This window comes from Hydrogenimonas sp., from assembly GCF_029932565.1.
Classification (GTDB): Bacteria; Campylobacterota; Campylobacteria; order Campylobacterales; family Hydrogenimonadaceae; genus Hydrogenimonas.
This window is the reverse complement of record NZ_JAOZPV010000004.1, coordinates 17,641-61,667: the sequence shown is the minus strand read 5'-3', so window position 1 is coordinate 61,667 and position 44,027 is coordinate 17,641. Positions and strand designations below refer to the sequence as shown.

The window sequence follows — 44,027 nt, the reverse complement described above, 5'->3', positions numbered from 1 at the left end:
TGGGATTGTACGCTGTTTTCCACCGCCTGCAGATTGATACAGCCGACTGTCGCGGCGATCGCAGCAAGGGAGAAGTAGCGTCCTCTAAAACCTTTGGCGAGTTTCATGATGTTTTCCTTTCATTATAAGATTGATACGACGTCCGGGCACTGGGCCGCTGAAGCTTGCCCCTCGCGGGGCAGACGGACCATCTTCGATATTCCGGGAACCGAAACATTTCTGCTTTTCCCACGCAACTGGGGCGAAGCCCGGCCGCCTGCGCTGGACGCCAGGCGGCTCCCGGAACCGGCTCCTCTTAAAGCGTTCTCTTCGCTTCCTGGAGGGCTGCGATCACTTCGTCGAGACTGTCTACGGGGATGTGGACTTTCCAGTCGGGTTCGTCACTGCTTTTATTGAGCCAAATGCCCACGCTGACAACGGGTTCGCTCTCCTCTCCGTAGGGTTCCCTGACCGTCGCGATGGTGATGATGCCGCTTTCTGTGTTTGCCAGAGGAATCTCTTTGATGATTTGGGACTCTTTCATTCGCTCTCCTTTGAGATGGGGTTGAACTGTTTCAGCATACGCGACAGCATCGCGTTGAGCTTGAGCCACCGCTTATGCTCCATGATGGGATAGCCGGCATACACCGTGCCACCTTTCAGGGATTTGGTAACCCCGGCTTTGGCAGCGATCGTACTGAAAGCACCGATAGTCAGATGCCCCATGGCACCGCTTTGGCCTCCCATGACAACATTGCGTTCCAAAATCGTCGAACCTGCAAGACCCACCTGTCCGGTCATGAGAGAGTGTTCCCCCACCACACAGTTATGAGCGATCTGGATCAGATTATCCAGTTTGGCACCTCGTTTGATGATCGTCGGTTCGATGGTACCCCGATCGATGGAGGTGTTGGAACCAATCTCCACGTCATCTTCGACGATCACGTTCCCCAGCTGGTAGAGCTTGATATGTTCACCCGTTTTCGTGTGGGCGAAACCATATCCGTCACTGCCGATGACTGTATTGGCATGTATGATGCAGCGTGCACCGATTCGGGTATCGTGATAGAGCACGACATTGGGGTAGAGAAGCGTGTCGTTGCCGATGGTGACACCGTCGCCGATGTAACACCCCGGCATGATCGTCACCCTGTCGCCAAGCACGACCTCTTTGCCGAAAGAGACATTCTCGGCGATGCGGCACTCCTCGCCGAATACCGGATCCGCACCCTCCGTTTTCATAGGTGCGGGTGCGAAGAGCCGGCTGGCGAGTGCCAATTTCAAATAGGGTTCCTCGTCGACCAGCGCGATGACTCCTTCCGGTACGTCTCCGGCATGTTTGGGCGCTATGATAACCGCACCCGCCTTCGTGGATTTGAGATCGTTCAGATACTTCGGATTGTCGAGAAAACTAAGCTGATCGGATTTGGCATTTTTCAGCGTTCCCAGTCCCGAAATCTCGATGTCGGCTCCATCGTAGGGAATGCCGATGGCATGAGCCAGTTCCCTCAGTCTCATTCACGCTCCATCGCCACGACACCACCGCGGACAATCTCCACAGGATGGAAGCGCTGGGCAGCTTCGATAAAGTGTTTGACCCGCTTCGGTTCATCGGCCACCATCGTGATGATATGCTGGCTGCTGACGTTGGCGATCCCTCCGTTGTAGGCTTCGCAGAGGGCCTGGATGTTGGCCAGCGACTCGTTGATCGGAAATTTCATCAGCACCATCTCTTTTTCGACCATCTCCTCATGTTCGATCACTTTATAGGTCGGAATGAGTTTGTGGAGCTGTTTGATGATCTGTTCGATGACCCGGACGTTTCCTCTCGTTTCGATGGTCAGGCGTGACATATTGCTCTCAGGAATCGGCGCAACCGTCAGGGTTTCGATATTGTATCCCCTTGCAGCGAAAAGACTCGTGATGCGGGCGAGGACACTGTGTTCGTTTTGTACGATTACGGAAATTACACGTCGTTCTATTTTCATCGTCAATCCTTGTATTCCAGCATCATATTGTAGAGCGTTCCGCCGCTCGGAACCATCGGAAGAACATTCTCTTCCCGATCCACAATGACATCAATCATCGCGACAACCCCTTTGTTGACCGCATCTTCCAGCGCCTCGTCGAAATCCTCCTTGGTCTCGACCCGATATCCGACTCCTCCACACGCTTCAGCCAGACGGACAAAATCCGGCTGGAAGCTGAGATCGGTTTCGGCATAGCGCTTGTCGTAAAAGAATGTCTGCCACTGACGCACCATACCGAGATAGTGGTTGTTGAGGATGATATTGACAACCGGCAGTCGGGCCTCCACTGCCGTCACCAGCTCCTGAATATTCATCAGAATCGAGCCATCCCCCGTGAAGTTGATACTCACCTTGTCGGGCATACCCCGTTTGACCCCCATCGCCGCAGGGAAGCCGAAGCCCATGGTTCCCAGTCCGCCGCTCGTAACAAGCTGACGCGGATAGCTGAAAGGATAGAACTGCGCCGTCCACATCTGGTGTTGCCCCACATCGGTGGAGACAACTGCCCTCTCACCCAGGATCTCTCCGACCCGTTTGATAACCCATTGGGGCTTGATCACTTTGTCACTGTCCTCGAATTGCATCGGATGGATTTCGTTGTAGCGTTTCAGAATGTTCCGCCATGCCTGGAAGCGGTCCGGATCGACACACTCCTTGACTTTCGGCATCATCACTTCCAATACCTCTTTGAGATCCCCGACGATCGGATAGTCCACATCGACCAGTTTGCCAATACTGCTGGGATCGATATCGACATGGATCACTTTTGCATGTTTGGCGAACTCGGAGAGTTTTCCCGTAACCCGGTCATCGAAACGGGGGCCCAGGGCGATCATCAGGTCCGCTTCGCTCATAGCCATGTTGGCCTGGTAGCTGCCGTGCATACCCACCATGCCCAGCAGCAGAGGATCGTCATGGCGCAGAGCTCCCCGGGCCATCAAAGTCTCCACAGCCGGAATCTGGGTCGTCTGGACAAATTCCCGGACCAGATCGGCACTGCCCGAACTGATGACACCACCGCCAAGATAGAAGACGGGACGTTTGGCATTGCAGATCGCTTCGGCTGCCTTTTTGATCTGGCGCACATTGCCTTTCGTCGTCGGACGGTAAGTCGGAAGATCGACATGGGTGGGATACTCGAACGTCGCCAACTCTGCCGTTACATCCTTGGGAATATCCACATGCACCGGCCCCGGTCGACCCGACGATGCGATGTAGAACGCCTCTTTCAGGATAAGGGGCAGCTCCTTGGCACTGCGGACGAGATAGTTGTGTTTGGTACAGGAGCGGCTGATACCTGTCGCATCGATCTCCTGAAAGGCGTCGGTTCCGATCATCGTGATCGGAACCTGCCCACTGATGACCACCATCGGCACCGAGTCCATATAGGCCGTGGCCAGTCCCGTTACGGCATTCGTAAAACCGGGGCCGCTGGTTACAAATGCAACACCCACTTTTCCGGTTGCCCGCGCGTAGCCGTCCGCCGCATGGACCGCTGCCTGCTCGTGACGGGTCAATATATGCCTGAAGTCGTTCTGCTTGTAGATTTCATCGTAAACGTTCATGATAGCGCCGCCAGGGTAGCCGAATACCGTATCGACCCCTTCCAGCTTCATCGCTTCGATCACCATCTGCGCGCCGGTCATCTCCATCGCCGCATCTCCTAAGGTTAGAAATTTGCTGATTATATCCCAGAGCACCTCTAAAAAGGCTGAAGATCGTTACGAGAAAGAAAATATTGGATTTCAAAAGCGGCAAGATGACAGATCGGACCATACGAAAACGGACCTCGCCACCTTTGTCATGCAGGTAAATGTTTTTCGGAAAACAGATCATTTATATCCAGGTTCCGACAGGCGGCAATCGCGACACCCTCTCTGAGTCCGTCATCGATAACGACAGCCTCTTCGAAGCCCAGCAGGCGGTAGAGATGATCAAAAATCAGAATGCCGGCCGCTATCAGATCTTCCCTGCCGACACCCACAAGCCTCTGCCTCTCTTCGTCTCCGAGGCTGAGGAGTCTTTCAAGCTGCGCATGGAGATCGTCGCGGTTCAATAGTGTCCCGTTGACTCTGCCCGCGTCATAGGTGGCATACTCCATTCCCAGCTTCATCGCGGCCACAGTCGTCGGCGTGCCTGCCGTCGCAACAAATATTTTCGGTTGGAATCCCCGGTGTCCGGCCATCTCGATATGTGAGCGCATCTCCCCCATCAGCGAGGGAAGTGCCTCCTCAATTCTGGCAAGTTCCCGGTAGCGCTGCGCGACCGTGACGATCCCGACAGGAAAACTTTCGATCAGAATGTTTCCCCGATCGAAAAAGACGATTTCGGTCGATCCGCCGCCAATGTCAGCCATGACGAAACGTTCGCTCTCCAAACGGAGTTTTTTGAGACGGGTTTTGACTGCAAGGAGTGTATATTTTGCCTCCTCTTCACCCGATATCACCCTGAAGCAGATACCGCTGCGACGATCGATCTCTTCAAGCACCTCCCCGGCATTCCCGGCGCGGCGAATCGCCTCGGTCGTGACGGCGACAATCTCTTCCGTTCCGTCGAGTCTCTCCCGCATCTCTTTCGCGGCCGCCACGATTCTATTCACCGCCTCTTTCGAAATTTTCCCGGTCTCCGTGATCCTGTCGGCCGTTCTGACGATCTTCTCATACTGCGCCAGCGGTTCAAGAGTTTCGCATGACAATGCCACCGCACGAAATGTATTGGACCCCAGGTCGACTGCGATCATACGATCGTCTCGGGCAATCCGATCGGATCGATTGTCCCGATCTCTTTGGCTTCAATCTCTTCGCCCATATCGCTCAGCCCATGATCCCTGAGCCACGCATCGAGTTCGTCATCCATACCGAAAAGGTCAAGATAGTTCCGGAGAGCCGGTGCCAGGCTGCCGGGTTCGCGCTCTGAAATGTTTTCGAGCTGTTCGAGATAGGCCTGCTTGAAGAGCGAAATGATTTTGACACGTTTCTGCGACAAATGGATGAAGGGATCAAACAGATTCTTCAGTCCTGCAACGTCGCCTTTCGATGCAGAGACTTCCGCACGTTTGACCACTTTCTGCCATGCCTCTTCGAGATTTTTGACGATCTGAGTCTCTTCGAGATAGGGATACTGCTCCAACATCCGATAAATCGCCTCGTAATTCTTCTCGGCAAAATAGCGCATCGCGGATGCATAAAGGTTCGCCTCTTCTTTCAGCTCCTCCGCCAGTTCGCGCTGATCGGGAAACTCTATCAACCTGGAAGCGAGCCGTGCCGTTTCGGCATAGTTCCCTCTCTCCAACTCCATCTTCGCCTTTTGCGTAATAGCCTCTGCCATGCGTTCGATTTTTCTGTACTCTTTCAGTTCACGAATCGCCGGATAGCGTTTGGCCAGCTCAATGGCTCCCTTGAAATCTTTTTTGACAACAAGTTTCATGAAGAGCTTGTAGATCTCTTTTTCGGCCAGAAGCGTCTGTATCAGAACACTTTTCCCCGAAATGCCGCGAAACGGTTTGAAAAGTTCTTTCACACGCTCCTCGCCTCCGTTTTGGAGGATGATTTTTTTCGCCTGCGAGAAGACCGCTTCCCACTCCTGCTCCATTCGTGCATAATAGCGATTGTGTTTGAGCATCGGATACTGCGCAGCGAGCGAATAGGCAAGCTGATATTTTCGGCTTTCGACGGCCGTTTTGAATCGTTCGAACTCTCTGTAATCATTCAGAAGCTGCTGCGTCAGAAGACGTTTCGAACTTTCGGCACTGAACGGTTCCAGGCGCTCTCTCGCTTCGTTGCGTCTCCCCTCTTCGAGCAGTTTGACTGCCTCTTCGCAGGCATCGTTCCACAACGCTTCGAGACGAATATAGGCACTGCTGTAGCGCAGCAGCGGATTCTCTTCGGCCAGTCGGTAGGCTTCGACAAGGTCGTCGGAGTCGATGGCCTCCTCCATCTTCGCGCTCTCTTTGAGCGGAGAGTTGAAGGTCACTTCTCCGTTTTCCAGACCCACGATGAGATAATTGCCCGATTTGGCATAGGCAATCTTTTTGATCGATTTGCTGTAGGAGAGATAGCGGAGTGAAAGCATCTCATACGTATTGAGATCATAGAGCGAAACGAGGCCGTTTTTGTCGGCTGCAAACAGAAATCTGTCATCGGGCGTCGTGCAGAACGATGTTACCTCGTCCAGCATTTTTTTGAGCCGTTTGACCACCTTGCTGTTGAAATAATCCCATACGACGATTTCTCCGCTTTTGTCGGCTGCCACAAGCCGATGGTCACTGATGAATTTGATCGTATTGATCGCACCGCCGTGCCCTCGGAGGCGGAAACTCTGGGAAAGCGACGAGATATTGGTCACCAGCACTTTGCGGTCGAAGCTTCCCGTCGCGATCCACTGTCCGTTGGGACTGAAATCGATCGCAGTGACGAAATCGGCATGGTGGGGGAGCGAAGCGATCATGCGTCCGGTCACCAGACTCCAGAGAAATGTCTTGCCATCCTGCCCACCGGTCGCGAGATATTCGTGTCTGTCACTGATACGGAGACTCTCCACATCTCCGTCATGGCGTTTGAAACGGTACAAAAGACGTTTGTGGATACCGCTGAAAACGGCCACCCCCTCTTTTTTGACAGCAAAGGCCACAAAACGTCCGTCGCGTGATACGTCACTGCCGTTGAGAAGATGGGGATCCTGCTGGATGGAGGTTTTGAAACCATCGAGAAGTTCGACCGGTCCGAGTTTGAAAAACCGGACCGTATTGTCGACATCGACAATGGCCACCCTCCGGCCTTCGACAGGCTTGATCGCGGTGATGGCACACTTGAACTGGAGCCTTTTTTCAACAATCATGGCGTCGTTCAGTGTTCCTCTTCAAAACGATACCCATAGTCGTGCAGCAGCCTTTTGATCAGCTGCTGATGCTCTTTGCCTTTCGTTTCCAGTGCAATCGACACGTAGGCATCACCGAATTTCAGATCGAGCGAAGTCCGGTCATAGCCGATCTGAACGATATTGGCCTGCGCATCTTTCAGAATTTCGGTCAGTTTCATCAGACTGCCGGGCTTGTCGACCAGCGTCACGACGAGTTTCATTTTCCGATAGGATTTCAACAAACCTTTTTCGATGATGACGGAGAGCATCGTCACATCGATATTCCCGCCGCTCAATACCGTGACGACCTTTGCATTCTCGGGCAGATCGAGGCGTCGGTGAAGCAGAGCTGCGACTCCGACGGCACCCGCACCTTCGACCACCAGCTTCTGTTTCTCCAGAAGGTAGAGAATCGCATTGGCGATTTCATCGTCGCTGACAAGCACAATATCGTCGACATAGCGGAGAATATAGGCAAGTGTCGTCGGCGAGGTATCACGTACGGCGATACCGTCGGCAATCGTTCTGACTCCCGTCGTATCGATCGGCTTTCTCGCATCGAACGAGAGTTTCATCGCCGGTGCACCTTCGGCAGCGACACCGATCACCTTGGTCCGGGGGGAGAGTACTTTGACCGCTGTAGCGATCCCACTGATAAGTCCCCCGCCGCCGACTGGAACAAGCAGTGCATCGGGGTACTCGCATCTGTCGAGGATTTCGAGTGCAATCGTTCCCTGTCCCGCAATCACCTGATCGTCCGCAAATGGGTGGATGAAGACACGTTTTTTCTCTTCCGCGAACTCTACCGCATACGCATACGCTTCATCGTAGTTTGTCCCCGAAAGCACGACCTCGGCACCATACGACTTGACACCGTCCACTTTTGTCAGCGGCGTCGTCTCCGGCATAATAATCGTGGCAGGGATATTGAAATATTTCGCTGCAAGGGCCACACCCTGTGCATGGTTGCCCGCACTCGCCGCTACGACACCTTTGGCACGCTCTTCGTCACTCAGCGATGCAATTTTGTTGAAAGCTCCACGGATCTTGAACGAACCGGTGGTCTGAAGATTCTCCTTCTTCAAATAGACTTCGAACCCGCTCGCCTCGCTCAGTTTCGGGGCATAGGAGAAGGGAGTGTCGACAGCTACTTTCCGTACCTGCTCATAGGCCGTTTGAATATCGTCCAGTCGAATCATGCGAGGTTTCTATGATCCACCATGGCGCAGCGGCTCTGCACCACTTTCATGCCGGCCTTTTTCGCCTCTTCCGCCGCGGCATTGTTCACAATCCCGGCTTGAAGCCAGACCACCTTCACATCACCCCGCTTTATGCATGCCTCGACAATCGGTCCGACGGCTGCCGGTTTTCTGAAAATATCCACCATATCGATTTGTCCGGGAATCTCTTTCAGCGAACGATAGACCTTCTCGCCCAGAATGGTCTCCTCTTTCGGATAAACCGGAATGATCTTGTATCCGACACTCTGAAGATACTTTGCAACCCGATGGCTGTCTTTTGTCGCATCGGGAGAGAGTCCGATCACCGCAATCGTTTTGACCTCTTTGAAAATATCCCGGATCTCGTCCGGATCGGCATTGATGGTTGGAAATTCACACTCCATAGTTCATCCTTTGTTTACAATTCTGACAATTTTTGCAACTGTCATTATGTACGTTAAATTGGGAAAAGTATAGCAAAAGAGGACTGAAATTCACGATGTGGAATCGGAATGACTTAACGGCACGGGGCCAATGCCCTGTCGGCTTTTCGGCGGCACACCTCGCAAAATCTGTATCCTTTGATGTCGGTTTCGGAAAGGGAGTTGGAAAAATGCATGACACAGTGCGGATCGGGACAATGCTCGAGCCCCAGTGTATGGCCGATTTCATGGACCGCTTCGGTTACGAGGCGTCGGAAAAACAGGTTCTCGTCTTCCACCATCCCGTAGAAACGGTTGGAGAGTCTGGCTGTAGAAATGACGGCGCAGCGGTATGCCGCCGATGCAAGACCGAAAACGAAATTGAGCTGACCTTCGTAGATGTCTTCATGGGTGATTCCGAGTACGATCTGGTTTTCCGCGGTTTTGCCCATGCAGGCGGCCCGCAGCAGCTCAAATGCCCTGTGCTGTCCTCTTTGGCTGTCAAAACTCCCCGCGGGAAGCGGTTCGGGCGAACTCCAGACCACCTCGAGAGAGAATATCTCTTCCAGCTTCAACGAGAGCGGGGATGCAAACCGCCACTCCCCTGCGAAAAAAGGGACAAGAAGTATGCTGCATGTACGATCCATCTCAATAGCCCATAAAATCCAACAATCTGTAGACAGCGAATGCCATCAGCCAGGCCAGCAGATTGGGATAGACCAGATAGAATCCCCGCCAGACCCACTGCGGAACCTCCACCCAGAAGGTACTCATGGCAGCGATGCAGGGCGAATAGATCATGATGATGACGATCAATGCGATCGCGGCCTTGAATGTAACATTTTCTCGGAGTCTCTGCAGAAGCGTGTTGCTCTTTTCATCCGCATCTCCCACTGCATAGAGCGTCGCGAGCGTCGAAACGACAACCTCTTTGGCTGCCAGTCCGGCTACCACCGCCACAGACATGCGCCAGTCGAATCCGATCGGATGGAAAACAGGTTCGAGCGTCTTGCCGATCTCTCCCAGATAACTCCGTTCGAGCACTTTGGAGATCATCTCGTTCTGCAGCTGCGCCTTCGCTTCCCCATCCTGTGTCATCTCGATTTTCTGCAGATAGCGGGCTTCGATTTCCGGCTGATGCGGGTATGTGCTTAAAAACCAGATGATCATCGAAGCCCCGGCGATGAACGTTCCGGCTTTTTTCAAAAAGAGCCTGGTTTTGATCCAGAGCTCCATTGCGAGCGCTTTCATCGAGGGGAAACGGTAGGGTGGCATCTCCATGACGAACGGTTCGGGCTCTCCCTTGAAAAGGAGTGTACGAAGGATTTTCGCGACAATCAGTCCGAGTATCGCACCGCTGATATAGATGATGAAAAGGATGTTTCCGGCCTGTGCCATCGGAAAAAATGCACCGATCAACAGCACATAGACCGGAAGTCTGGCGGAGCAGCTCATAAATCCGAGTATCAGCATCGTTATGATCCGATCGGTCGGATTTTTGAGCGTACGGGCAGCCATATATGCCGGTACGGTACAGCCGAAACCGCTGACAAGAGGAATGAACGCTTTCCCCTGCAGACCGAACTTCTTCATAAAGCCGTCGAGCAGAAACGCCGTTCTTGCCATGTAGCCGGTCTGCTCGAGCAGATTGATCCCCATAAAAAGAATCAGAATATTCGGCAGAAACATGATGATCGATCCGACAGCCGGAATCACGCCATCGGCCAGAACCGACTGGATCGCTCCGTCCGGAAGCACGGCTTTGACGAGATTCGACATTTCGGTGAAAGCCGCATCGATCATATCCATCGGTATCGATCCGACTTCGAACGTCAGCTGGAACAGAAGCCACATGAAAAAGAGGAAAATCGGCAGCCCGAAAACCGGATGGATCAGCAGTTTGTCGAGACGATCGGTCAACGTCACTTTTTTCTGCGGTTTCCGGACCGCTTCCATCACCAGCGCCTTCGAGAGCGCATAGCGGTCACCGCTCAGGACGTCGCTGGTGCTCTCTTCATCGTATTCCAGCTCAAGTTCGCGGTAGATCTTCCCGAGCATTTCATGCAGCTCGATGAAAATCGGCAGATCATGGATGATTTTGTATATATCTTCATCCCTGTCCAAAAGCCGGATTGCAATGAAACGGGCATACTCCGGATCCTTGAAATGGGGTGATTTGTGAAGGACTTTGACGATCCGGTTGACCTGCTCTTCGATCCGCTCATCGTAATAGAGTTTGTTTTTCGGTTTTTCACTTTCGTAGGTAACGATGATCTGATCGATGATTTCGTCGACCCCGCGATGCTCTTTCGCCGATGTCAGAACGACGGGAATCCCGAGAAGCTCTTCGAGCTTGTGTCTGTCAATCTCTCCACCCTGCTTTTCGATCTCGTCGATCATATTGACAACGAGAATCATCTTCTTCTGCATATCCATCAGCTGCATCGTAAAGATGAGATTGCGTGAGAGTGTATTGGCGTCGACGACATTGACTATCAGGTCGTAATCTTCTTCATAGAGGTATTTTTTGGCGACATGCTCCTCGGGCGTATAGGCATTGAGTGAATAGATGCCCGGCAGGTCGATAATCTCGATTTCGTAATCGCCTTTTTCGATAAAGACCTCTTTTTTTTCGACTGTCACACCGGAAAAATTTCCGACATGGAGTCTGGCTCCGGTCACCGAATTGATGATGGACGATTTACCGACATTCGGCTGTCCGGCCAGCGCGACCCTGATTTTTTTCACGTATCACACTCCTGCGACTCAATGAAAATCGATGCGGCCTCTTCCTCGCGCAACGCGATCTTGGTACCGTCACTCTCGACTTCCCAAGTCTGCTTGGCGAGGGTATGATCGAGAATTTTGATGTGACTCCCTTTGGCAAGCCCCAAAGAGAAGAGCCTCCCTTTGATCGGCTCCCGGGCACGAATCCGGGCAATCGTCCCTTCGCATCCGATTCTACATTTCGTAATCGGCTTCATCCTCTCCCTTTACGATGGCATCTACGCATAATTTGGCCAAATTATAGAGCAAAAAAATTTCAAAGTCAATCATGTTGATAATCATTTTCAATCTACACTCCGTTCCGATTCCCATTCGTTCACAATCGCTCCACGCCGTTTATGTTACAATTCCACAAATTTGCACATAGGGAGAGTTATGAAAAAGATAATCTTTGCCTCGTTGCTGCTCGTTTCAACCCTTCTGTTCGCCGAGGAGATGGAATACGCCGACGATATCGACGGAAAGGAGGCGGCACGGATGATCAAAGAGGAGAGTGCCATCCTGATCGACGTACGTGATCCCGTCGAATTTCTCTATGCCGGACATGCCGTCGGTTCGGTCAATATTCCCGTCTTTTTCGTACGGATCGATCTTCCTCCGCTCGACACCCGCCTGAAAGTGGCGAAAGTCGAAGAGAAAAACGGCAAAGCGGTACATGCCAAAAAGACCTACCGACCGATGATGGACGAAAATAAAAAATTTGTCGAGGAGGTCAGAAAACTTGCCAAAGGCAATACGCAGAAACCGATTGTCATTCTCTGCCGAAGCGGGGAACGTTCCGTCTATGCCGCCAACAAACTGGCAAAAAACGGATTTGAAAACGTCTACAATCTCGAAGGCGGATTCGTCTTCGACTGGAAAGCCGAAGGACTCCCCTCCGGCGGAGAATAAATTGCAAAGGATACCGAAATGATAAAAAAAAGTGTTCTAATCGCACTTCTGGGCATGGGTCTCTCCCTTCAGGCCGGCATTTTCGACGATGCCATGAAACAGGCAGAAAGCTATACACAAAGCAGCCAGAAAACAACGGAGACGGAGCAGGAATCTGCCGGCCTCCTTTCCGCACTTACAGGCAATCTTGGCATCACCGACAAACAGGCAGCGGGCGGTACGGCAGCGCTGATGAGCACGGCAGCCCAAAGCATGCCCCAGACCAACTATGCGGAACTGCTCAAAAGCGTACCGGGCCTCTCCTCACTGGTACAGGGCAACGAAACACTCGTCAACGGCGCCGCTCAGATGTTAGGCAACAGCGACATGGTTGGAAGTACTTTCAAAGCACTCGGCATGGATAGCGGCATGGTGGGAAAATTCGCCCCGGTTCTACTCGACTACATCAAACAATACGCCACGCCGGAGAATGTCAGCCTGCTGAAACAGGCGTGGAGTGCATTCCTTTAGTGAAACGTTGAAAACTAAAAACTAAAAGTTTAGGAGGCGGCTTTGTCGCTTCCATCTTTCCTGATTTTTTCATTCAAAATAAAAAGCGAGCATAGCGCAGCTTCCCCAACTTTTCACTATTAACTTTTCACTAAAACGACTCCCGCCTCCATATGCTCCGTATAGGGAAACTGGTCGAAAAGTGCCGCATCCATCACCCTGTGGGTCTGCGTCAGTCTATCCAGGTCCCGTGTCAAGGTTTCGGGATTGCAGGAGATATAGATGATCGTGTCGAAACGCGAAATGAGCTTGCGGGTCCCTTCGTCAAGCCCTGCCCGGGGCGGATCGACCAGTACGGTTCCGATATTGTAATCGGAAAGATCCACCTCTTTCAGCCGTGTGAACTGCCGTTTCCCCTCCAGTGCTTCGGTAAACTCTTCGCTGCTCATCCGTACAAACGTGATGTTTGTAACGCCGTTGAGTTTACAGTTTTCAAGAGCCGCCTTGATGGAGCGTTTGGAGATTTCGGTGGCGATCACCTTCTCAAAAAGCGTCGAAAGGGGGATCGTGAAGTTGCCGGCGCCGGCGTAGAGTTCGCAAAAATCCCCTTCCCCGAACCGGGAAACCTGCCGCATCGCCCATTCGACCATTTTGACGTTGACGAGAGGGTTGGGCTGGGTGAAACTCTGCTCGTATTGGCGGTAATGCCAGGTGTGTCCGGCGATGTCGAGCGATTCCGTCACGAACTCTTCATCCAGTACAATCTTCTGCTTCCGGCTGCGGCCGATGATTTTAATACCAAGCTCCACCTGCAACTTTCGCGCACGCTCCTCCCATACCGCATCCAATCTGCGATGGTAGAGCATCGTTACCAAAATCTCATCGGTAGTTGCAGAGAGAAACTCGATGCCGAAAAGTTTGCGCGAAAGTTCCTTCTCTTCATTGATGAGATCCATCAGTTTCCACATCCGTTTCGCGATCGGCTCGGCCACCATGTTGCACTCTTCCAGCACCACGAACCGCTTTTTGTCCAGGTGTCGCATCGCGTAGTGACAGCCGGTATCATCGTGGAAGATCTTGAATTCCGCGCGGGCACGGTAATGGGCGTCGGGAGAAGGGAACGGCGTGATCGCGGCCCGGTAGAAAGGTTCCAGCATGGCGCTGAGCCGCCCCATCTTCCCGGCCAGCTGCGCCGCATAACTCTTCTCGTAAAGCGAACAGCTTCCACATGCCCCAAAATGCTTACAATGCATCAAACATATCTCCGAATGACCAATGACAGTGTGCGCAGCACACGAAATGACCAGCGCCCACAGGGTGCGAAATGACCGAGTTTCAAATGTTTCATTTGAAACTCTCTACCAGATTGCCGACGAGCAGATGCCATCCGTCCACCAACACAAAAATCAGGATTTTGAAAGGGAGCGATATCATGACCGGCGGCAGCATCATCATACCCATACTCATCAGGACCGAACTGACAACCATATCGATGACGAGAAAGGGAAGGAAGATCAGAAAACCTATCTCGAACGCCGTCTTGAGTTCGCTGATCATGAATGCCGGCAGGAGGATCGGCAATGTCACCTCCTCTTCGGTGGTCGGATTCGGGAGGTTCCGGATACGGTAAAAGAGGGCAAGATCCGATTCGCGGGTATTCCGAAGCATGAAACTTTTAAAAGGTTTGACCGCTTCGTCATAGGCCACTTCATATCCGATCTTCTTGTCCATGTAGGGTTGGATGCCCTTCTCGTACGCCTCTTTTCCCATCGGTTCCATGATGAAAAGGGTCAGTACCAGTGCCAGAGTAACCAGAAGCTGCGTCGGCGGCGTCTGCTGGGTACCGAGCGCCTGCCGCAGAAAGGCGAAGACGACGATGAGCCGAAGGAAACTCGTCATCACGAGAATCAGGGAAGGTGCCAGAACGAGAAGTGTCAGAACGATAATGATGTTGAGCGTATTGACGAGATCCTTCGGTTCCGCCGGTGCGCTCATCGTCAGATTGACAGTTGGCACATCGACCGCACCGAAAAGAGGCAAAAGCAAAAAAGGGAGGCTTGCAAACAGCAGTTTCGGCATCAATTTCATTCGACTATTTTAGCCTATTCAGGCTTTAAACCAGCATCAAGAATCGATTTTCTCGCTTTGCCTTCCAATTCCGGTTCATTCGAGAAGAAGTAGAGGTCGACCCGCCTGTTTTTGGCCCGGCCTTCGGGTGTCGCATTGGTTGCGATCGGTTTGAACTCGGCATTGCCGCATGCCGAAAGGCGTTTGGGATCGACCCCGTCTTTGATGAGTTCTTTCACCACGGAGACGGCACGCGCTGCAGAGAGTTCCCAGTTGTCCCGGAACGGGCTGCTGGGACCGGGCCGCGTGTTGTCGGTATGGCCGCGGACATTTACCAGAAGCGTATTGGGAAGTCTGTCGATAATCATTGCGATCCGTTTCAGAAACAGAATCGCATCCATGTTTTCGATTTTCGCCTCTTCCGGCCTGAAAAGAAGTTCGGCAGGCAGACGGAGCAGAAATCCTTTCTCCGACTCTTCCAGCGCGACGGGCGTAGCACCCTGGCTCATCATGATTTCGTTCATCTCGTTTTTCAGAGAAACCATCTGCATCCACATTTTGCTGATCTGGTCCGCCATCTGCGACTGGCTCTGCTGCGACGTCTCTATCTCGGTCGGAGAAGTGGCGGCGGCCCCGCCCCCCGTACCGCTCTCCATACGGCGTTCCTGCAACTCCGACCGCTCGCCTCCTTCCAGTACGCTGAGCGCACCCGCCAACGATCCGATCGCCTCTTCGAGTTTTTTCGCATCCATCGTCGACATCGAAAGAAGGAGTACGAAAAAACAGAGCAGCAGACTCATCAGATCTCCGAATGCCGCCAGCCAGCCAGGCATACATTTCGGACATTCCGGACACTTCTGTTTCGCCATCTATGAAGACCTATTCAAATTGACTGATCCGCTCGTTCGGAGGTAGGAATGAGAGAAGTTTCGCTTCGAGTGTGCGGGGGTTGTCCCCGGCCTGAATCGACATGATTCCTTCGAGGATGATGGTTTTGACGAGGTTCTCGTCGGCATCACGGATATTGAGGATATTCGCGATGGGCGTACCGAAGATGTTTCCGATCATCGCGCCATACATCGTCGTAAGCAACGCGACCGCCATCGAAGGTCCGATCGCACTCGGATCGGACATGTTCAAAAGCATCGCGACCAGACCGATCAGGGTACCGATCATACCCATCGCACCGGCCAGACCCGCCCACTGATCGAAAATGGCCGCATTCGCTTTGTGGCGTTCGCTCGTCTGTTCCATTTCGATCTCCAGGAGTTCGCGAATCGTGTCGGGCTCGTTTCCGTCGACCGCCATGGAGAGGCCCTTCTTCAAAAATTCGTTCTCTTCGTTGTTGGCGGCCGCCTCGAGCGACAAAATGCCGTCACGTCGTGCCTGCGTCGAATATTCGACCAGTTTTTTGATCAGCTCCGCCACATTCTCCTGCGGCGGTTTGATGGCGATCATGAAGATTTTGACAAAATTCTTCATCTGCTCCATTTTGAACGCCACCAGCAGCGCCCCGATGGAACCCCCGATGACAATCAAGACGGAGGGGATGTCGATATAGGCACCGACACCGACCCCCATGGCCATCGCACCGAACAGCAGGCCAAGAATCAATACCAAACCGATGACACTACCTAAGTCCATCGACACTCCTGATTTTCATAAAAAATTTTTTTCTTTGTTTACCGCCACGGCTCTTTGTTGTTTTGACCAATGGCATCGTGCTATAAATCGGCAATTTGAAAATAATGCTAAACGACAGGTACCGATGGAATGCAGTCCAATATCGAAATCGTCGCCAAAATTTGGTACATTTTAATCTTTATTGCGTTAAAATCACCTAAAATTCAATGTTCTTGCGTAAGGTAAACCATGTCTCTATCTGTGATCATTCTCGCAGCCGGTCAGGGCACGCGAATGAAATCCGATCTTCCGAAAGTTCTGCACCCGATCAGCGGTCTGCCGATGCTGCACTACGCTATCAGGGCGGCCCAGGCTCTCAGCGACGACATCACCGTCGTTCTCTATCATCAGGCCGACCGGATCAAAGATGCCATCACGGCTTCGTTCGAAGGTATCGCATTCAAAATTCAGGATCATTCAAACTATCCGGGAACGGGCGGCGCCGTCATGGATATCGAAACGGACCATGACCGAATTCTCGTACTGAACGGCGATATGCCGCTCGTTACCGCCGAAGCACTCGAACCACTGGTAAACAGCGATGCCGATATCGTCATGAGTGTTTTCGATCTCGAAAACCCTTCCGGATACGGCAGAGTCGTCGTTGAAAACGGAGAGGTCCAGGCGATTGTCGAAGAGAAAGACTGTACCGAGGAGCAGAAACGCATCAAGACCGTCAATGCCGGCGTCTATGTATTCAGAAAAGAGATCATGGAACGCTATCTTCCTCTCCTTTCCAACGAAAACGCCCAGGCTGAATACTATCTGACCGATATCGTCAAAATGGCGCGTGATGAAGGGAGACACATCATTCCGGTCTGGGTCGAAGAGGAGGCGTTCAAAGGGGTCAATTCGCGGTTCGACCTCGCCCACGCCGAAGAGATCATGCAGAATCGGATCAAAGAGAGATGGATGCGTGCCGGCGTCACGATGCATCTGCCTCGGACCATCTACATCGACTCCCGTGCGACATTTCATGGTGACTGCACCCTCGACAACGGTGTCACGATTCACGGCGAAACGATCATCACATCGAGCCATATCAGATCGCACACCGTTGTCGAAGAGGCCGACATACGGCATTCGAGCTGCGGTCCGATGGCACGCATACGGCCCGGGAGCATTCTCGAAGATACCCATATCGGCAATTTTGTCGAAGTCAAAAAATCACACCTCAAAGGGGTCAAAGCGGGCCATCTCAGCTATCTCGGCGATGCGGAAATCGGCGAGGGGACCAACATCGGCGCCGGCACCATCACCTGCAATTACGACGGTGTGAAAAAATACAAGACGAAAATCGGGAAAAATGTATTTGTCGGCAGCGACACGCAGTTGGTCGCACCCGTCACGATCGAAGACAATGTGATGATAGCGGCCGGAACGACCGTGACCGACGATGTGGGGGAAGGATCGTTGGCCATCTCCCGCACGCCGCAAAAGATCGTCGCCAACTTTTTCCATCGATTTTTCAAAACAGGAAAGAGATAACCGATGCTTGAGCAGGTGCGCCTCGACGGCAAAAAAATTCTCATTGGTGTGACAGGAAGCATAGCCGCCTACAAAGCATGCGAGCTGGTGCGTCTCTATGTAAAGGCGGGGGCGGATATTCGTATCGTCATGACCGAATCGTCCAAACGATTCGTCTCCCCACTGACATTCGAAGCGCTCGGCAACTGCGCCGTTTTACACGAAGAGACCGAAAGCTGGGCAAACGACATCAACCACATCGCGCTGGGAGATTGGGCCGATCTGTTTGTTATCGCACCGGCCAGTGCCAACACGATCAACAAGATGGCGGCGGGCATCGCCGACAATCTGCTGCTCCAGACCGCCCTCGCCTTTCCGAAAATGATGCTCCTGGCACCGGCAGCCAACACACGCATGATCGAACATCCGATTACGGTCGCCAACATGAAAAGATTGGCCCTGCACCATATCGAGACGGTCGAACCTCAAACCAAAATGCTGGCCTGCAATACGGTCGGCAAAGGGGCGATGGCGGAACCGGAAACGATTTTCGCGGCATCTCTCAAGCATCTTTTCGAAGATACGTATTGGAAACAGCGCCGCGTCGTCGTAACGGGAGGCGGCACGATCGAAAAAATCGACGAAGTCCGCTATCTCTCCAACTTTTCGAGCGGCAAGATGGCCGAAGCGCTCGTCACGGCACTCTATGCCAGAGGTGCCGATGTCTGTTACATCACGACACGGGAACCGCAAAGCATTCCGCCGGTTCATGTTATCAAAGTCGAAAGTGCCCGTGAAATGCTGGAGTATACACAGGATGCCCTGCGTGTGGCGAAAAAAGGGGTGCTGAGCAAGCCCTCTTTCCACTCCGAATCGAACCAGCCAGAGCTGATCCGGAAAACACCATGGCTCTTCATGACCGCGGCAGTCGGTGACTATCGTCCCGCCTATCCGCAGCAGGGAAAACTCAAAAAAGAGACGCTCGGCGAAACATGGCAGCTTGAACTGGTCAAAAATCCGGATATTCTGAAAGAACTGGATAGAAGCGGCGTGAAAACCGTTGCATTCAAAGCGGAAATGGATCCGGAAAGGGGGTTGGAACATGCCCAGCGGACTCTAGTCGAAAAAGGGGTCGACGCCGTGGCGCTGAACATGCTTCGCGACAGCAAAAGTTTCGGCAGCGACACCAACGCCATCACACTCATTACTGCTGATGGCCGCATCGAGATCCCCCAGGCCAACAAAACCGATATCGCCTTTTCCATGCTGGAGAGTCTCAAAGATATATGATTTTCGGACTCACTCCCGTCAAGGCGACCCAGGCGCTTCTTGGCAAACTGGCTGCCATCGAAATGAACGCACTCCTGCAGATCGGTATCAAAGTGCTCGAGAAACAGGATTCGCAGCACTTTCTTATCCAGATGGGACGGCACACGTTCACGACCAAAAGCGAGACACCGCTTGAACCCGGAAGGGACTACTGGGTCGAAATGGCGCAGACACGCGAAGGCATCGTTCACCTCAAACGGCTCCACCCCAAACCGCATATGCTCCAGAAACATTTCCCGGAACATTTCGGGTCTGACTTTTTGGAACGGTTGACTGAAAAACCGGATCCATCCACCCATTTGAAAGAGCAGCTGCTGCAGAACATGGCGTCGGCAGGCAGCAAAGAGCAGTTTCAGAATCTGACACAGCTTCTTCTCTCGCTGCATCAGGGCATCGTGACACTGCCGATAGAGGAGCGGGGGAAAAAGATGCTTCTGCAGATGAGGAAGAAGAAAAAACGCGAAGGTTTAAACCAAAACAGTGTAGAATTTTACGCAGCGATGAACAATCTGGGCCCCATTGAGGGAACGATACACCGTACGGAACATCGTCAGCTCCTGAAGCTCGAACTCTTCTATCCCAAAAGTCTTGTACTTCTGGAGAGAGAGAAAGAGCATCTCAACGGATTTGACCAAATCGAGATCCGACTGAAAACGGAATCCATTGAACCCTTTTGGGACGGTGCACAGCCCGGACTGCTGGATATCAAAGGTTGAGATGCAGATGAGTAATATTGCAAGACATATCGCCATCATCATGGATGGCAACGGACGCTGGGCCAACGAACGCGGCCTCAAGCGTGTCAAAGGGCATGAGCGTGGTGCCGAAGCGGTCCGCACCATTACGACATATGCCTCAAACCATCCGGAAATCGATGTGTTGACCCTCTATGCATTCAGTACCGAAAACTGGAAACGGCCGAAAATGGAAGTCGACTTTCTGATGCGCTTGCTGAACAACTATCTCAAAAACGAGATGGAAACCTACATCCGGCACCAGATCCGATTCGAAACGATCGGCGATATCAGCCGATTTTCCTCCGCATTACAGGATCGGATCGCAAAAACCAAAGAGGCGACGAAACGATTCAGCAAGCTGACGCAGGTACTGGCCCTGAATTACGGATCGCAGGACGAAATCGCCCGGGCAGCACGCACGATGTGCGATCGTGGAGAGAGCATCACGGTCGAATCGCTCGAAAAGCGTATCGAAAGTTCGAAATTCGGCCCGGTGGACATTCTGATCCGCACCGGCGGCGAACAGCGCCTCTCCAATTTCCTTCTCTGGCAGTCGGCCTATGCCGAACTTTTCTTTACGCCGACACTCTGGCCCGATTTCAATCCGGACGAACTCGAACGTATCATCGAGGAATTCAAGAAGCGCCAACGCCGCTTCGGAGGTATATAATGGCTCTTCTTTTCGCACTGTTTGTCGGTCTGGCCATCGGATCGTTTCTCAATGTTCTGATCGTCAGGATTCCCAAAGGCGAAAACGTGGCTTTTCCGCCATCCCACTGTCCCGTCTGTGACAACGCTCTGAAGTGGTGGCACAACATCCCTCTCGTGTCGTGGATTCTGCTGAAAGGAAAATGCGCCTACTGCCAGAGTCCTATCAGCCGCCTCTATCCCACAGTGGAATTGATCACGGGATTGCTCTTCCTGATACTCGCCATGAAACTGGGACTGACCGCAGAATGGTTCGTTGCATCGTTGGTTTTCTCCCTTCTGCTGGCACTTTCGGTCATCGATTTCGAATATTATGCCGTTCCCGATTCGCTGAACTTTACCGCATTGGGACTGGCCCTTCTTCTGCCTCTCTTCATTTTCGGATGGGACTGGGCGACCGATGGCCTGAAAGATTTTTCCTGGTATCAGGAGATGCTGGTGACACGGTTCAAGGATGCCGCAATCATGGCGGCTTCTTTCTTCGCGCTTGGCCTCTTCGTCAAATTGCTGATCAAAAAAGATGCACTTGGAGAGGCCGATATCATCATCGCCGGTACGATGGGCGCCATGCTCGGGTTTCCCCTCGTCCTGGTCGCCATCTACGTTTCGGCCCTCCTCGCCATCGTGCCGGCTCTTTTTGCGCGTGGCCACATGGTGCCGTTTGTCCCTTTTCTCGCTCTCGGCACGTGGATCACCTATATCTTTTCCGATACCTTTATGAGATGGTGGAGCCTGCTCTATGCGTAACATTTCGGGATACCTCATCAGAAGTTTCAGCGCTCTCTTCTTCTCGATCTTTCTTCCGATTATCGCGATCGGCTCGCTGATTCTTTTTGTCCGTATCGCGAAAATCACCGAAGTGACGCAGATGAGCTTTTCGGAGATGCTTCTGATGTACAGCTATTTTCTGCCCACCATCCTTTTCTACACCCTGCCCATCACCTTTTTCGCGGCGCTGACACTGACGATGGTGAAGCTCTCCAACGACTTCGAAAACATCGTTCTCTTCTCCTTCGGCATTTCTCCCCACAAACTGCTGCGCTTCTTCGCTCCGGTTACGTTCATGATCGTGGGTCTGCTTCTGCTTCTTTCTCTGGCACTCATCCCGATCACAAAACAGCTGATCAAATCGTTCATCAGCTACAAGAGTGTCCATGCCGTTCTCAATGTCGAACCAAGTCAGTTCGGCCAGAAATTTGGCGACTGGCTCGTCTTTCTGGAGTCGAAAGACGATGAAGGGAGACTTCACAATATCGTTCTCTACAATGCATCCAATCCGAAAGAGGAGCAGATTCTCATTGCAAAATCCGGCAGTTTCGTCAACGAAAACGGTATCATCGGACTACAACTCGAAAGGGGTGAGGCCTACCGCATTCAGCACGATGCAATGGATCAGATCAATTTCAAAACGATGAAAATCTACGACACATCGACCCATGAACCCTTTACCTATCGCAATCTGACCGAATACTGGTTCATGGCGATAACCGACAGCAAACGGTTGAAAGATTTCATCGTCTTCATTGCCGTCAGTCTCTTTCCGCTCATTACACTCTTTTATGCGATGAGTTACGGTATTCTGCACCCGAGATACCACAAAAATCACTCCTATTTGGCCATTTTCAGTGTGACAATCATCTATTACGGTATCATCTCCGCCATCGCGAAAATCTCTCCAATGGGCTCCATGGCATTTTTGGCGCTCTTTTTGGTTACAGGTGCCCTGCTCTTCTATATTACCGTTCAAAAAAGGTTCTAGAGATCGATATGCGCGTCAAAGCGGTTCTGGCCTACGATGGCTCGGCTTTTTACGGATTTCAGTCCCAGACGACAACATCCAAAACCGTAGCAGGCGCATTGAGACGGAGTGCCGAGCGGCTGGGCATCCACTCTCCCATTGTCGGCAGCGGCCGTACAGACCGGGGCGTACATGCCACCGGGCAGATTATCCATTTCGACCTCCCCTCCCACTGGCAAAACGATCTGACAAAACTCAAAACGATGTTCAACCGCCTTCTGAAGCCTCACATCCAGATCAAAACCGTCACACCTGTCGACGATGCGTTTCATGCGCGCTTCGACGCCAAAAAACGCATCTACCGATACGTTCTGAAAGAGAGGCAGCCGTCACCTTTCGAGATGCCATACTGCCTGCATGTACCGGATATCGATGCACAACGCCTCCAAAACACTCTGAAGCAGTTCGAAGGAACCCACGACTTCGCGCTCTTTCACAAGAAAGGCAGCGACCCCGGCTCGATGGTGCGCACCATCTACCAAACCCGTGTTGCTACCTTTCGCGGCTACACCCTCCTCTACCTCGAAGCGGACGGATTCCTGCGTTCCCAGGTCCGTATGATCACCGCTGCCGCCCTCCAGGCGATGCGGGGTGAACTGAACCTGCAGCAGATAAAAGAACAGTTAAAGGGAAGGAAACAGCACACCACTCTGCTAGCGGAACCCCAGGGGCTCTATCTGGCAAGGGTCATCTATTGAGTGAAGAACGAAAGTGAAAAATTTAGAAAAATCGTTCTGCTCTATCCAATTCGACATCTTCACACTCTAACACTCCCACAAAGCCGCATAGCGGCGATCACACACTCCCACACTCTAACGATTTATCGCATCGCGAAGCGCGCGGCAGGCTTCCACCGTTCAATGACGACAACCGGCCTCTTTTTCGGATCGAGCCATTTCACCAGGGCCTCGAGTTTCTCTTTCGTCATCGCGATACACCCGGCCGTCGGGCTGTTACCGTTGGCGATATGCAGAAAGATGCATGACCCTCTGCCCGGTTCGTGTTGGGTGTTGTAGCCGAGTGTGACGACGATGTCGTAGAGGCCGTCTTCCCGATACATCTCTTCGAAACTGCCGAAATCCTTCACGATGCGGGAACGGTCGACAATGCGATTGTAATAACGGGATGCCGCATCGTCGACGCATATCAGTTTTCTGTCGGCAGTCAGGAAAAACGGCATAGGCGTCTCGACCATCCGGTTACCGTAGACCTCTCCCAATCCGAATATGCCTGTGGGTGTTCTGCCGTCTCCCTCTCTCTCTTTTCCCAGGCCGTTTCTGCCAATGACGACACGCCACGATGCGCCCACCTGTTTCCATCCGCTCCCATCCTTTTCGAACCGTGCCATCTTTGCAGCATGTCCCGTCGCATCGAAAACTTTGACCATCTGCCGGCTCTTCACGGGAATGGTCTTCAATTCATCGGCACCGAACGTCAAAATTGATAAAATACTCCAAAGGAGAATCAGTGCAGGAAAGTTACGGCATCTACTCATTGCTCCCTCCGCTTATTGCAATCGTTCTCGCCATTATATCGCGAAACGTCATCGTCTCACTTTTCATCGGTGTTCTTTCGGGCTACCTGATTATCGAACATAACGTTCTGACAGCTCTTCTGGAGACGGCAAAAGGTATTCTGGCGCTTTTTGAAAAGGGGTGGGTCGTCAAAACCCTTGTTTTTGCCGTTTTCGTCGGTTCCATTATCGAACTGATCCAGCGAAGCGGCGGTGTCGACGGCTTTGTGGACTTTCTGCAAAGACGCAAGAAAGTGATCACGACAAAAAGGGATGCGGAACTGCTGCCATTTTTCGTAGGGCTCGCCATCTTCATCGAATCCTCCATCACCTCGCTGATCGCCGGCACCGTTTCGAGACCCCTGACCGACAAATTCGAAACCTCGAGAGAGAAGCTCGCCTATATCTGCGACTCGACAGCCGCTCCGGTCTGCACGATGTTTCCCCTCAACGCCTGGGGAGCGCTGCTTCTCGGACTCATCGGTTCGCAGATCGAAGCGGGCATCATAACGGCCGAACCCCTCGAACTGCTTGGAGAGGCGCTGCTTTTCAATTTCTACGCCTTCTTCTCGATTCTTCTTGTGCTCTATACGATCCTCAAAGGGATAGACTTTCCCGCCTATACACGCATCGACCCGCCCGATTTCCGTCTGCCGGAGGGCAAAGGCGATATCTACGCGCTGATCGTTCCGATCGCGTCCCTGCTGCTTCTTGTCTTCGTGTTTCTCTACATTACCGGCGGCGGCAACATGCTCAAGGGAAGCGGTTCCACATCGGTATTCGCCGCCGTTCTGGGATCCATCGTTCTCTCCAGCATCTATTATCTGATCAAAAAAAGCATGCCGGCAAACGAGATTCTGCCTGCTATCCTTCGCGGTGCGAAAACGATGATTCCGATCGCCGCCATTTTGATATTCGCATTTGCGATCGGCGACGTGACCGTCAAAATGGGTACCGGAATCTATATGGCCCATTTCGCCAACGCCATTCTTCATCCTGCACTTCTGCCGGCGGGCATCTTTCTGCTTTCGGCTCTCATCGCCTTTTCGACAGGGACCAGCTGGGGAACCTTTTCCATCATGATGCCCATCGCCATCACGATGGCGGCTGGCATGGATGCCGATACAATGGCCATCATGCCCCTGGCAATCGCCGCCGTCGTCTCGGGCGGTGTCTTCGGCGACCACGCCTCCCCCATATCCGACACCACCATCATCGCCGCGATGGCGGCGGGCTGTGATCTGATCGCCCATGTCAAAACGCAGCTTCCATGGGCGCTCCTGGCAGCTCTGTTGGCACTCCTCTTTTTCCTCGCTTTTGGCTTCATCATGGCATAATGATCATATTGGAACCCATCTCAAGGAGTCATATCTCATGAAAATCGTGAAAATCTTGCTGCTGTTCATAACTCTGCTCTTTGCCACATCCTCTGCCTTAGCCGCCAAATATACCGGATTCAAAGAACCGGCAAAGGGAGAGTGGGCCATTCTCGTGATGAATCTGGAAAAGGGAAGAGAGATGGAGGAAAAGATGGTCTATCTTGGTGAAGCGATGATGAACGGAAAAACCGTTTACGGTGTCGAAGCCAGAATCCATCTGCCGCAGCAGCAAAGAACCATGATTTCCCAGTTCTGGACAGACAAAAAGACGAACGAAGAGATGAAATTTGTCATGAAACAGGGAGAACAGCTGATGTGCATGTCGGCTTCCATGCCCGGTATGACGGATGAAAATTCCAAACCCATGACGAAAACACCCGATGAATTCAGCCCCGACAAACCGGTACTGCGCTACGACACCTATACGACACCCACTGGGAAAAAAGTGCATGTAGCCGTTTTCAAATCGGATGAGGGAGAGGTATGGGTGAGCAGTGACACGCCTTTCGGCATTGTCAGGATGGTCAAAAACGGCAAAGATCTCATCTATCTGAAAGATTTCGGAAGCGGGGAAAAACCGCTCATTCCCGTCTCGGATGCTGTCGGTTGCAAAGCGATGGATTTAGGACAGATGTTCGGAGGATTCGGCGGAAATTAGCATCAAACGCTAACGTAGCTTCGGCTGTGCCCTGCGCTTTTCGCCCCGCCATCGCACCGTTTGCCTGCCCTTCCCGTCTATAGGGGCTTTTGAGATGGGTTCTAAAAGGATTGCATTTTCAGATCGTCCGACCAGAAAAAGTCGATCCACTCGTCCTCAATCGATTTGAGCCAATAGTCGGGTTCGACGATCGATTTGTCGGGTTTGTAGAAAAGTGTCGCCGTTTTGAAAGTTTTGCCGGGATAGCGTGATGTCAATGTTTCCGTCACCGCTTTGAGCGTCTCGCCGCTGTCGGCGATATCATCGACAATCAATACATTTCGGCAGGTGGTCAGATCCGGGACGTTGAAAATTTTCACCTTTTCGAGCTTCCGTGTATCGTTGTAACCGATGGAATTGATGACGAAAACGTTGCGGATACCCCAGTACTCACCCAGGAGATGCGCCATCGTCATGCCACCCCGGGCGATGGCAACGATCGCATCGAACCGTTCCGGAATAGAATCGGCAAGGGCGTGCAGATCTTTCGCGAAAGTTTCGTAATCGTACCGGACCCGTTTCATCACCACACCTTCAATTCGTTGTAGAGGCTGTCCCGTTCGACAGGAATGAAACCGCTGTCTTTGATCAGGTGGACGAATTCCGATAAAGGCATGCCATGGGCGCTTTGGGCACCTGCCGCCGCCTGAATCGATTCCCGCTCGATCGTGCCGTCGAGATCGTTGGCTCCGTACTCCTGGGCGATCAGCGCCAGATTGATCGTCGCCGTCACCCAGTAGGCTTTGAGATTGGGAATGTTGTCGAGCACGATGCGGCTGACCGCCATCGTCTTCAGAATCTCCTGGCCAGTCGGAAACTCCTCGACTTTGAGGTAGTTGTTCTCTTTCTGGTAGACGAGCGGAATGAAACAGTTGAACCCGCCCGTCTCGTCCTGCAGATCGCGGAGGCGCAGCATATGGTCGATGCGGTGCGCACGTGTCTCGACATGGCCGAATAGCATCGTGGCATTGGATTTTTTCCCGCGCTGGTGCCACTTTCTGTGAATGTCGAGCCACCCTTCGCTGCTTACTTTTCCCTTGCAGATATAGTCGCGGACCTCTTCGTCGAAAATCTCGGCGCCGCCGCCCGGCATCGAATCGACACCGTTTTCGACCATCCGGTCCAGCACTTCGTCGATGGTGAGACCGTACTCTTCGGCCAGAAAGTTGATCTCCGCCGCCGTCAGAGCCTTGACGTGAATATCGGGAAGCTCCTTTTTGATCGCCTTGAACATTCCCAGGTACCACTCGAGACCCGCTTCCGGATTGTGCGCCGAGACGATATGGACCTCCTTGCCTCCCTTTTCCCATGTATGCTTCGCGATGGCGACAATCTCTTCGATCGGCATCGTATAGGGATTCGGGTTTTTCCGGCTGGCACTGTAGGCACAGAATTTGCAGATATCTTTGCAGACGTTGGTGGGATTGATATGGCGGTTGATATTGAAATAGGTTTTCTTTCCGTGCAGCGCCTTTCGTCTCTCGTCGGCCAGTTCGCCCAGAGTGAAAAGGTCGAGTTCATAGAGTTTCAGGGCATCGTCGAGCCCGATGCGCTTACCGCTTTTCACTTTTTCCACAACGTCCATACCATCATCCCGTAAAAATTTTTCGGTATTATACCTTGATTGGGGTAAAACGTGAATCGTGAGTCGGAAAGATCCCAATTTGCCGCTCCCCATTCACGATTTTCGATTCCCGCGTCACCAAAAAGGAGGGTTTTTGGATCTGAACATTGCCATCGAAGAGCTCCTCGACAAGGATGCACCCGATTTCGAAATCTCGAAGCTTCTGAAACAGGCGATAAAAGAGTACCTCGACAATCTCGAAGAGATCTTCAAAGAGACCCAGGGAAAAGCCTTCCTTGTCCACCATACACGCAAGATCGACCACTTTCTAGCCATCATCTACAAAGTCGTACTGCGCAAGATGTTTCTGGAGTTCCAGCCCATGCGCAACTCTGTCCCTATCGCCCTCGTGGCACTCGGCAGCTACGGGCGCGAACAGCTCTGTGTCCACAGCGATATCGACCTGATGATCGTCTTCAAGGAGACACCCGGCTACAACATCAAAGAGATCATCGAAAAGATCCTCTACATCGCCTGGGATGCCGGGTTCCACCTGGGACACCGCGTCCATGAAGTCTCCGAACTTCCCGAGGTGGCCAAGGAGGACATCACGATCAAGACGGCGCTGATGGAGTCGCGGTTCATCATCGGTTCCAACTTCATCTGGATGGAAACGCAGCGGCAGCTCGGAAAGATACGGCGCGACGAGCCGAAAGCCTATGTACTGAGCAAACTGCAGGAGGGGGAGAGCCGCCATCAAAAGTACCCGATCTCGATGGAGCCGAACATCAAGGAGTGCATCGGCGGGACGCGGGACGCGAATCTCGCGTTCTGGATCGCTTCGGTACGCCACAACGTCTTCCGTCTGCGCGAACTGGTCGGCAGCGTCATCGACGAAACCGACTATACCGAATACCGCTCGGCACTCGAATTCATCTTCCGGGTGCGCGCCGCCCTTCACCTCAGTGCAAGAAAGAAGGACGACACCCTTCGGCTCGAACTGGTCCCCAATGTCGCCACCCTGCTGGGTATCGAAAAGGACGATCCGCAAAAAGCGCAGCGGGAACTGGTCAGCCGCACACTCCATTCACTGGACATCATCCGCAAAAAAACCTCCTACTGGATCGGACTGTTGAGCAAACCCTACCTCTACGACGCCGGCCACATCCCCCTGCTCAAAAAGGAGCATCTCGAACCGGGCATTTTCCGCTGCCAGGACACCCTTTACGCCCGACGCCATCTGAAACCCAAAACCTTCCTCTATTACCTGAAACTGCTGCTGAAAGAGGCGGGCCGGTTCCCTGTCGAAACCGACGCGTCGTTCGAACACCTGATCGACCGCACGGAGGTGCCGAAAACGAAGGGCAGGCAGCTCATCAGCGCCATCCGCCATATCTTCTACCTGCCCTACAGCGCATCCGTCATCAAAGCGCTCTACAAAAGCGGCAAGCTGCCCCAGGCCATCACACCGCTCAAACGGGTCATGTACCTGCCGCAGTTCGACGGCTATCATCACTACCCGGTCGACTTCCACTCCTATTACACTCTCGAAACGCTCGACAACCTCCAGCACGAGCTTCTCAAACCGATGTTCGAAAAGCTCGACAAAGACTCCAGAGCGATGCTGAAACTGGTCGCTCTGCTTCACGATGCCGGCAAAGGAAGAGTCCGCGACCATCACGATGTCGGTGCCGATCTCTTCAAAATCTATGCCAAAAAGCTGGGATTTTCGGAGCAGCTCATCAAAGAGGGCATCCTGCTGATCCGCTACCACACGCGGATGACGCGGACGATCCACAACGAAGACATCTACGACGAGTCGACCGTTTCGAAATTCGTCGCGCCGCTGAACAGCCAGAAACTGCTCGATATGCTTTTCATTCTCACCTACTGCGATGTCAGTGCGGTGGGAGTCGGAGTCTACAACGCCTTTACGGACCGCATGCTCAAAACACTCTATTTCGCAGCGTCCGAAATGCTCGACAAACCGGCGATCATCGACGAAACCGCCAAACGCCTGCGCCGGGAGCGTGCGCTCAAAAAACTGCCCGAATTCAAAGCACTACCCCGTACCCTTCAGCGCAAGATCCGTGCCATCGAATCGAACCTCTTCTTTATCAAGCATACGGCCCGTGAAATTCTCGATATCGCCCAGCACGCACGGGGTGTCATCGATTACGACATGAAAATTACACCCACGGAGATTCTCAAAATCGAAATCTACCGGAAAGTGCCGATCAACCTGGGATACCTGTTGGGCAAACTGAGCCATTTGGAACTGGTGACGATGGAGATTTTCAAACTCTTCGACGGCGTCAAATATTTCGTTCTGGAGTTCAACGACACGATCGCGGCCGAAGAGGTTCCGATGGTGGAGCAGATCATCCACGACTCCTTCGATATGGAAAAGTCGATCAAGCTGACCAAACCGGCCATCAAACCCAAGGAGATCACGATCGACTGCGAACACTCGAAATCCTACGCACTGATGCAGATCAAAACCGCCAACCAGCGGGGGCTGATGGCCTATGTCGCCCACTATTTCGACGAACTGGGCATCGAAATCGCCACCGCCATCATCACGACGCGCAAACACCGGGTCAACGACCTCTTTCTAATCGAAAAAAACAGAAAGTTCTGCAACAATCGAAAGAAGATCCTAAAGGAGCTTACCAGGAATGGTTAGAACCCATTTCAGAAGTCGATTTTTGAATTTTTTGGAGTGGTCCGAAAGCCTTTCGGCTTTCGGGGAAAGTCGGCTCAGTGGCCGGTAGAGCAGGCGCTGACGCCCGGAGGTGTGGTGGGCTGGATCGCTTCGTTGCTGACGCCGCCCTCTTCGTTGATCTTTTCGATGATCTGCCACAGATCCTCGGCCGCTTTCATGTAGCGTTTGGCCGTTTCGCTTTCGGGGTAGTGGTAGGTGATCGGCTTGCCTTCGTCGCCGCCCTCGCGGACCGCCGGCTCGATGGGAATCTGCGCCAGGAGCTTGCTGTCGTACTCTTCGGCGACCGCCGCCGCCGTACCGCGGCCGAAGATGTCGCTTTCGGTTCCGCAGTTCGGGCAGATGAATCCACTCATGTTTTCCACGACACCCGCGATCGGGATGTGCAGTTTTTTGAACATGTCGAGGCTTCGGCGTGAATCGTCCAGAGAGACTTTCTGCGGCGTCGTAACGGTGATACCCGCCGTCACCGGTACGCTCTGCGCCAGTGTCAGCTGCGCGTCGCCCGTTCCCGGCGGCATGTCGATAACAAGAATATCGAGATCGCTCCAGAGGATGTCGCGCAGGAACTGCTCGATCGCCTTCATGACCATGGCACCGCGCCAGATGAGTGACTGTCCCTCTTCCATCAGGACACCCATACTCATCACTTCGACGCCGTAGGCATCGATCGGCTTGACCTTGTTGCCGACGACTTCCGGACGCATCTCTTCAATGCCCATCATCCGCGGAATGTTCGGGCCGTAGATGTCTGCATCCAGCAGACCCACCTTTTTGCCTTCCATCGCCAGCGCGATCGCCAGGTTGACCGATGTCGTCGATTTGCCGACGCCGCCTTTGCCCGAGCTGACCATGACGAAGTTCTTGACCTGCGGGGCGATGTTTTTGCCGTGGCTGGAGGTCTCACGCGGCATTTTCGGCTGCTGGATCATCGTGATCACTTCCGACGCTCCTTCTCGCATCAGTTTGTTGCGGATCTCATCTTCAAGCTGTTTCTTCACTTCCGGTGCACTCGAAGTGATCTCGATCGTAACGGCGACACGACCGCCGTCGATTTCGATATCTTTGACAAATCCGAACGTGACGATATCTTTCGTAAATCCGGGATAGGTCACGGTCGAGAGTACTTCTTTTACTCGTGTTTCAGTCATTCACTTTTCTCCTGTTATGATGGTTTTGTTTTATTGAAATGATGTAGCGAAAGATACGCCTTTCATCCTTGGCATTCCATTAATCCCAATGATTAATTGCCAATGGCCAAGGATGAAAGGCGCATAAAGCGCCTTCTACTCAATGATGCCGGACATGAACAGAGTCCCTATCGGACGGGGACTGACCGTCCCCTGCACCCCCCTAACGCTTCGAAAGCTTTCGCTTTCGAGACGGCGAAGTTGGTAATCTTCGCCGGTCAGCTTGCCGTCGGTTGGAACTCCGTCATATCGACATTCCCTTCGATCAGATCCTGGCTGATCTTGTAGCTGCAGAACTTCGGGCCGCACATGGAGCAGAACTCCGCTTCCTTGAAGACATCCTGCGGCAGGGTCTCGTCGTGGTACTCGCGGGCACGATCGGGGTCGAGGGCCAGCTCGAACTGCCTGTTCCAGTCGAAACTGTAGCGCGCGTCGCTCATGGCGTCGTCGATATCGCGGGCACCTTTGCGGCCCCGGGCGATGTCGGCGGCGTGGGCCGCTATCTTGTAGGCGATAATCCCTTCGCGAACGTCCGCCGCATTGGGAAGGCCCAGGTGCTCTTTGGGCGTGACGTAGCAGAGCATGCTCGCCCCGTGCCAGCCGCCTACCGCCGCGCCGATGGCGGAGCTGATGTGGTCGTACCCGGCGGCAATGTCGGTGACCAGCGGTCCGAGGATGTAGAAGGGTGCCTCGTGGCAGTATTCGCGTTCGAGCTTCATGTTGCGCTCGATCTGGTTGAGCGGCACGTGGCCGGGGCCCTCGATCATCACCTGAACGTCTTTCTCCCACGCTCTGAGTGTCAGTTCACCGAGGACTTTGAGTTCGTTCAGCTGCGCGTCGTCGCTGGCGTCGTAGAGACACCCGGGGCGCAGGGAGTCGCCAAGCGAAAGCGATACGTCGTACTGACGGCAGATGTCGAGAATGTCGTCATAAGCCGTGTAGAAGGGGTTCTCTTTGTGGTAGTGCATCATCCACGCCGCCATCAACGAGCCGCCCCGGCTGACGATCCCCATCTTCCGCTTCGCCACAAGCGGCATGAAACGCAGCAGAAAACCGGCATGGATCGTGAAGTAGCTGACACCCTGCTTCGCCTGGCGCTCGATGACATCGAGCATCGCGTCGATCGTGAGGTCTTCGATTTTGTTGTTGCAGTCGTGCAGAATCTGGTACATCGGCACGGTGCCGATCGGCACGTCGGCGTGTTTGATCACCTCTTCGCGAATGGCGTCCAGATCGCCGCCGGTCGAGAGATCCATGATCGTGTCGGCACCGTACTTCTGGCACACTTTGACCTTCTCCACTTCGCCCGCCGCATCGCTGGCGACGGCCGACGAACCGATGTTCGCGTTGATCTTGCAGGTCGCTCCCATGCCGATCGCCATCGGTTTCTGATGGATGTGGTTGACATTCGCAGGAATGATCATACGCCCGCGCGCCACTTCGCTGCGGACAAACTCCGGATCGAGTTTTTCGACCTTCGCCACATAGGTCATCTCTTCCGTGACGATGCCCTGTTTGGCATAATACATCTGTGTTCTGACTTTATCGTTTTCGCGTCGTTTGACCCATTCGCTTCTCATAATATGAGGTCTCCTGTACTGAGGTTAGGAAAAATTATCACAAAAAAGATAAAAGCAAGCTTTTCTTATGTATACTTTCGTAACACATAAGGTTGTTTAGGAGTATTTTTGTCTGATTTAACACTGGTGCTTCTCGCGGCAGGAGAAGCGACCCGTTTCAAAAAACCCGTCAAGAAACAGTGGCTTCGCATCGGAAGCGATCCGCTCTGGCTGCATGTGCTCGAAACCTTCCGGGCCATGCAGCTTTTCGACAGGCTGGTCGTCGTCGGTCACGCCGACGAACTCCATTATATGAAAAGACATACGAACGACGAAAAGGTCCGTTTTGTCGAAGGCGGCACAAGCCGTCAGGCTTCGTTGAACAATGCCCTCGAATCGGTCGACACCCCGCTGGTACTCGTCAGCGACGTAGCGCGACCCTGCGTCGACGAAACCGTTTGCAAAACCCTTCTGAGCGCGGTAGAACGGGCCGACTGCACCGTGCCCACTCTGCCCGTACCCGACACGGTCTGGTACGATGGCGAGCCCATCGATCGCAAGCACCTGTTACGCATCCAGACACCTCAGCTCAGCCGTACCGAAATCCTCAAAAAAGCCCTTGACAGCGGCACAGAGTTCACCGATGAAAGCAGCGCCATCCATGCAATGGGTGGAAAAGTAGCATTCATCGCCGGTGACGCATCGCTGCACAAACTCACTTTCGCCGGTGACATCGCATTGCTTCCCTGCCTCACCTCTCCCGACACGTCCGTCCGATTCATGGGTACGGGATTCGACGTGCACGCGTTCGAAAAAGGTAAACCGATGCGCCTTGGGGGTGTGAACATAGAGGCTCCGATGGGCTTCAAAGCCCACTCCGACGGTGATGTGGCGATCCACGCCCTCATCGACGCCCTGATGGGAGCGGCCGGCATGGGCGACATCGGCGAACTCTTTCCCGACACCGATGCGGCATGGGCGGGTGCCGACTCGGCCAAACTCCTGCGTCACGTAGTACACCTCCTGACCCATACAGGCTATGAGATCGTGCAGGCCGATATCACGATCGTCGCCCAGACACCCCGGATATCCCCTTACAAAGACGCGATGCGGTTTCGCCTCGCCGAACTGCTGCAACTGCCGCCGCAGCATATGAATATCAAAGCGACGACGAGCGAAAAGCTTGGTTTCGTCGGACGCGGAGAGGGTGTCGCCGTACAGGCAGCCGCCACACTGAAATTTTTCGACTGGACCCAATCATGAAAATATTAATCATAGAAGATGAAATCTATCTCGCCCAGAGTATCGCGGGCAAATTGATCGATTTTGGCCACGACTGCGATATTTTCGCAACGGTCAACGATGCACTGGAGCAAAACAGCGGACGATACGATGTCATTCTGCTTTCGACCAATCTTTCCGGACAGGATTTCTATCCGGTTATCAAAAAGTATCTCGACGAGATCATCCTTCTGATGGTCTCCTACATCAGCAACGACACCGTAACCGACCCGCTCAAAGCCGGTGCGCACGACTACATCCAGAAACCTTTCATGATCGAAGAGCTGATTCGAAAAATAAACCATTACCATGACTTCAAACAGTTGCAGAAACGATGCGAATTTTATGAAGAGTATCTCGATCATCAACTCAAAAACATCCAGCTTCCGGAACCGATCAAACAGCCGCTTCCGCTGATGGTGAAAACCAACTACCAGAAACAGGCGGATGCCTTCGCTTTCGCCCTGGCCGAGGAACTGGAGCGTCCCTTGAAATATCTGCCACTCAGCAATGCCTCCTCGATGGGTGCACTGGAGGAGCTTGACAGCGATTACATTGCCTATATGCCGGAATTTCAGACACTCAAAAAGAGTGAAAGGGAAACCTTCCTGAACAGGATCAAAGGACATGACGTCATCACATCCACGACGGAAAAATTCGATGCGGAGGAGCTCGACACCATCGAACTGGTCAGCGAACACAAAATCTTCGACCGTACCGAAATCCTGACGATCGACGACTATGTCAAATTCATCATCCACAACTACCAGAGCAAGTTTCCCGATACGGAGTTGAGCAAAAAACTGGGTATTTCACGCAAATCTCTCTGGGAAAAGAGGAAAAAGTATGGCATCTTCAAGAAGAAGTAGAACCGGAAAACCGATACATAGAGGAAGCAAAATCGCTTCCGTTACCGCCTATAGGGGGTCTTGAAATGGGTTCCAATAAAATTCTCTATATCGACCGGGAGGCGCTCTCGACCCTCGCCCTCGTACAGGAGGGACTCCTAAAGCCCGTCGATGGCCTGATGGACAAGAAGACTGCCGAAGAGGTGACGCGAACCAAGTGCTACAGGGAGCACAGCTTCCCTTTCCCTTTTATCCTCGCACCCAAAGGTCGTCGCAATGAAAAAGTCCTCCAGTCCCTGAACCCCGGTGAGAAAGTGACACTGATGGTCGATCACGAACCCGTAGGCTGGATCGAAACGAAAGAGGTGTTCGAGATCGACCCGCAGGTGCGTGTTCAGGAGATCTACGGAACCCAGAACCCCGCACACCCCGGTGTGCAGGCCACGATGAAACGGCTGGGTCATTACGCCATCAGCGGTAGCTACCATGTCGCGTATCCGAAATTCCGGAAGATAAAAGAGCAGATTTCGACGGCGAAAAACCGTATCGGAGCCAAGCAGACCAGCGCACTGATGATGGCGGCACGCCCCCTTCACAGAGCCCATGAACGTCTTATCCGTACGACACTCGACCGCTCGGACCTCGTCGTCATTTTTCTGTTGAAACCCTATCAGGAAGACCCGACTCTGCCCTATGAGCTCCGCTACCGCTCGATGGACTATTTCGTCAAGAACTATCTGCCGGCCAACCGTGTCATCATCGTTCCGCTGGAGTATACCTATATCTTCGCCGGCTACAACGAAGTGATCCTCGATGCACTTGTCGCCGAAAACTTCGGGTGCGACGAACTGGTCATCGGGCAGAACCACGCAGGGCTCGGCAGTTTTTACGACAAAAACCGCATTCAGTCCGTTTTCGACCATCTCAAGGGGTTCAAGATTAAAATTCACACGGCACCGGAGTATGCCTACTGCGATATCTGCCGCACACTGGTGAGCAACAAGACATGCCCGCACGGTGAACATCATCACATCTCCTATCATGCCGACTCGATTCTCGAATTGTTGAAAAAGGGGCTGCTTCCACCCGCCGTTCTGATCAGAAAAGAGGTCTCGGCGATGATTCTGGCCCACCTCTATCCCAACCGTTTCGACAATCTCGAAAAGATCTACTACGACCTGATGCCGGGATCGGGACTGCTCGAGAGCCAGAGCGAAGAGGATTTTTACATCAAGCTGATGAAGCTGTATCAGACCACTTCACTGAAGTGAGTGAAAAGTCAAAAACGAAAAACTAAAAGTCGAGGAGGTTCGCTTCGCTCCTTTTATTTAAAGTTGTCCGCACAAAGTGCGGTTCACGAAAACTTTTCACTTTTCACTTTTAGTTTTTCACTAAAAAAATCGGAGGTTTCGATGAATTTTCAGGAAAAACTCTTTCTTGCCGGTCTGGGAAGCGGCTTTCTGCCCAAAGCACCCGGAACATGGGGTACGCTGGTGGGATTGGTCAGCGGCGTTGCGATACTGGCCTATTTTCCTCTTGAAACCCTCTTTCTATTGACGATCCTGATCTTTCTGTTCGGTGTGCGAATGACGAACGTGTACGAGGTCCGCACCGGCATTCATGACGACTCGCGCATCGTCGTCGACGAAATCGCGGGAATCTGGCTGGCACTCTGCATCAGCGGAACGGCTCCTGTTGCTGCGATTCTCAGCTTCATCTTTTTCCGTATCTACGACATCTGGAAACCTTCGATTATCGGACGGATCGATCGGGATGCCCCCGGCGGATGGGGTGTCATGGGTGACGACCTCATCGCCGGCATTGCGGCGGGGCTCTCCAGCGCATTGGTCATGGAGGGTTTGAACCATTACCATATATTGGGATAATCCTGTGTCCCTTCCCGCATCTTTCATCATGCGCTTCCGGTCGATCTATCCGGACGACGCCGATCGGCTTCTGGCCACATTCGAACGTCCAACACGCGTCTCGTTTCGCGTCAACCCCCTCAAAACGGATGTCGATTCTGTACTGGAAGACCTCGAAAAGGAGGGGGTATCCTGCGAACCGGTCGCATGGTATCCCTATGCTTTTACCATCGATCCTTCCCTGCGCGACGTGCTGACCCATTCCAAACTCTTCGAACGGGGCGAGATCTATATCCAGAGTCTCTCGTCGATGCTGGCCCCCCTGGCGCTGGACCCGAAACCGGACGAAACGATCCTCGACCTTACGGCGGCGCCCGGCGGCAAGTCGCTGATGATGGCGGCACAGATGGAAAACAGAGGGTGGCTTTCGGTCGTCGAACCGGGAAAAGACCGTTTTTTCCGGCTCAAAGCCAACCTGGAGCGGGGCGGCGTCACCATCGCCCACCATTACATGACCGACGGACGAAGCGTGGGCAACAAATGTCCGGCGATGTTCGACCGGGTCATGCTCGACGCCCCCTGCTCGACCGAGGCAAAATTCAAGAGCTACGACCCGAAAAGCTATGCCTATTGGAGCGAGCGGAAAATAAAGGAGATGGCCAAGCTGCAGCTGCGGCTGATGGAGTCGGCTCTCAAATCTCTCAAACCCAGCGGTTCTCTGCTCTACGCCACCTGCTCTTTCGCACCGGAAGAGAATGAAGCAGTCATCGACAAAACCCTCAAAAAGCATCCCGAACTCACCGTCGAGCCATTGCACCTGCCTGTCGAAAACAGACAACCGGGCCTGATGCAGTGGGGCAAAAAGCACTTTTCAGAGGAAGTGCAAACATGCGTTCGCATCCTGCCTACCGAAACGATGGACGGCTTCTTTCTCTGTAAACTAAGAAAAAAATCGTAAAATATATGATCCTGACACAAAGAAGGTGTCTTTATGAAGAAAAAGCTCTTTTTGGGTCTGCTCGGCACTCTTTTTCTACTTTACCTGGTGGCAGGTTTCTGGATCGTTCCATCGATTGCGACGAAAAAGGCGGGGCCTCTGCTGAGTCAAACACTCGGTACCCGTGTCACGACGGGCGACATACGTTTCAACCCCCTGACCTTTCAGCTGACCGTTCCAGACATCCGTATTGAAGACAGAAACGGGCAGCCCTTTTTCAAACTGGGAGCTTTTTATGTAAACGTTTCCCCTCTATCATCGCTTTTCCATCTCTCCATCGATCTCCAGGAGTTACGCCTCAGACATCCGACGCTCCATATCGCCATCGACAGCAACCATACTCTCAACATCGCCGATATCCTGGAACACCTGAACAAAAAGAGATCCGGACAGAAAGAGTCGAAAAGCGATCAAGACAAGGGACTTCCAAAAATCCGTATCCGTCAATTCGCCATCGAAACGGCAAACGTCATGTTCGACGACAACTCTACACCGGAACCGACCCATATCGAGGCGACCAACTACAACTTCGGTATCGAAAACATCTCCACCGTTCCGAACGAATACGGTTTTCTGGCCTACGAAATCGAAACCCGAGAGACCGCGTTCGTCAGTTCGTTTGCAAAGATCGGCCTCAACCCCCTCCATATCCGCGGAAAGATCGATATCCGCCGGGCCAACTTTCCCCATCTGAACAGTTACCTCGAGGAATACACCCACCTGGAACTCAAAGATGGCACCGGAGAACTCTTTTTCCATTTTGAAATCCTCGACACACCGGATGGGATCCATGCGAAGTTGACGAACGGACGCATCGGTATCTCCGATTTGAGAGTCGACGACCCGATCGGAACACCGTTGCAAATCGGAAATTTCCGTATCGACGACATTCGGGCGGCCTGGCCGGAACGGCACATCGACATTGCCGCCATCACACTTCAGCAAAGCGGGATCTATCTCGCGCAGGATGCCAAAGGCCGCTTCTCTTTTGAAAAATGGATGAAATCGAGCGGCTTCAAATCCGAACGGAAGAGCAGAAATCCGGTTCAACCGGAATCGGGGGAGGTTCCTTCGACTTCCTGGAGGACCAACGTGGAGAGGTTGGAGATTTCGAATCTCCACAGCCGTTTCGAAACTCCCGCCTACCTGTTCGACACCGACCACTTCCACAAACTGGAGAGCATTCGGTTCAACACCAGCGGCTCGCTCGAACTCAACGCGACAAATCTCCGGCTCGCCGACATCGCACTGCTCGACAAACGCCTTCGCAACAGACCTTTCAAACTTGCCGACATCACCCTGCGAAAAGGTCTGCTCGATTTGAAAAAAAAGCGTTTCGAAATCGAAAGTGTTGTGTTGGCCAGACCGAACATATTGGCCACACGTGACAAAAATGGAAAACTGAATTTCCAGAGAATTTTCGCCACACCGCAGCGTACCGCCATGAAAACTTCGTCACGGAAGAGAACCGTGGCAAAAAAGGGGAGACCCTTTGTCGTATCACTCCGTCACTTCACTATCGGCAACGGACATCTGAAACTGCAAGAGAGGATGCTGAAGCATGATACCGATCTGGAAGTGGATGATTTCAACCTGCGCATCGACAATATGCAATATCCGCAAAAAAGAAACACCCCTTTCAAACTCTCTCTCAACACGCCGAAACGGGGAAAGATAGCGGCAAACGGCACCTTTCTGCTCGATCCGGCCAAAGTGAGCGCGACAGTCACGACTTCCGGCGTGGCACTGACACCCTATATCCCCTATCTCCAGGAGTTTGTCAATCTCGACATTCCGAAAGGATCGCTCGACACCCATGCAAAGATCTCCTACGACGACCGACGCAAGCCCAAAGCGACGATCGACTATTCATTGAAAATCAAAGATCTGCAGATCGACCACGCTCTCAAACACGAAACGATTTTCCGAGTCGAAACGATCACCGTCAAACCGGCAAAACTGCAGCTGATGCCAAATGCGATGAAGATCGAAAACATTCTCTTTGAAAAACCCTATGCGAAAATTCACATCGGCAAAGACCGCTCGACCAATCTCGACGGCCTGATTGTCAAACAGAAGAAAGCCCAGAGCGCCATATCCATCCAAAAAAAGAGAAAAGCGGAAGCCGGTTTCGACTTTTTCCTGACACGCCTCGGCATCAAAGAGGGTCGAAGCGATTTCTCCGATCTCTCGCTTCCACTGCCGTTTCAAACCCACATTCACGATCTGGAAGGCGAAGCACTTGGTATCGGTAACGAACCGAACGATGTTGCCAGCATCCGTCTCAAAGGCATCGTCGACAAATACGGAATGGCGAACATCAAGGCGCTTCTGGTTGCGGCCGACCCGGTCAAAAAAAGTGAAATCAATGTCGATTTCCGCAATCTGGACGTAACGAACCTCTCGCCCTATACCGGAAAATACATCGGCTACGCCATCAAAGACGGCCGTCTCTGGCTGAAACTCAAATACGAAATCGACGACGGCAAACTGGTGAGTGAAAACAAAATCGTTCTCAGGAAGCTGGAACTCGGAGATAGAATCGAGAGCAACGAGAGCATCGACGCACCCATTCAACTGGCGCTGGCTCTGCTCAAGGATTCCAGGGGAGTCATCAATCTCGATATTCCGGTCGAGGGCAATGTCACCGATCCGAAATTCAAAATCGGCAAAGTGGTCTGGCAGGCAATCGGCAACATGCTTTCTGGTATCGTTACGGCACCCTTCCGCTTCCTGGGCAGCCTACTGGGTATCAAAGGCGAAGAGCTGCAGAGCATCGATTTCGAACCGGGCAGCGATACGGTGGACCCGACGGAACTCGAAAAACTGGACAAAATCGTTCAGATTTTTGAAAAACGCCCCCTGTTGAAACTGGAACTCACCGGTGCCTATCACCAAAAGGCCGACACACGGGGGTTGAGAACAATCAAACTGCGCCAGATTCTTGTCACCAAGGCGAAATTGACAAAAACGGAAGAGCTCAAACGCACCATGACTCAGGAGCTTCTGGAAGGTGTCTACAAAGAACGGGAAGGGAGCAAAACGCTCTTTGCCTTCCGAAAAGCCTACTTCAAAGAGGTGAAAGAGAAAAAACGGAAACCTGATAAGCGGGAATACCTCAAACGCCTTTACGAAGCGCTGCTGGAGACCGTTCCAGTCGAAAAATCGGAACTTCGGGCTCTCGGCGATGCACGTGCACATCATATTGCCGATTATCTGACATCCAAACAGGTGGCGATCAACCGTGTGGCGATCAAACCGGCCAAAGCCGTAGCGAAACAGACGGAAACCGGCACGGTTCCGTTGAAACTTGGACTTGCAACCTTGAAATAGGAGACGAATATGGAGAAAATTTTTGAAAAACTGGGTATTTTCTACCTGGGGCGTGACCTCGACCGGCAGACATTGGAGCCTGCAGAAACACCGACGCTGATAAAATCGAAAAACTTCACGACCCATGCCGCCATTATCGGCATGACAGGCAGCGGCAAAACGGGACTTGGCATCGACATCCTCGAAGAAGCTGCCATCGACAACATTCCGATCATCGCGATCGATCCGAAAGGGGATATGGGCAATCTATGCCTCGCTTTCGACAATCTGGCACCGGAAGATTTTCTGCCATGGGTGGAGGAGGATGCCAGACAAAAAGGTGTCGACCCGATGGAGCAGGCAAAAAAAACGGCTGAGATCTGGGAGAAAGGAATCGGAAGTTTCGGCCAGTCTCCCGACCGTATCAGACGCTTCAAAGAGCACGACGTCACCATCTACACCCCTGGCAGCAGTGCCGGCGTTCCGATCAACGTATTGAGCAGTCTGGATGTTCCCGATCCATCGATTCTCGAAGATACGGACATCTTTGCCCAATCGGTCAACTCCACGGTCGCATCGCTGCTTTCACTGATATCCGTCGATGCCGATCCACTCGAGAGCCGTGAGTTCATTCTGATCGCCCAGATCATCAAAAAGGCATGGCTGGAGGGTACACCGCTCGATATGGGAACTCTGATCGCCCGGATCATCACGCCCCCTTTTTCAAAAATCGGCGTGCTGCCCCTGGAGAGCTTCTATCCCCCCTCGGACCGTTTTAAACTCGCTTCGAAATTCAACAACGTCCTGGCCAGTCCCACGTTTGAAAACTGGCTCAAAGGCGATCCTCTCGACATCGATACGCTGATGTACGACGCCAGGCAGAAATCGAAAATTTCCATCTTCTCCATCGCCCATCTGAGTGACCAGGAGCGGATGTTCTTCGTCACACTGCTTCTGAACAGAATTCTCGGTTGGATGCGCCGACAAAGCGGTACCGGACGACTGCGGACACTGGTCTATATGGACGAGATCTACGGCTATTTTCCTCCCTCCAAAAATCCCCCTTCCAAAGAGCCGATGATGCTGATGCTCAAGCAGGCGCGTGCCTTCGGCGTGGGCATGGTACTCAGTACCCAGAATCCGGTAGATCTGGATTACAAAGGACTCTCCAACATCGGTACCTGGTTCATCGGACGTCTTCAGACGAAACAGGATATCGCCAAAGTGATCGAAGGGCTCAGCGGAAAAAGAGGTGGAGGACTCTCCAAAACGGCAATCCAAAAGATCATATCGAACCTGCCCAAACGCACATTCTTTCTCAAAAGCTCCCATATCGAAGAGATCAGGATTTTTCAGACACGCTGGGTGCTGAGTTATCTCAAAGGTCCCCTGCAAAAACGTGAAATTTCCCGACTGATGGAGCCAAAGAGAAGGAGCGCTCCCGTCGAAAAAGAGAGTGCCGGAACAGCAGCGGCCAAAGCTGCCACGAATACCGTACAGATCCAAAAAGCACCGATTCTCTCATCCCGAATCGAACAGCGCTTCGAACCGGCAATGCAGCCGAACGGCATTTACCTGCCCTACCTCGCGGCAAAAGGAGTCGTACGCTTCTTCAACACATCACGGGGGATCGACATGGAGAAAGAACTCTGTCTGCTCCATCCACTCGACCAACGGAATGAGTCGATCGACTGGGAATCGGCGGAGCCATGCGAAGAGGATTTCACCCGAGCGCCCAAAACAGCGGGCAGCGGTACCGGTTTCGAACCACTTCCCGACACCATCACCGCAGCGAAAACCCTCAAACCATTTGAAAAAGCCTTGAAAGAGAGACTCTACGCCACCCAGAAACTCGAACTCTATCGATGCAGATCTCTCAAGAGCGAATCGAGACCCGGTGAGGAGTTGGAGATGTTCAAAAACCGGTTGATGGAGATATTGGAAGAGAGACGCAGCGAGGAGGCACAGAAGCTGGAGGAGCGTTACTCCAAAAAACTGCAGAGACTGCAGGAGCGCTATCAGCGCGCCCTTCAAAAACTGCAGAAGGAGAAAGAGGATGTTTCGGGTGCTGCGACCGGTTCCATCATCGATGCGGGAATGGCCTTGTTCGGAGCCTTTTTCGGCAGCAAACGTTCCGCCGCTTCGAAAGTCGGTCAGGCGATCAAAGGAGGGTCACGGATTTTGAAGGAGAAAGCGGATGTCGAGAGAGCCGAGGCATTGGCAGCCGCAGCCCTTGAAAAGATCGAAGCCATGAAGACCGAACTGGAAGAGAAACTCGACACCGTCGATGAGAAGTACTCGATCCAAAATTACACCATCGAAACCTTTTTCATCAAACCGAGACGCAGTGATATTCGCATCGAGACGATCGTACTTTACTGGAAATGGTCTTTCTGACACGCCAATTGCAGCGTGTCATAGCCATACAGATCCTCTCTGAATTCCACCATACCGTTCCGCGTGACCCAGATGGTCAGGTAGACTGTATCGATCGGAACCTGTTTTTTCGGATAAAGGCGTGTATGGACATCACTATCCAAAATCTTTTTCGCCTCGTCGAAGTCGATGCTCGTATCGATTTTCGAAAATTTTTCGAGAAGATCGACGGGACGTGCAAGCCGTATACATCCATGGCT

39 protein-coding genes and 1 pseudogene are annotated in these 44,027 nt (G+C 52.8%); 19 read left to right on the top strand and 21 right to left on the bottom strand.

Going from position 1 to position 44,027, the window contains the following annotated elements; all coding sequences use genetic code 11:
- Positions 1 to 295: 295 nt before the first annotated feature.
- From Q1K24_RS01385 to Q1K24_RS01335, 11 genes are all read right to left on the bottom strand, one after another.
- The gene (locus Q1K24_RS01385) at positions 296 to 523 is read right to left on the bottom strand and encodes a hypothetical protein (RefSeq protein WP_300364867.1); all 228 of its coding nucleotides are present in this window, start codon (positions 521 to 523) and stop codon (positions 296 to 298) included.
- Positions 520 to 1,497 carry a UDP-3-O-(3-hydroxymyristoyl)glucosamine N-acyltransferase gene (gene lpxD, locus Q1K24_RS01380; RefSeq protein WP_300364865.1) on the bottom strand — a complete coding sequence of 326 codons (978 nt, stop codon included), beginning with the start codon at positions 1,495 to 1,497 and terminating at the stop codon, positions 520 to 522. The genes Q1K24_RS01385 and lpxD overlap by 4 nt, the downstream gene beginning before the upstream one ends.
- Positions 1,494 to 1,967 carry an acetolactate synthase small subunit gene (gene ilvN, locus Q1K24_RS01375; RefSeq protein WP_300364863.1) on the bottom strand — a complete coding sequence of 158 codons (474 nt, stop codon included), beginning with the start codon at positions 1,965 to 1,967 and terminating at the stop codon, positions 1,494 to 1,496. The genes lpxD and ilvN overlap by 4 nt, the downstream gene beginning before the upstream one ends.
- 2 nt (positions 1,968 to 1,969) lie before the next feature.
- The gene (locus Q1K24_RS01370; RefSeq protein ID WP_300364861.1) at positions 1,970 to 3,661 is read right to left on the bottom strand and encodes an acetolactate synthase large subunit; all 1,692 of its coding nucleotides are present in this window, start codon (positions 3,659 to 3,661) and stop codon (positions 1,970 to 1,972) included.
- A 149-nt stretch (positions 3,662 to 3,810) separates the two neighbouring features.
- Positions 3,811 to 4,749, bottom strand: coding sequence for a phosphatase (locus tag Q1K24_RS01365; RefSeq protein ID WP_300364859.1), 939 nt, complete (start codon positions 4,747 to 4,749; stop codon positions 3,811 to 3,813).
- Positions 4,746 to 6,845: a hypothetical protein gene (locus tag Q1K24_RS01360; protein ID WP_300364857.1), complete on the bottom strand. Its 2,100-nt coding sequence runs from the start codon at positions 6,843 to 6,845 to the stop codon at positions 4,746 to 4,748. Before Q1K24_RS01360 ends, Q1K24_RS01365 begins: the two co-directional genes overlap by 4 nt.
- Before the next feature lie 8 nt (positions 6,846 to 6,853).
- On the bottom strand, positions 6,854 to 8,065 hold the full coding sequence (gene ilvA / locus Q1K24_RS01355) for a threonine ammonia-lyase (protein ID WP_300364855.1): 1,212 nt from the start codon (positions 8,063 to 8,065) through the stop codon (positions 6,854 to 6,856).
- Complete coding sequence (locus tag Q1K24_RS01350) at positions 8,062 to 8,490, bottom strand: CoA-binding protein (RefSeq protein WP_300364853.1); 429 nt, start codon at positions 8,488 to 8,490, stop codon at positions 8,062 to 8,064. Before Q1K24_RS01350 ends, ilvA begins: the two co-directional genes overlap by 4 nt.
- A 113-nt stretch (positions 8,491 to 8,603) precedes the next feature.
- A complete protein-coding gene (locus Q1K24_RS01345; RefSeq protein ID WP_300364851.1) occupies positions 8,604 to 9,155 on the bottom strand; it encodes an archaemetzincin family Zn-dependent metalloprotease in 552 nt (183 codons plus the stop codon).
- Position 9,156: 1 nt separating this feature from the next.
- A complete protein-coding gene (gene feoB, locus Q1K24_RS01340) occupies positions 9,157 to 11,256 on the bottom strand; it encodes a ferrous iron transport protein B (protein WP_300364849.1) in 2,100 nt (699 codons plus the stop codon).
- Positions 11,253 to 11,492: a FeoA family protein gene (locus Q1K24_RS01335; RefSeq protein WP_300364847.1), complete on the bottom strand. Its 240-nt coding sequence runs from the start codon at positions 11,490 to 11,492 to the stop codon at positions 11,253 to 11,255. The genes feoB and Q1K24_RS01335 overlap by 4 nt, the downstream gene beginning before the upstream one ends.
- 178 nt (positions 11,493 to 11,670) lie before the next feature.
- On the opposite strand from Q1K24_RS01335, the gene Q1K24_RS01330 reads away from it, so the two are divergent.
- Both Q1K24_RS01330 and Q1K24_RS01325 read left to right on the top strand, forming a co-directional pair.
- Entirely contained in the window at positions 11,671 to 12,186 is a 516-nt protein-coding gene (locus Q1K24_RS01330) for a rhodanese-like domain-containing protein (RefSeq protein WP_300364846.1), read from the top strand.
- A gap of 18 nt (positions 12,187 to 12,204) precedes the next feature.
- The gene (locus Q1K24_RS01325) at positions 12,205 to 12,696 is read left to right on the top strand and encodes a DUF2780 domain-containing protein (RefSeq protein WP_300364844.1); all 492 of its coding nucleotides are present in this window, start codon (positions 12,205 to 12,207) and stop codon (positions 12,694 to 12,696) included.
- 119 nt (positions 12,697 to 12,815) lie between these two features.
- On the opposite strand, the gene trmA is transcribed toward Q1K24_RS01325, so the two are convergent.
- From trmA to Q1K24_RS01305, 4 genes are all read right to left on the bottom strand, one after another.
- Positions 12,816 to 13,928 carry a tRNA (uridine(54)-C5)-methyltransferase TrmA gene (gene trmA / locus Q1K24_RS01320; protein WP_300364842.1) on the bottom strand — a complete coding sequence of 371 codons (1,113 nt, stop codon included), beginning with the start codon at positions 13,926 to 13,928 and terminating at the stop codon, positions 12,816 to 12,818.
- Positions 13,929 to 14,019: 91 nt separating this feature from the next.
- Positions 14,020 to 14,763, bottom strand: a complete 744-nt coding sequence (gene fliP / locus Q1K24_RS01315; protein WP_300364840.1) for a flagellar type III secretion system pore protein FliP — start codon at positions 14,761 to 14,763, stop codon at positions 14,020 to 14,022.
- Positions 14,764 to 14,777: 14 nt separating this feature from the next.
- The gene (locus tag Q1K24_RS01310; protein ID WP_300364838.1) at positions 14,778 to 15,611 is read right to left on the bottom strand and encodes a flagellar motor protein MotB; all 834 of its coding nucleotides are present in this window, start codon (positions 15,609 to 15,611) and stop codon (positions 14,778 to 14,780) included.
- A gap of 10 nt (positions 15,612 to 15,621) precedes the next feature.
- A complete protein-coding gene (locus Q1K24_RS01305) occupies positions 15,622 to 16,386 on the bottom strand; it encodes a motility protein A (RefSeq protein ID WP_300364836.1) in 765 nt (254 codons plus the stop codon).
- A 228-nt stretch (positions 16,387 to 16,614) separates the two neighbouring features.
- On the opposite strand from Q1K24_RS01305, the gene glmU reads away from it, so the two are divergent.
- From glmU to truA, 7 genes are read left to right on the top strand one after another with little or no spacing between them, the layout of a single operon-like run.
- Positions 16,615 to 17,913: a bifunctional UDP-N-acetylglucosamine diphosphorylase/glucosamine-1-phosphate N-acetyltransferase GlmU gene (gene glmU, locus Q1K24_RS01300; RefSeq protein WP_300364834.1), complete on the top strand. Its 1,299-nt coding sequence runs from the start codon at positions 16,615 to 16,617 to the stop codon at positions 17,911 to 17,913.
- Between the two features lie 3 nt (positions 17,914 to 17,916).
- Entirely contained in the window at positions 17,917 to 19,182 is a 1,266-nt protein-coding gene (gene coaBC, locus Q1K24_RS01295) for a bifunctional phosphopantothenoylcysteine decarboxylase/phosphopantothenate--cysteine ligase CoaBC (protein ID WP_300364832.1), read from the top strand.
- Entirely contained in the window at positions 19,179 to 19,937 is a 759-nt protein-coding gene (locus tag Q1K24_RS01290; protein WP_300364830.1) for a hypothetical protein, read from the top strand. Before coaBC ends, Q1K24_RS01290 begins: the two co-directional genes overlap by 4 nt.
- A 7-nt stretch (positions 19,938 to 19,944) precedes the next feature.
- Positions 19,945 to 20,628, top strand: a complete 684-nt coding sequence (locus Q1K24_RS01285) for a di-trans,poly-cis-decaprenylcistransferase (protein WP_300364829.1) — start codon at positions 19,945 to 19,947, stop codon at positions 20,626 to 20,628.
- A complete protein-coding gene (locus tag Q1K24_RS01280) occupies positions 20,628 to 21,413 on the top strand; it encodes an A24 family peptidase (protein ID WP_300364827.1) in 786 nt (261 codons plus the stop codon). The genes Q1K24_RS01285 and Q1K24_RS01280 overlap by 1 nt, the downstream gene beginning before the upstream one ends.
- A complete protein-coding gene (locus Q1K24_RS01275; protein WP_300364825.1) occupies positions 21,406 to 22,425 on the top strand; it encodes an LptF/LptG family permease in 1,020 nt (339 codons plus the stop codon). The genes Q1K24_RS01280 and Q1K24_RS01275 overlap by 8 nt, the downstream gene beginning before the upstream one ends.
- A gap of 8 nt (positions 22,426 to 22,433) precedes the next feature.
- Entirely contained in the window at positions 22,434 to 23,162 is a 729-nt protein-coding gene (gene truA, locus Q1K24_RS01270) for a tRNA pseudouridine(38-40) synthase TruA (RefSeq protein ID WP_300364823.1), read from the top strand.
- A 122-nt stretch (positions 23,163 to 23,284) separates the two neighbouring features.
- Here the strand turns inward: truA and Q1K24_RS01265 are convergent, their stop codons facing one another.
- A complete protein-coding gene (locus Q1K24_RS01265) occupies positions 23,285 to 23,959 on the bottom strand; it encodes a L,D-transpeptidase family protein (protein ID WP_300364822.1) in 675 nt (224 codons plus the stop codon).
- On the opposite strand from Q1K24_RS01265, the gene Q1K24_RS01260 reads away from it, so the two are divergent.
- Positions 23,932 to 25,314 (top strand): Na+/H+ antiporter NhaC family protein, encoded by a 1,383-nt coding sequence (locus Q1K24_RS01260; protein WP_300364820.1) that lies wholly within the window; start codon positions 23,932 to 23,934, stop codon positions 25,312 to 25,314. The genes Q1K24_RS01265 and Q1K24_RS01260 overlap by 28 nt on opposite strands.
- Positions 25,315 to 25,351: 37 nt before the next feature.
- Positions 25,352 to 26,014, top strand: coding sequence for a hypothetical protein (locus tag Q1K24_RS01255; RefSeq protein WP_300364818.1), 663 nt, complete (start codon positions 25,352 to 25,354; stop codon positions 26,012 to 26,014).
- A gap of 101 nt (positions 26,015 to 26,115) precedes the next feature.
- On the opposite strand, the gene Q1K24_RS01250 is transcribed toward Q1K24_RS01255, so the two are convergent.
- Both Q1K24_RS01250 and mqnE read right to left on the bottom strand, forming a co-directional pair.
- Positions 26,116 to 26,577 (bottom strand): phosphoribosyltransferase family protein, encoded by a 462-nt coding sequence (locus Q1K24_RS01250; RefSeq protein WP_300364816.1) that lies wholly within the window; start codon positions 26,575 to 26,577, stop codon positions 26,116 to 26,118.
- Entirely contained in the window at positions 26,577 to 27,638 is a 1,062-nt protein-coding gene (gene mqnE / locus Q1K24_RS01245) for an aminofutalosine synthase MqnE (RefSeq protein WP_300364814.1), read from the bottom strand. Before mqnE ends, Q1K24_RS01250 begins: the two co-directional genes overlap by 1 nt.
- A 133-nt stretch (positions 27,639 to 27,771) precedes the next feature.
- On the opposite strand from mqnE, the gene Q1K24_RS01240 reads away from it, so the two are divergent.
- Complete coding sequence (locus Q1K24_RS01240; protein ID WP_300364812.1) at positions 27,772 to 30,303, top strand: HD domain-containing protein; 2,532 nt, start codon at positions 27,772 to 27,774, stop codon at positions 30,301 to 30,303.
- A gap of 74 nt (positions 30,304 to 30,377) precedes the next feature.
- On the opposite strand, the gene Q1K24_RS01235 is transcribed toward Q1K24_RS01240, so the two are convergent.
- Positions 30,378 to 31,490: an Mrp/NBP35 family ATP-binding protein gene (locus Q1K24_RS01235; protein ID WP_300364811.1), complete on the bottom strand. Its 1,113-nt coding sequence runs from the start codon at positions 31,488 to 31,490 to the stop codon at positions 30,378 to 30,380.
- Between the two features lie 257 nt (positions 31,491 to 31,747).
- A complete protein-coding gene (gene thiC / locus Q1K24_RS01230; protein ID WP_300364809.1) occupies positions 31,748 to 33,109 on the bottom strand; it encodes a phosphomethylpyrimidine synthase ThiC in 1,362 nt (453 codons plus the stop codon).
- 108 nt (positions 33,110 to 33,217) lie between these two features.
- Between thiC and Q1K24_RS01225 the strand changes: the two genes are divergently transcribed.
- From Q1K24_RS01225 to Q1K24_RS01195, 7 genes are all read left to right on the top strand, one after another.
- Positions 33,218 to 34,351: a bifunctional 2-C-methyl-D-erythritol 4-phosphate cytidylyltransferase/2-C-methyl-D-erythritol 2,4-cyclodiphosphate synthase gene (locus Q1K24_RS01225; RefSeq protein WP_300364807.1), complete on the top strand. Its 1,134-nt coding sequence runs from the start codon at positions 33,218 to 33,220 to the stop codon at positions 34,349 to 34,351.
- Positions 34,348 to 35,238 carry a response regulator gene (locus Q1K24_RS01220; RefSeq protein ID WP_300364805.1) on the top strand — a complete coding sequence of 297 codons (891 nt, stop codon included), beginning with the start codon at positions 34,348 to 34,350 and terminating at the stop codon, positions 35,236 to 35,238. The genes Q1K24_RS01225 and Q1K24_RS01220 overlap by 4 nt, the downstream gene beginning before the upstream one ends.
- 65 nt (positions 35,239 to 35,303) lie before the next feature.
- Positions 35,304 to 36,488 (top strand): sulfate adenylyltransferase, encoded by a 1,185-nt coding sequence (locus Q1K24_RS01215; RefSeq protein ID WP_300364803.1) that lies wholly within the window; start codon positions 35,304 to 35,306, stop codon positions 36,486 to 36,488.
- A 141-nt stretch (positions 36,489 to 36,629) separates the two neighbouring features.
- The gene (locus Q1K24_RS01210; RefSeq protein ID WP_300364801.1) at positions 36,630 to 37,103 is read left to right on the top strand and encodes a phosphatidylglycerophosphatase A; all 474 of its coding nucleotides are present in this window, start codon (positions 36,630 to 36,632) and stop codon (positions 37,101 to 37,103) included.
- 4 nt (positions 37,104 to 37,107) lie between these two features.
- Positions 37,108 to 38,040 carry an RsmB/NOP family class I SAM-dependent RNA methyltransferase gene (locus Q1K24_RS01205; RefSeq protein WP_300364799.1) on the top strand — a complete coding sequence of 311 codons (933 nt, stop codon included), beginning with the start codon at positions 37,108 to 37,110 and terminating at the stop codon, positions 38,038 to 38,040.
- A gap of 33 nt (positions 38,041 to 38,073) precedes the next feature.
- Positions 38,074 to 41,412, top strand: coding sequence for a DUF748 domain-containing protein (locus Q1K24_RS01200; protein ID WP_300364797.1), 3,339 nt, complete (start codon positions 38,074 to 38,076; stop codon positions 41,410 to 41,412).
- A gap of 9 nt (positions 41,413 to 41,421) precedes the next feature.
- Positions 41,422 to 43,788, top strand: coding sequence for a DUF87 domain-containing protein (locus tag Q1K24_RS01195; protein WP_300364795.1), 2,367 nt, complete (start codon positions 41,422 to 41,424; stop codon positions 43,786 to 43,788).
- Here the strand turns inward: Q1K24_RS01195 and Q1K24_RS01190 are convergent.
- A pseudogene (locus tag Q1K24_RS01190) lies at positions 43,767 to 44,027 on the bottom strand (murein L,D-transpeptidase); the annotation flags it as partial. The gene Q1K24_RS01195 and the pseudogene Q1K24_RS01190 sit on opposite strands and share 22 nt — an antisense overlap.

Excerpts from the sequence above, each read along its gene's own strand:
- Q1K24_RS01385 (WP_300364867.1), bottom strand. The coding sequence starts at position 523 with ATGAAAGAGTCCCAAATCATCAAAGAGATTCCTCTGGCAAACACAGAA.
- lpxD (WP_300364865.1), bottom strand. The coding sequence starts at position 1,497 with ATGAGACTGAGGGAACTGGCTCATGCCATCGGCATTCCCTACGATGGA.
- ilvN (WP_300364863.1), bottom strand. The coding sequence starts at position 1,967 with ATGAAAATAGAACGACGTGTAATTTCCGTAATCGTACAAAACGAACAC.
- Q1K24_RS01370 (WP_300364861.1), bottom strand. The coding sequence starts at position 3,661 with ATGGAGATGACCGGCGCGCAGATGGTGATCGAAGCGATGAAGCTGGAA.
- Q1K24_RS01365 (WP_300364859.1), bottom strand. The coding sequence starts at position 4,749 with ATGATCGCAGTCGACCTGGGGTCCAATACATTTCGTGCGGTGGCATTG.
- Q1K24_RS01360 (WP_300364857.1), bottom strand. The coding sequence starts at position 6,845 with ATGATTGTTGAAAAAAGGCTCCAGTTCAAGTGTGCCATCACCGCGATC.
- ilvA (WP_300364855.1), bottom strand. The coding sequence starts at position 8,065 with ATGATTCGACTGGACGATATTCAAACGGCCTATGAGCAGGTACGGAAA.
- Q1K24_RS01350 (WP_300364853.1), bottom strand. The coding sequence starts at position 8,490 with ATGGAGTGTGAATTTCCAACCATCAATGCCGATCCGGACGAGATCCGG.
- Q1K24_RS01345 (WP_300364851.1), bottom strand. The coding sequence starts at position 9,155 with ATGGATCGTACATGCAGCATACTTCTTGTCCCTTTTTTCGCAGGGGAG.
- Q1K24_RS01335 (WP_300364847.1), bottom strand. The coding sequence starts at position 11,492 with ATGAAGCCGATTACGAAATGTAGAATCGGATGCGAAGGGACGATTGCC.
- Q1K24_RS01330 (WP_300364846.1), top strand. The coding sequence starts at position 11,671 with ATGAAAAAGATAATCTTTGCCTCGTTGCTGCTCGTTTCAACCCTTCTG.
- Q1K24_RS01325 (WP_300364844.1), top strand. The coding sequence starts at position 12,205 with ATGATAAAAAAAAGTGTTCTAATCGCACTTCTGGGCATGGGTCTCTCC.
- trmA (WP_300364842.1), bottom strand. The coding sequence starts at position 13,928 with ATGCATTGTAAGCATTTTGGGGCATGTGGAAGCTGTTCGCTTTACGAG.
- fliP (WP_300364840.1), bottom strand. The coding sequence starts at position 14,763 with ATGAAATTGATGCCGAAACTGCTGTTTGCAAGCCTCCCTTTTTTGCTT.
- Q1K24_RS01310 (WP_300364838.1), bottom strand. The coding sequence starts at position 15,611 with ATGGCGAAACAGAAGTGTCCGGAATGTCCGAAATGTATGCCTGGCTGG.
- Q1K24_RS01305 (WP_300364836.1), bottom strand. The coding sequence starts at position 16,386 with ATGGACTTAGGTAGTGTCATCGGTTTGGTATTGATTCTTGGCCTGCTG.
- glmU (WP_300364834.1), top strand. The coding sequence starts at position 16,615 with ATGTCTCTATCTGTGATCATTCTCGCAGCCGGTCAGGGCACGCGAATG.
- coaBC (WP_300364832.1), top strand. The coding sequence starts at position 17,917 with ATGCTTGAGCAGGTGCGCCTCGACGGCAAAAAAATTCTCATTGGTGTG.
- Q1K24_RS01290 (WP_300364830.1), top strand. The coding sequence starts at position 19,179 with ATGATTTTCGGACTCACTCCCGTCAAGGCGACCCAGGCGCTTCTTGGC.
- Q1K24_RS01285 (WP_300364829.1), top strand. The coding sequence starts at position 19,945 with ATGAGTAATATTGCAAGACATATCGCCATCATCATGGATGGCAACGGA.
- Q1K24_RS01280 (WP_300364827.1), top strand. The coding sequence starts at position 20,628 with ATGGCTCTTCTTTTCGCACTGTTTGTCGGTCTGGCCATCGGATCGTTT.
- Q1K24_RS01275 (WP_300364825.1), top strand. The coding sequence starts at position 21,406 with ATGCGTAACATTTCGGGATACCTCATCAGAAGTTTCAGCGCTCTCTTC.
- truA (WP_300364823.1), top strand. The coding sequence starts at position 22,434 with ATGCGCGTCAAAGCGGTTCTGGCCTACGATGGCTCGGCTTTTTACGGA.
- Q1K24_RS01265 (WP_300364822.1), bottom strand. The coding sequence starts at position 23,959 with ATGAGTAGATGCCGTAACTTTCCTGCACTGATTCTCCTTTGGAGTATT.
- Q1K24_RS01255 (WP_300364818.1), top strand. The coding sequence starts at position 25,352 with ATGAAAATCGTGAAAATCTTGCTGCTGTTCATAACTCTGCTCTTTGCC.
- Q1K24_RS01250 (WP_300364816.1), bottom strand. The coding sequence starts at position 26,577 with ATGAAACGGGTCCGGTACGATTACGAAACTTTCGCGAAAGATCTGCAC.
- mqnE (WP_300364814.1), bottom strand. The coding sequence starts at position 27,638 with ATGGACGTTGTGGAAAAAGTGAAAAGCGGTAAGCGCATCGGGCTCGAC.
- Q1K24_RS01235 (WP_300364811.1), bottom strand. The coding sequence starts at position 31,490 with ATGACTGAAACACGAGTAAAAGAAGTACTCTCGACCGTGACCTATCCC.
- thiC (WP_300364809.1), bottom strand. The coding sequence starts at position 33,109 with ATGAGAAGCGAATGGGTCAAACGACGCGAAAACGATAAAGTCAGAACA.
- Q1K24_RS01220 (WP_300364805.1), top strand. The coding sequence starts at position 34,348 with ATGAAAATATTAATCATAGAAGATGAAATCTATCTCGCCCAGAGTATC.
- Q1K24_RS01215 (WP_300364803.1), top strand. The coding sequence starts at position 35,304 with ATGGGTTCCAATAAAATTCTCTATATCGACCGGGAGGCGCTCTCGACC.
- Q1K24_RS01210 (WP_300364801.1), top strand. The coding sequence starts at position 36,630 with ATGAATTTTCAGGAAAAACTCTTTCTTGCCGGTCTGGGAAGCGGCTTT.
- Q1K24_RS01200 (WP_300364797.1), top strand. The coding sequence starts at position 38,074 with ATGAAGAAAAAGCTCTTTTTGGGTCTGCTCGGCACTCTTTTTCTACTT.
- Q1K24_RS01195 (WP_300364795.1), top strand. The coding sequence starts at position 41,422 with ATGGAGAAAATTTTTGAAAAACTGGGTATTTTCTACCTGGGGCGTGAC.